Consider the following 57,671-nt stretch of genomic DNA (forward strand, 5'->3'; position numbering starts at 1 on the left):
GCCTTGGCAAATACGGCTAATTTGCCACCCTTTTTTTTCGTATAAAAACACGTCCCCTCAGTTGGCTCGTTTAACAGGAAACATCGTATGGTAGCGGTGGTTGCTTCCTTTATGGTCTTCTCATCCTCGGGAGAGCCAGCAAAGTATGCTTTGATAAACCCTCCTTTTTTGTTTAAGACCTCATTGAATTCCTCAAAGGAAGTCACGAGATAGGTGTTTTCCTCTCTGAAAGATCTTGCCCTCCGGTATAATGTGTTCTGTATATTTTCTAAAAGCCTGGGAACTTCTCTCTCTATTGCATCGAAGGATATGTTTACCACCTCACCCGTATCCCGTCTTACAGCGCGCAAATGAGATGACTTCATCTCCGCTTCTCCCAACTCCAATCGCAGAGGAACGCCCTTTTGAAGATGATAAAAGAATCTATCGCCCGGACGCATATGAAATTGAGTATCCAAAATAACCCGATTTGCTCCTAAAATTTTCTTAAGTCTTTCCAAGATCTTTTGTGCTTCGGGCAATATTTTCTCCTGTAACAGATTTTGGTCAGGAGTTATCGGTAAAATTACAGTTTTAACGGGCGCAACATTTGGGGGCAATACCAGGCCATCGTTATCAGCATGAGTCATGATAATTGCACCTATCAAACGCGTGGAAACACCCCAACTTGTTGTCCAGGCGTATTCCAATTCCCCATCCTTATTCTGAAATCTTATGTCGAAGGCCTTTGCAAAATTTTGGCCTAAAAAGTGGCTTGTTCCGGCCTGCAGTGCACGCTTATCTGTCATCATAGCCTCGCACGTATAAGTGTTTTCCGCTCCTGGAAATCTTTCTCCTTCCGACTTCTCGCCCGTCAGCACCGGAAGAGCCAGAACCTCTTCCATGAAAGAACGATAAACTTCCAACATTCGAAGAGTCTCTTCGAGGGCTTCTTCTCTCGTCGCATGGGCAGTGTGCCCCTCTTGCCACAAAAACTCAGAAGTGCGCAAAAACAGCCGCGGCCTTTTCTCCCAGCGAAGAACGTTACACCATTGATTTATCAGGATGGGAAGATCTCTCCACGACTGTATCCATTTGCTGTACATGTGCCCAATTACCGTCTCCGACGTCGGCCTGATAACCAAAGGCTCTTCCAGCTCTTCGCCTCCGGCGTAAGTAACGACAGCGCACTCCGGGGAAAATCCCTCAACGTGTTTGGCTTCCTTCTCCAAGAAAGAACTGGGAATCAAGAGAGGAAAATAGGCATTTACGTGCCCCGTCTCCTTGAAGCGCTCGTCCAGTTGGCTTTGTATGGATTCCCATATTGCATACCCCGTAGGGCGGATGACCATGCACCCCCTCACTGGGGCGTAGTCGGCCATTTCTGCAGCTTTTATTACATCCAGATACCACTGCGAATAATCTTTTTCTCGTGGTGTAATATTCCGAGCCATCTTCATTCCCTCCGCAATCTCGATCTACAAATTGATTATCCCTTCGTCCTCTAGGAGGCTCAATAGACGATCTTTGTTGAAACCAACCACGAATTTGTCCCCTATTTGAACCACGGGCACAGCCAGCTGATGAGTTCGCCTGACAAGCTCCATAGCCGCATTTCTATCGCGACTAATATCCACCACCTCAAAACCTATCCCCTTTTCAGATAAAACCTCCTTAACTTTTTCGCAAGCCGGACAGGATGGGCTCGTATAAACCTTGATATCCATAAAAGTATCACTCCCCATTTGCCAATAATTTAAAACAAAATAGCAACCCATAAAGGAATAGTTATTAACGAAACAAAAGTGCTAGTTGCGATAAGCCTGGCTGCATAGTCATGATCCATATTCATGCCCTTGGCAACAATGAATGTGTTTACAGCAACAGGCATTGCAGAAACTAGTATAACAGCGTTTCTAACATTATGGCCAACCGGCCAAAAGGAAAATAAAAACATGAGCAAAAGAGGATAAACGGCGTTTTTCATCAGAGTGTCGATCCAAGTTTCTTTCAAAGATTCGCCCATTTCCCTCAAGCGTATGTTTGCTCCCAGGGCAAGCAACGCCAATCCTGTGGCCGAATTGCTTAATATCTTAAGGGATTCGTCAATCCACAAAGGTAAATTGATGCGAAATATTTCTGAACACACCATAGCAAAAATACAAGAAATTATTAAGGGATTTTTTGCTAATTCCTTTAGCGTCTTTGAAACAGCGTTAAAGTTAAGTTTACCGTAAAGGCCGAGCTGTCCGCATGCAACGGAAAAAATATGGTAACCTACAAGCGATATCCCTAAATATTTGGATGCTGCCGTTACCCCTACCTTCCCCATAACCAAAGAAACAACGGGTATCCCCATATAAATGTTATTCGACCTCATGCAGGTCAGGAGGGAAACCCCCCGCCTTTGAGGATTTTTCTTCCACGGAGACATCACAAAAGAGACAGCGGGCATGATAATGAAAGAAACATACACAACATACAATAAATTTAGATCCTCTTTCGCAAATCCTCCTGAATAAAAGATGCTCCTGAAAAGAAGGGCCGGCAGTATTCCCCAATATAGAATGTTTTCCAAATTACCTACATCGCCTTTGATAACTTTTATGCGCCGCAAAAACCATCCCAATCCCATAATTGCAAATATGGGCAATACCACAGCTACATACTTCACAAGGCATCTACTCCTCTCAAAGAAAGACGCAGGGATCTCGAAAAATTATAAGCTACTTTTAGAAAAATTAATTACCGATCCTCTATCTAATGCTAAACTTTAATTGGAGGTGTATAAGCTTGGAAGCGCTCATGCACAAGAAAGATTTAACGGAATTTTTAAAAACACTTCAAATTCTTCCCGGGGAAATCGCTGCCTATGAAAAGATCCCCGCACAAGAGGCAAAATTTGGACCGTGGCCGAAAATCGACCCCAGACTTTCTGAATCCTTAAAAAAACTGGGCATAGAGAAACTATATACACACCAAACAAAGGCTATCGACCTTGCAATGGCCAATAAGCACCTAGTTGTCGTCACCCCAACTGCATCCGGAAAAACTCTATGTTACAACATACCGGTAATACATTCAATTTTACAGGACCAATCTTCAAGATCCCTTTACATATTTCCAACAAAGGCTTTAAGTCAAGATCAATTAGCTGAGATTAACGCGATAACAGAGGGAATCGATGTTTCTATAGCGACCTATACATATGATGGAGATACTCCTCCAAACGAGAGATCGAGGATCAGGGCTGCGGGACACGTTGTAATAACAAATCCAGACATGCTGCACACAGCGATCTTGCCTCATCATACCAAATGGATAAAGCTCTTTGAGAATTTAAAATACGTGGTAATTGATGAACTTCACACATATAAAGGAATTTTCGGATCCCATCTGGCGAACGTGATAAGGCGACTTAAAAGGATTTGCGCTTTCTACGGATCACATCCAACCTTCATTTTCTGTTCCGCCACCATTTCGAATCCCGGGCAATTGGCCGAAGGGCTGATCGAGGAACCCGTTGAGTTGATTGCCGAAAACGGGGCACCGAGGGCAGAAAAACACGTAATGATTTACAACCCTCCACTGATCAACAAAGGGCTCGGGATAAGGGCGTCTTCTATTTCTGCAACGGCAGACATTGCAACTCAGGCAATAGCCAATGGGATAAGCACTATAGTGTTCACCAGGTCAAGGATAAACGTTGAACTCTTGTTGACATATATCAGGGAAGGCCTCAAAAAGCTGCGTATAGACGAAAATCTCGTCAGTGGGTATCGTGGCGGATATTTGCCCAAGGAGCGAAGAAAGATTGAACGAAATCTCAAAAGCGGAAAAATTTTGGGCGTCGTTAGCACAAACGCCCTGGAGCTTGGGATAGATATAGGAAGCCTCTCTCTTGCCATAATACACGGCTATCCGGGCAGCATTTCTTCCGCTTGGCAACAGATCGGCAGAGCCGGCAGGCGTTTCGGGCATTCTGCGGCAATAGTAGTGGCCTCTTCCGGACCTCTTGATCAATTCATCGCCACAAAACCGAGTTACTTTTTTGGAGGATCACCCGAGTTGGCGAGGATTAATCCAAATAATTTATATATTTACGTCAATCACGTAAAATGTTCAGCTTTCGAGCTGCCCTTTTCCGAAGATGAACCCTTTGGTTCAACGAAACCAAAAGAGGCGCTCGAATACCTGGCCCAATATGACATCTTACATAAAGCCGGGTCAAGATATTTTTGGCAAAGCGATTCCTTTCCCGCACAGGATATTTCTCTAAGAAGCGCGACGAACGATAACTACACGATCATCGACATCACTGAAAAGCATAAGCCTAAAGTAATTGGAGAGGTAGACAGGCCAAGCGCGCCAATGCTGATCCACCCTGAGGCGATATATTTTCATGACGGAAAAAGCTATCAGGTAACCGAACTGGATACTAAGGGTTTGCGTTGCTATGTGAAAGGTGTATCTGTGGACTATTATACAGATGCAGATCTTGCTACGCGTTTGCAGGTTCTGGATATATTTAAGGAGGACGGCCATTGGGGTTTAGGCGAAGTTTTATTGAGCTTTAGACCTACGGTTTACAAAAAGATCAAGCTCATGACTCACGAAAATGTCGGATACGGACAAATTTACATGGACGAGGAAGAAATGCACACAACCGCATGTTGGTTTAAATTGGGAAAAGAATTCACAGACTCATTAAATGAAAGTTTCTTAAGTTCTGGACTTTTGGGTGTCTCCCATCTGATGAGAGTTGTCGCACCTTTATTTTTAATGTGCGATCGAGGCGATATAAGAGTACATCACATGGTTCGAGATCCCTTTTTTGAAACACCCAGTATATATATTGCAGACAATGTTCCCGGCGGAGTTGGCTTAGCGGATGGAGCCTTTGCCTTAAAGAAAAAACTAATAGATGCGGCCTCTGAGGCAATATATAATTGTCCCTGCGAGAATGGTTGTCCTGCCTGCACAGGCGCCTTGGGGGCAACAATGAATGCAAAATATGCCACCATCGCTTTGCTCGATATTTTAAACACACAAGAGGGTTTAAGATGAACGACTACATGCCGTTACACATGAAATTTCTGCTAGACAGCTCAAAGAAGAAAAATGAAGAAAGAAAAAGAACCCTTGTAAGAGGCCTCCCCCCGGGACGATTTTTGGACGATGAGGTATATTTTTGCGAGAGTAAGCATGAAATGTCGCCCTACAAAAACCGAGGTGAGTTGGAAAATCACTTACAAATCCTTTCTCATTGGGGAGCGAAAGAACCGTTGGTCTTTTTTGACCTGGAGACAACCGGGCTTTCCGGAGGTACCGGCACTTACGCTTTTTTAGCAGGAATAGGCATGCTCGATCAAGATCAATTTATCGTTCGTCAATTATTCTTGTGCTCACCAAGGGCCGAAGGAATCTGGCTCCAAAAACTTATGGAAATAATTCCCTACAAACCTTCCTTCGTGACATATAACGGCAAAAATTTCGATCTTCCACTCATCAACACTCGCTTTATCCTATCAAGGATAGAACCTATTGAACCGACAGGACATTTAGATCTACTCCACCTCGCAAGAAGACTTTGGAAAAAGCGGATAGGCTCGTGCACCCTATCCAATGTGGAAAAGCAAATTCTTGGCATCGACAGAAAAACCGAGGATGTCCCGGGATTTCTCATACCTGAACTTTATGCTCAATTTCTTAAAACAGGAGACGCTTCAGGATTAAGTGGCGTATTTTATCACAACGAGATGGATATTTTGTCGCTTTGCATGCTCTTCAATAAAGTGGCAATGACTCTTTCCGGAAGGAGCACCGATCCACACGAAATCGACATGGCCGGAGATGCTTGGTATAACTACGATTTAAATAAGGCCAGCCGCTTATGGGAAAAGGCATCCTTGCTAACTCCTCCTGCAAAAAACGCCATATGGAAGCTGGCAATTGAATACAAGAGGCAAGGAGATCATTGCGAAGCTTTGTCTCTCTTCAAAAAGTTATATGACATGGAATACAAAAAGATAGACGTCGCCGTTGAAATATCCAAAATCTATGAACATCAACTCAAGAATGCAAAAGAAGCCCTACTTTGGGCCGAAAAAGCCATGGATAATTTTCTTAGGTATAGACCTTTCTTATCTTCGATAAGAAAGGGGAAAATGGCCGATCTAACTAAACGAACAGATCGGTTAAGAAATAAAATCCGCCTACGTTGATGCAAAACACTATAATTACATACTTAAAGCCATTAAAGCCTTTGATAAAGGCTTTAATGGCTTTAAGTATGCAGTTGCTACATTAAATTAAACTTTCTTGCTTTTTACCTACCCTATTTATTAGTAATCAGAGAAACAACTACAAAAACCACAAGGGAAATTAAAGCAGCGAATATCTCCACAGGGGCTCCAAACAGCGAAACTCCGCCAACTATTCCCCATAAAGCAACGATCGAGCCTACGACCAAAGAAGCTAAGGCTCCTGCTTTAGTGGCGCCCTTCCATAAAAATCCTCCGATGACGGGGACAAATACACCTGCAGTGTACATAGTGTAGGAATAAATCAGGGCATCTATGATACCGGGTACCATCAATGCAATTACCAAGGCTAATATACCAATGACAAAAGTAGAAATTCTTGAAATCTTAAGCAATTCTTTTTCTTGATCTGTTTCGCTAGCATGAAATATTTCAATCCAGAAGTCCTTTACAATATGAGATGTGGCAGCTGATAACAATGAATCTGCCGTCGACATAATGGCAGCCAACAGCGCAGCAAGGATCACTCCGCCGAGCAATGGTCCCATCATGTTCTTTAATATCCAGGGTACGGCCATCGACGGATCTTCCAGATCTGCCAAAGCATTGGCACCCATGCCCATAATGGCAGGGAAAAAGCTGACTATTACCAAAACAATGCCGCCTACCAGGGCAGCTCCTTTAGCTGTTGTCCCATTTTTAGCAGAAAAAAGCCTTTGGTAAAAGTCTTGGCCTATAAGAGTGTACATCACTGTAGGGACGAGCAACCACATGATACTTGCGGTTCCCATTCCCCATATGCTCAAATATTCCGGCCCTACGGCTTTCGCTTGAAGAAGCGATTCCAGACCTCCAAAACCTCCGGTATGTCCCAAAACTATAAATGCTGCAACTATAACTCCGATAGCTCCAAGAAGCATCTGTATTAAATCGGTTAAAGTTACAGCCCACATCCCCCCTGCAGTGGTGTACATGATGAAGACAAGGGTCGCCAGAATTGCTCCGGTATTTCCGGTTATTCCCAAAATACCCAAAGCTCCTCTGGCCGAAAGCACCTGTGCTGCCAAAATTCCTATTAAAGCAACTATAGAAAGCAATGAACCGAGAGCCCTAATAGTCTTGCCACCATAGCGCTTCTCCAGGTAATCCGGGACGGTATAAAAGGCCAGATCGCGAAATTTTCTCGCCGTAACCAAACCCAATAAAATTAATCCAATGCCGCAGGAAACACCATACCACGCTCCGGACAACCCATACCTGAAACCATACTCTCCGCCACCCATGACTGCACCGCCCCCAAAATGCGTTGCAGCAAGAGTAGCGGCACAAAGGACAATTCCGAGCCTTCTGCCCGCAAGCAAAAAGTCAGTCATCCCCTTGACATAAACCTTGCCAACCCACCAACCTATTAAAAGAAGCACAGCCATATAAAATATAACTATGTATAACACCGCTTCACACCTCCCTCTTAACTTTCTCTACGTGAACAGCATTCCCGGTAGGTATGTACAAAGCCCTTCCGGCAAAAGCCTCGCCCAAAACGTAATTTGCTGCCTCTTCTATATTGTCTGTTATAAGTCCCGGAAAGGCAACGTTCTTGTTTTTTGTGACTAAGGCACACCGTCGCCCCTGAAGCTCGTGAACCGTTTTAGTAGCTATATAAGCAGGAATTGTAAAATCCTTCTTCAGTTCCTCTATCGCTACAACTAAGTCACCCATTGCAAGCCTCATAAATCTGTCGAAAATGGGAGTGCCCATGCCTTCCCTGAGCTCCGCAACCAAAATTATGCCTCCCCTATCTTTGATGCCATGATATACAGCCGTCAGCGCTTTTGTCGCCTGGTAAAGCTCTAAATCATAGGGATAACCGCCACATGAGACAAAGGCAACATCTGCAAGCTCATCCACCCATATGGTCTGTAAAGCCTGAGCTTCTCTTACTCCTTTTCTCCAGGCCTCCAAGAAATTCCCTGCTACATACGAATGTGGTTTTCCTCTCTCGTCAGTTATTACGTTTAAAAGAAATGATTTTTTGTCCTTCAAAACAACCTTTGTATATTCTTCCATATCTAGAGCTACAGGGTTTTTATCGAGCTCGCCACAGGTAACTTTTTCATTAAATTCATTTCCGATCAATCCGTTACGGTGGTTTGCCTGGATCGATTCTCTTGAACTTATGCCCGGAATTATGATTTTTCTTCCCCCTGCAAAGCCGGCCAAATCGTGATAGCAAATGCCTCCCAAGAGGATCAAAAGATCTGCCTCATAGGCATCTTTTTGTATCACTATAGGTGTGCCGCGGCTGGTAACCTTACCGGTGTCCGTTAAATTTTCGGTAGATTGATGACACAGGACATGGTCTTGAGGTTTTCTCGCTTCGCCTAAAACTACCCTTTCTTCATCACTCGACATCCTGCGATGTTGACCTGTAGCTATAAGCCAAGTTACCTCACCTACGCCTGCTGTGCTCAACCTTTTTCTGACGGCTACACACATCCTGTCTATTCCCTGCCAGGCTCGCGTGATATCGGGCACTAAAACGACAACCTTGCGGCAACCGGCAGCAAGTTCTTCCAAACGAGGCGATTCTATTGGAGAATTCAAAGCCTGCTCTACGTCGACGGGTCTTACTTCTCCAGCTCGAGTTGTCGTATTTATTATGTCATACTGGCACTCCCAAAGAAGGGTATCGTCGCCCATTTTAAAAGCCAATGATTTCATAAAAGTCCACCTCCCACTGTCAATAGATTAACATAAAAAACGATCATTTGAAGCATAAAGTGTAGCGAATCCGTAAGACTGATGCAATATAATGTGATCTAAAATATAATAGAATTTAACCCTTGACGAAGAAGGAGATGATCTTTTGTGTTCGTTAGCCCTACTTACGGTCCTCTCGAACTCGACCAAGTGATCAAACGAATGTGCAACTTTATGGCTCAAGAGGGAAATTATCGGATAATAGTTGGAACCGATTCACAACTTCTAATCAGCAGCACGCTTTTCGTTTCCGCAATAGTGGTCCACAGAATTGGACGGGGTGGGATTTATTTTTACAAAAAAACCTACGATTCAAAACCCTACTCCATCAAGGAGCGCATCTTAACGGAAACCTCGATGAGCCTTACACTTGCAAGCGAAATACTCCAACTTCTCGCCCAAGACATTATCCTCTGCGAACAATATAGACAATTACTTGAGATACACCTCGACGTCGGAGAAAAGGGTCTTACGAGGGAGATATTAAATATGGTCGTCGGCATGGTAAAAGGAAGCGGCTACGTGGCCCACATAAAACCTGATGCCTTCGCCGCTTCCTGCGTAGCCGACAAATACACAAAGAGCGCTTAGTTTTTTAACGTGGCTTTGTATCCGATTTCGTCCAGAGTTTCTATGACACTTTCAATGTCATCGGTATCTGCTTCGACCGTCTTGTTTTCCAGGTTCACTTTAAATTCCGTTAAACCCAGCTCTTCTAAAGTCTTGGAAATTCTTTTAACGCAATGTTGACACGACATATCCGGAACGTCCAGTATGAAATGCGCCATCCATAAATCTCCTCCTTACTTTACTTTTTACCCTTCTAGTATCAGTTCTTTTAACGTGTTCAAATCTTCCTCAAATTTTTTACAAGTCATTTTCAATGGTTGAGGTGAAGTCATATCCACTCCCGCTACCTTCAAGGCGTCAACGGGATCCATGGAATCGCCCAAGGAAAGAAACTTCAAATAGCGATCCACCGCCTGCTTTCCGTCTTTCAATATGCTCGCAGCAATTGCAGTGGCAGCCGAATAGCCGGTGGCGTATTGGTAAACATAATAGGCATTATAAAAGTGCGGAATTCTGGCCCATTCCAAAGGCAATTCTTCATCTATAAATAAAGTATCGCCGTAATGCCTTTCATACAAATCTCTCCATATGGAGCTAAAGTCTTCATTCGTTAAGGGAACACCTTTCTCCAATCTTTCGTGCACTTGAAGCTCAAATTCCGCAAAGAGCAATTGCCTGTAGACCGTGGTGCGCACCTGTTCCAATCCATAGTTGATCAAATAGACCTTTTCGGCTTTAATGTTAGCTCTTTTAATCATGTGTTCAAGCAATAATATTTCGTTAGTCGTTGAAGCGACCTCGGCCGTAAAAATGCTGACACCGGAATATACGTAAGGTTGGTTTTTAAAAGTAAAATGGGAATGCATCGCATGTCCCATTTCGTGAGCCAAGGTGAAGACGTCCCTGAAGGTCCCGTTGAAATTTAAAAGCACGTAGGGATGTACTCCGTAAACGCCCCAAGAGTAGGCCCCATTCCTCTTGCCCCTGTTTTCGTACACATCCAACCACCTGTTTTCGAAGGCTCCCAAAAGAGCTTTCCGATACTCATCGCCCAGAGGAAACAGGCCCTCTATGACGATATTTTTTGCTTCATCAAAGCTGTATCTCGTCTTGGGTTCCGGAAAAAGAGGAACATAAAGGTCATAAAAATGCATCTCATTCAGGTTTAAAATTTCTTTTTTAAACAATACATATTGCCGAAGGGGAAACAGCCATTGGTTTATCGTTTCTAACGCTTTTTCATAAACGATTGTCGGGATGTTCTCGGGATGAAGCGAGGCCTCCAGTGTTCTGTCGTAATTCCTCGCTTTGGCATAAAACATGTCCTTTTTTAAGCTTCCCAAATAGGTGGCAGAAATGGTATTTTTAACTTTTTTATAACTTGAGAAAAGACCTTTAAAAGCATCGCGACGCAAACGCCTGTCTCTGCTGTGTAAAAAATATGAATACCTTTCCTCGGATAGTTCCACCTCCGTTCCTTCTTCGTCTTTGATCTTCGGGAACTCCATATCTGCATTTGTTAAGAAGGAAAATATATCTTCGGGAACTCTCGCCACATCTCCGGACATGGCAAGCAATTTTTCCCCCTCAACAGAAAGAATATGACCTTTAAGGCGCATTATCCTGGCAAGTTCAACCCTGTATAAATCAAGGCTAGGGTCCTCGGTTAAATACCTTTCGACTCCCTCCGGACCCAACGATATTATGTTAGGTACAAAAGAGGATACTGCCTCGGAAAAGCGCAGATACATCAAAGAAGCGCGTTGCACCATGGATTGAGCCTTTGTATCACGGGCATCTTCGTGACATTTAAAAGAAGCATAGGCATAAAGTTTTCCCAACTCCTCCGCAACTTCGTCCCTGAGCTTAAGAGCATTCAAAAGCGATCTGGCCGAAGATACAATGTCCTTGCCGGCTCTTTGCAATTCCTCCACCTTAACTTCCAGATTACGTAACCTTTCGTCCCAGGCCTCTACATTCGGATAGAGATCTTCCAGTCGCCACTTATATTCCTCCGGTATTTCATCCCTCTCGGGAATGTCTGAAATCCTTTCTTCGGACATAAAGATACTCCTTTCATTCAAACACTTTTTATCCTTAACGAATTCAATATTACTGATATAGAACTCAAAGCCATAGCTCCTTCGGCAATAATTGGGTGCAGCAAGGCAGACATTGCCAAAGGAATCGCTATAACGTTATATCCAAAAGCCCAGGCCAAATTTTGTCTAATTACACTAAAGGTTTCTTTCGAAATCTCGATGAGATCCACAACCTTTGAGGCTCCACCATTTAATATTACGACGTCTGCACTGTCTATGGCCAGATCTGTGCCGCTCCCCATGGCCACACCTACATCGGCAGCTTTCAAAGCAGCAGCGTCATTCATGCCGTCTCCTGTCATCATAACCTTTTTGCCCGCTCCTTGATAGTGTCTTACTATATTGACCTTATCATCCGGACGAACGCCCCAATAAAAGTCCTTTATACCCAATTCACTTGCGACCACTTTAGCTGTTCCCTCGCCATCGCCTGTGGCTAACACGACATCTACACCCATGCTCTTAAGGCGACGCACAACCTCAAAGGAATCCTCCCTTATTGGGTCAAATACCCCAATGTAGCCCAATATAGAACCATCCCTCATTACTTCGACAACTGTGTAGCCCTTCTCAAGTAATTGACGATATCTTTGAGGATTTTCCGGTCTTCCGACCAAGTATGATTGACCCCTTGCCGTACCTCTGATGCCTTCGCCAACTATCTCTTCGAAATCATTTATCTCGACATCGCCTTTCTTTAATTCAGCTATAGCTTTCCCTAAAGGGTGATTGGACAGGGACTCCAGGTTTCCAACGATATTTGCCACTTCTTCTGTAAGGTTGTGCTCTACAACCTTGGGTGATCCCAAAGTAAGGGTACCAGTCTTATCGAAGATAACGACGCCTACATCTTTTGTAGTTTGTATGGCCTCTGCATTTCTTATTATGAGCCCCTGACGCATAGCCTTGTTCGTTCCCGTTATTAAAGCCATTGGTATCGCTAAACCAAGCGCACAGGGGCAGGCGATCACTATGGTTGTAACAAAGGCAAAAACTCCTACCGACAGAGGATCTCTGGACTCGATAACCCAGGGCAAAATCTGTTTAGCATGGCTTAAAAGGCTTCCCCACTCTTCAACATTAAAAGCCCATAGCACACCCGATAGCAGAGCAAGAAAAGTCACTATTGGAACAAAAACATTTGTAATCCTATCCGCAAGAGCCTGAATGGGAATCTTTGAACCCTGAGCTTCCTGAATTAATGATATCATCTGCGAAAGAAAGGTATCTTCACCGACTTGAGTAACGCGAACCTTGAGGAAACTCGATAAGTTAAGAGAGCCAGAAGTAACTTTATCGCCCGATTTTTTAAGAACGGGCATCGGTTCGCCCGTGATCATCGCTTCATCCACGGAAGAGACGCCTTCTGCAACTTCACCATCTGCGGGAATGCGCTCCCCCGGTTTAACTGCTATCAAAAATCCCTGCTTTACGGCTTCTATGGGCATTAAGATTTCCTTGCCATCTTCGGTGATAACTCTTGCTTCCTGGGCTTTCAGCTTCAGTAACGCCTTTACTTCTTTGGAGGCTTTGTCCCTCAGGCGTGATTCTATAAAACGTCCAGTCAGATGAATTGACATAATCATTGCCCCTATGCTTCCAAAAGACGTCTCAAATAAACCGACCGAGGCTAATAGGGCAGTTATCAATGAAGTGAGGGATCCTAAAAAAACGAGAACATCCATATTAGCATGAATATGAGATAAAGCGATCCATGCCCCCTTTATCGTCTGTTTTCCTGCTATAAATATGACCAATGCCGAGGCTATTGTTTCAGCGTAATAAAACCACGAAATATGATATCCCGCCATATGCAAAAACATCAATAACATTAGAGGAACCGTTATAGACCATGCAAATATAACGTTTCGTTTAGATGCCCTGTAACGTCGGGCTTCAAAGTTTTCTTGAGATTCATAGGTTACACCGTAACCTACCCTTTCTACTGCCTCTTCCAAAACCCTCTGGGGAACATCTTTCTCTAAAAGAACAAATGCCGTTTCAGTCGCCAAATTTACAGCGGCAAACTTAACCCCCTCTACTTTTTTCAATGCCTTTTCGACAGTCATCGCGCATGTCGCACAAGTCATTCCCGTTATTCGAAAATTCCTTTTCTCCTCAGTAGTCATATTCATTCAGTCATCTCCACCGGCGAGTTCTATTTAGGTATATATTAACATTATTAGTAATACCTAAATTCTATTAACCATTTTAGGGCAAGCTCTTTTATAATTCAAGCTTGCCCTTTTAAGGCACCGTTTAAGAAAGAGGCGTCACGCTTTTTATCAATATATACATCTTTCCGCTGCCGAGAGAGGAGCGGGCCTCTCCCTCGATGTAAATGGGAGCGCCATCTTCGAGAGAGCATAAAGTTTCTTCGATTTGAGGATCATAAGTTCTCATAAGCAAATAGTCATGCCTGGGTTCCCCGTTTATATCGATGAAATCCCTTCGCAGAGAACACTGAAAGTACCTTCCACATCTGTTTTCCTTTATCGATTCGCCGCTAAGAAAATGCAAATAGCCAGACACCCTAACCTCGTTTACCCCCAATTTTTCCTTGAGCGTCAAATCCTCCACTTCAGTCGCCTCCTTTAAGATAAAAAAATTGGAGAGGGCAGGACACCCCAACCCTCTCCGGACACAAACATATCGTTTTATTTTTCTCTGAGGCATTACCGACGCCCTTGAACGCCACCTCTTCGGGCGTGTTGGAAAACACCCTGAACGTCAGCAACCCCTCCCTCATCTAAACGCCTCCTAAAATTGTCTTGTAACAATATAGTAACCTAGTTTTAGAAATTATCCAAGTACCCTTTGTGTAATTTTCATTTAATTTTATTGGTTATTCGATGGTGCACCGCTTTGTCGCTGCTCTATACCCTTAAGCCACTGCTCAAATTGCCATCGGGAGACATCCGTTCTCAGAGATAAAATCCTTTCATGTAGCTCCGTTGCCTTTTTTTGATCTAATTTATCCTCCAAAAACAACATTCTTAATTCTAATTGAGTGCGCTCGAGATCGCGCATCTTCTGGGCTATCTCTGCCGGGACTTCATATCTATAGGGGTATCCCCCTAATCCTTTTCGCCCCCCAAAGTCATCGTCACCGTCGTAACCGCCCCACATGTAGGCAGGACCGGGGCACCATCCTCCCCACATTCCCGGTCCTCCCCGACCGGCACCCCACATACTCCTAGGGCCGGAACCATAAAAGGCAAAGGCAGAACCACCGATTAACAATACGAGCAAAGCACCTAAAACAGGAACCCAAGGTCTCTTCATGACCTAACACCTCCGTTATTTCATTAATTTTCATTCTACGTTCATATGATAACAGGGATGTCATGCGAGTCCTCGGTATTCCAAAGTATACCCCTATGAGTAAAAATACTTAAACAGTGTCCAAATAAATTCAATGCACCGAGCAAAGGCATGTTCTGTGTATGGCTAAAATATCGGACAACAATGCCTGACCTGTTTCTATTCTTCCCGCCCCGGGACCTATGACAGTCACCTCTCCTAAGTGATCTGTAGCCACTGTCAATGCATTTGTAGGACCCATCACGTTACCTAAAGCATGACTAACGGGAATGAACTTGGGAGATACGCTTGCCAAAATCTCGTTCCCCTCTTTTCTGACCTCTGCAATTAATTTAATGCGCTCTCCTTCTTTTTTTGCCTCGATCACTTTTTCTTTTGTAACCTTTGTTATACCCTGTCGTGCGATATCGGTAACTTTAATATTCGCCCCAAAAAATAACTTCGCCATTATAGTCGCTTTTACTGCAGAATCCCAGCCTTCTACATCTGATGTCGGATCCGACTCGGCGTATCCCATTTTTTGCGCTTCCATCAAAGCTTCAAGATAGTCGTAGCCCTCTTCCATTTTGCTCAATATATAGTTTGTCGTACCATTAACAATACCCGCTACGGACTTTACATCGCACCCGCTCATGCATTCCAACACCATATTTATGCAGGGCGTACCCGATAGAACTACACCTTCATATCTCAAACAAACACCATTTTCTTTGGCGACGCTTTCCAGTTCTTCCAAAGCTAAGGCTATAGGTCCCTTATTAGAGGTAACGACATGGGATCCGACTGAAAGAGCCTTGCGCATGTGCGACAACCCAGGCTCTCCTGACTCTAGATTAGTAATAGTCGCCTCGGCGACGATATTGGCTTTTGCCCTTTCAATTAGTTGTAAAGTCCCTTCAGCTGTAAACTCCGGCCTATCTTTCAAAGACCCCTTCTGAGCCATTTCCTTCAATACAGCATCTAAATCCAATCCGTCTTCATTGAATAGGGAACCTCTAACGGGATCTGCAATGAAGGTCACCAAAAATTCAAAGTCGTAACGCTGTTGCAATGCCTCTTTCTTGCGATTCAAAATGTGAGCTAAACCTTGTCCGACGTTCCCAAACCCGACGATACCAATCTTCCAAAGCAAAGCATACACCCCCACAGCCTACATACTATAAACACCGTATATAGTTAATTTATACCTCAAATACGCAGAGAAGCCAAAGGTTTCCTAAGAATAAATAACCAAGACCGCTGAAAATTCTAATATACATTATTGTATTAACTAATGACATTACGAATGATACTTACTATAGATAATGTTTGCTTAATTTCGGTTCAAACTGAGGTCTATATTAGGAGATTCATACACTTTTTTTAGCAACCTCTAACAATAATTTCTTATATCAGCTCGTCAATGATATTATCAAACCCAAAAATATCTTATTCCATTTGCCGCTGGACAAAATAATAACTGTTAATTATAATTTTGAAAGGATGTTTTATAGTATGGTATAGTATTTCATAATATTTCTAGTGAAGGAGGCAAAGGTTTTATCAACATTGTATAATTTATTCAGAATCGGTGTAGTTTTAGTAAAGTTGCAAAATTGTACATGCATGAGAGGTGATGAGAAATGCGTAAAGTTTTGTTGGGGTTGTTGATATTGATGCTTGTGGTCGGTCTTTTTGCTAATCCATCGAAAGCCCAGGATAACAAATATCGTATAGGAGTAGTTTTTAAGGCGCTGGATAGTGATTCTTGGTTAACAATGAAAAAGGGTGTCGAGACAGCTATGCGAAGTCATAATGTTGAAGCAATTATTTTAGCTCCGGACCGAGAAGTCAACGTTCAACAACAAGTACAAATTGTTGAAGATCTCATTACGCAAGGAGTTGATGCCCTTTGCATAGCACCTTCTGGATCGCAGGAACTTATACCAACATTTGAAAAAGCCTACCAAGCCGGGATTCCCGTACTTTTAATTGACACCGATGCACCTTGGGACAAAAAAGCTTGTTTTGTTGGCACTGATAACTATCAAGGAGGCACTGTAGCAGGTTCGTTTATTGCCCAAAGCTTAAATGGCAAGGGAAAGGTAGCTTTAATAACAGGCATAATGGGACATCAAACTCACATGGATCGTGTAAAAGGAGCTGAAGACGTTTTTGCTAAGTTTCCTGATATAAAAATAGTCGCAAAGCAGCCAGCTAATTCGGAAAGAGCTCTAGGTATGCAAGTAATGGAAAATATTCTAACGTCAAATCCTGATCTAGATGCGGTGTTTTGTACTAACGCCGAAATGGCTGTGGGAGCATTACAGGCAACAGTTGCAGCAGGCAAAAAAATAATAGTTGGCTTTGATGATGACAGAGATATTCTTAATAACATAGCAAGTGGTAATATAACAGCTACTATAGCACAAAACCCATTCGATATGGGAAGATTTGGAATCGAAATGGCTGTAAAACTTCTAGAAGGAGAGGAAATTCCAAAAAGAATCGACACAGGAACTACTCTAGTTACAAAAGATAATGTAGAAGACTTTATTAAGAAGAAAGAAAACATTTTTCAAAACTAAATAAACTATATCTCTATCAGCTGAAAAGCCATACTTTAACTGCAATTAACCTGAATGATCGCCTTAATGCTGTTGCGTATATATTTTGAGATTGCTGAAAATTGCTCGAAACTTATTGAAAACAAAACATATAATAGCTTTATTTATTAAAAGCAAAGCAAAAATCAAAATTAATGTGGCTCTTTTGCAATGTTATGTTGATTTGTAATATAAATAGGTATTTTTTCAGCAACCTCAAATTTATTATTATCAAGTAGGTTCTAATATGTTAGGAGGCTAAAATATGTCTCATCTTGTAACCTATGGAATGGTAGGAGGAAGCAAAAAAGGGCAAATTGGGAAAGTGCATCGAAAAGCAATAAACTTACATGGAAAGGCAAAAATAGTTTGTGGTGCCTTCTCGCGAAATTTTAATGATACACTAGATCTTGGTAAAGAGTTGAATTTAAGCGAGGAAAGGCTATATAAAAATTATGAAGAAATGGCAGAACAAGAACGTAGCAGGCCTGATAAAATAGATTTTGTATCGATAGTGACACCTAATAAAACGCACTATGAAATTTCAAAAAAATTCCTACAATGTGGTATTAATGTGATGTGCGAAAAGCCTTTCACTTGTTCATCACAGGAAGCGGAAAAATTACGCATTCTCGCTGAAAAGAACGATTTACTTCTTGGGATTTCTTACTCTTTTACAGGATATTCAATGATTAGATATGCTCGAGAAATGATTAGAAGGGGAGAAATTGGCGAGGTCAGATTTGTTAATGCCCAATACTTATGTGACTGGATGGCTAAAGTACCCTTTAGAGGGAAAAACAAGCAGCAAGATTGGAGATCCGATCCAAAATTATCAGGAATATCTAACTGCGTAGCAGATATCGGGTCTCATGTTGAAAACCTTATATATTATTTAACGGAGCTAAGGATTGAATCATTAAGTGCTAGGATAGATCATTTTATCGAACAAGATGGGCTTGATGATAATGCTTCTATATTAGTAAATTATAACAATGGAGCCAGAGGAATATATTGGACATCGCAAGTAACCATAGGACATGAAAATAATTTAAATTTTGGCATTTATGGAACAAAAGGTTCAATCGAATGGTCAAGGGAAAATGCGAATTTTTTAAAAGTATCGACGATCGAACAACCCTTTTCGGTTGTAACTCGAGGAAATGATCATATTGATGACTACATAAAACAAGATTACGTAACACCTGGTGGACACACTGAAGGCTACATAGATGCCTTCGGTAGGATTTATGACAAGTTTATCTCTGCCATAATTCAACAAAAAAATGGCGTACAGTCTAATAAGAGTGATTTAGAATTTAAAACTGCTGAATCAGGCATTTCAGGAATGATATTTATAGAAAAATGCATTGAAAGCGCTACTCACGAAGGTGTTTGGGTAAATATATAATGATAATTTTTTAAGCCAGATATTGAAACTTTTTTATTATAAGTATAGGTTGGTGGTATATGGTGATTAAAGTTCTTTGTATTGAAACATTATTTAATGATTATCCGTTTGAAGATAGGTTCTATTTAACAAAGAAGCATGGATTTGATTATGTTGAATTTTGGTCATGGGCAGATAAAGATATATCTCGTATAAAAGAGCTATGTGATGTTAATAATCTAAAAGTTGCTGCATTTTCTGGAGATCAAAATTATTCGCTGCTTGATAAAAGTGAACAAGATAATTATATCAGATTTGCCAAGAATTCTATTGAAATTGCCAAATATTTGAATTCTAATTATTTGGTACTCCATTCTAATCCTTTAGACAATAATGGCAATGTATTAAAAACATATGATTACATTGATAATGATAATAAGATTCTTAATATTATTGACACTTTAAAAGCGCTAGTGCCAATTGCAGAGGATGCTGGTATACTGTTAGTATTGGAACCACTAAATTCTATAATTGATCATCTTGGCAATTTTTTAACTCATACTGAAGATTCTGTAAAAATTATCGAAGCAGTTGGTTCACCTAATATTAAAATTCTATATGATATTTACCATATGCAAATAATGGAAGGAAACCTTATTAACACGATTAAAAAATATGTTAATATGATTGGTCATATACATATCGCTGATGTCCCTGGAAGACATGAACCAGGAACAGGTGAAATAAATTATAGTAATATATTTAAATGTTTAAATTCTATTAATTATAGTAGCACAGTAGGATTTGAATTATATCCACTTTATTCTACAGAAAAAGCATTGAATATGATAAGAACTTTATAATTTATGGATAAAATAATTAAAAATATTAAGATTTATATGATCATGGCAATTGAGTAGTTCTGTGATCAAGAGTCCTTTTTCCTGGGTGCCGATCAGAATGACTTTCCCCTTATTACTCAAGATTTTCATATCGATGCCCAGGACTCTTTAAAAGCTTGACGCTTCTCTCCAATACATCCTTTTTAACTTTGAGTATCTTAATAATTTTTTGAGGATCCTGATCTCCGATTTGATCTCTCCCTACTTCTTGATTGTTATTGGATTATTATGGCAAACACAATTACCTTTGACACCTCTAATAAGGCGTATATTTTATTTTTGCTCAAAGCAACTCTAATTTCAAATAGATTTAATAGATTCACTGTCAAGGCCACGCCCAGTTATTCCACTTTCACTACCTCCAAAGGGGCCGTTTAGTTGATTCTTACCGGCCTTTAGGCAAATTAATTTACACCTCCACTGAGTTTCTTGTGTACGTTAGGTGCCAATTCGTTGTCATATATTCCAAGAGCTTCTATTTACCATGGCATCCTAATTATATTATCGCAGCAATGTATTGAACTTCGGTGTAATAATATCTAGATCGCTATACCAAATCACCCTTTTGTCCACTTTTAGGTCATTTTGCATTTTATTAAATTCTAGACAAACAAAGAAACACTACTTATAATTTAAAATGAAGTTTTGTAATATGGTATTTCATTTCATATTACTAATGTTTGTTAGAAGAGGGGGTGACAATGCAGAGAACCTTTTACTAATGTTTGTTAGAAGAGGGGGTGACAATGCAGAGAACCTTTGTGTGCAGTTTGGTGTTTTAGTATAGTGCTATAACAAAAGAAGAGGTGAATAGCATGCGTAAGTTTTTTTTGGTGTTTTTGGCATTTGTTTGCATGGTAACTTTAATAGCTAGTCCTTCACAAGCTAAAGATAGTCAGTATCGCATAGGAGTTGTCTTAAAAGCTCTAGATAGTGATTTTTGGCTCTCTGTTAAAAGAGGTGCAGAAGCAGCTGATAAAAAATACGATAATGCAGAAGTCATCATTTTAGCTGCAGATAGAGAGATAAACGTTCAACAACAAGTACAAATTGTTGAAGATCTCATTACGCAAGGAGTTGATGCCCTTTGCATAGCACCTTCTGGATCGCAGGAACTTATACCAACATTTGAAAAAGCCTACCAAGCCGGGATTCCCGTACTTTTAATTGACACCGATGCACCTTGGGACAAAAAAGCTTGTTTTGTTGGCACTGATAACTATCAAGGAGGCACTGTAGCAGGTTCGTTTATTGCCCAAAGCTTAAATGGCAAGGGAAAGGTAGCTTTAATAACAGGCATAATGGGACATCAAACTCACATGGATCGTGTAAAAGGAGCTGAAGACGTTTTTGCTAAGTTTCCTGATATAAAAATAGTCGCAAAGCAGCCAGCTAATTCGGAAAGAGCTCTAGGTATGCAAGTAATGGAAAATATTCTAACGTCAAATCCTGATCTAGATGCGGTGTTTTGTACTAACGATGAGATGGCTTTAGGGGCACTGCAAGCCGCAGAAGCTGCGGGAAAAAAGATAATAATTGTTGGATTTGACGCTAACAAAGATGCACTGGAAAGCATTATAGATAATGGATTAACTGCTACAATCGCTCAAAACCCATTTGCTATGGGTTTGTACGGAGTTGAAAACGCAATAAAACTGCTCAACGGAGAAGAAATACCTAAAAAGGTCGACACAGGAACGACTCTGGTTACCATCGATAACGCAGAAGAATTTCTCAAACAAAAAGAAGAATTATCTTTGTAAAGTAAATTATTAAATTTAAAGTATTACAAATACAAGGCTGCTCCTTAAGGAGCAGCCTTGTATTTGTAATACTTTATTATTATTTTAAATATTTATTTTGATACCAATATACATTCGAATGAATTTGATAAAAGATCCGATATACATCAAGTCGTTAATTATTTGTATTGTAAAACATTCAAGATACATCTTATTCTTATTTAGTTTTATCTAAAATTGTATTTCATTTGCAGGAGGTTCGAACAGTTTTGCAGCAGCATTTTATTATTTATAGATATTATGACTAATGATTAAACCAATCACCATACGACCATTTAGCCCATCATGAGGAATATCGTTTTTTGTAGTGGACAAGCTAAATAAATCATGCTATATTTACATACAAAGGAGGCGATGTTTGTATGAAATTTTCCTTTGTTATATCATTACAGAACACTAAGTTTAACGCTATTGCTCTCAAAGAAAACTTGCAGCAAAACCTCGAAAAACTTAAAAAGTTATCCTACGATGGAGTCGAATTGGCTATTCGTGATCCTAGTACTGTGAATATTGATGAAATGAATGCGCTACTCAATAAAAACAATTTTACCGTATGTGCCATCGGGACAGGACAAGCTTTTGTAGAAGATGGTCTATCTTTAACTCATCCAGATCCAAATATACGTGCTTATGCTATTAACAGGATCAAAAAATTTATAAACTTAGCTAGTAATATTATGGGCAAACCTAAAATTATAATCGGGCTGATAAGGGGCATGAAAAAAACAAATGTTAATGCTGAAAATTATTTTTATAAGTCAATGCAAGATATACTTTTGGAAGCGGAAAAATACAAAATTGATATATTGATAGAACCAATAAATAGATATGAAACCGATTTTATAAACAATATTCATGAAGCATTGATTTTTATAAGAAAACTCAACCACCCGAGACTGCTGTTGTTAGCAGACACTTTTCATATGAACATCGAAGAACCCAATGTATGGCAATCCCTTGAAATATGCAAAGAAAAGCTGGGCCATATACATGTCGCTGATACCAATAGATGGGCTCCGGGATATGGCCACTTTGAGTGGGATATATTTTCTCAAACTCTAAAAAAAATAAGCTATTCTGGCTGGATTTCTGGTGAAATGCTACCAAAACCAAGCGAAGATGAAGCCATATCCCACACAATTACGCTTTTGCGTTCATTATTTAGTTAACAGGATTGCTATTCGATAGGAGGTGCACTAATGTGAAACAAGATGACAAAAAACCTTTTGTTTTAATGATGGAAGGCATAGTTAAGCGTTTCCCTGGTGTTATCGCCTTAGATCACGTAGATTTTACACTTTATCCTGGTGAAGTACACGTTCTTTTGGGTGAAAATGGAGCTGGCAAATCAACCCTTATGAAAATTCTTTCAGGCGCTTATGCCAAAGACGAGGGAAAGATTTTTATTAGCAATCAAGAGGTCGAAATTGGTGATCCTAGAACCGCACAGGACCTTGGAATTGCGATAATTTACCAAGAGTTTAGTTTAATACCGCATCTCACAGTAGCAGAGAACATTTTTATAGGAAGAGAGCCTAGAAAAAAAAATGGACTCATTGATTGGGAAGCTATGAAAAAAAGCACCCAGGAAATTCTCAAAGAATTGAATGCTGATTTTGGTGCGCTAACACTAGTAAAAGAGTTAAGTGTTGCTAACCAACAATTAACGGAAATTGCTAAAGCAATATCTACAAATGCGCAAATCATTATTATGGATGAACCTACAGCCACATTAACTCCCCATGAGATAGATAAGCTGTTTTCAATTATTAGAAGGCTAAAAGATCTTAATAAGAGCATTATATTTATATCACACCACTTAGAAGAAGCGAAAGAAATTGGGGATAGAGCGACAATTTTAAGGGATGGCAAGCGTGTCGCAACTGTCAACGTAAATGAATCAACGATAGATGATTTTATTAAGATGATGGTTGGACGAACTTTAGATGAGCAATTTCCTAAAATTTACATAGACCATGGTGGGGAATATTTACGAGTTGAAGGCTTGTCGCGAGATGGATTCCTTGAAGATATTTCCTTTTCTCTATATGAGGGCGAGGTTTTAGGTGTCGCTGGCTTAGTGGGAGCTGGTAGAACGGATATGTGTAGATGCATATTTGGTGCTGATCCTAAAACAAGAGGTCGAATTTATGTTCTAGGAGAAGAAGTCATTATTAATACTCCAAAAGACGCTATTAAAGCTGGCATAGGCTTTTTGACAGAAAACAGAAAAGAGGAAGGGCTAGTCCTATATATGAACATCCGGGAAAACATTACACTTCCAATTCTAAATTCATTAGCTAAATCACCCCTTAAAATAATCGACAAAAACAAACAAATAGAAATCTCCAATGAATATTTCAATCGGTTGAATATTAAAGCGCCTTCTCTGGAAAGACCAGTCAACGAACTTTCTGGAGGCAATCAGCAAAAAGTCGTTTTAGCAAAATGGTTGGCAACCAATTCAAAAATACTAATATTCGATGAGCCAACAAGAGGGATTGATGTTGGAGCTAAAGTAGAGATTTACGAATTAATGAATGAATTAATAAAACAAGGGGTTGCTATTTTAATGGTTTCGTCAGAAATGCCAGAAATAATAGGCATGAGCGATAGGATAATGGTCATGTGTAACGGTAGGATTACAGGCTTGATTGACGATAGATCGTGTTTTGACCAAGAACTAATTATGCGTTATGCAACCGCATATCGCAAAAAAGAAGTAGCATAAATATTCTACTAATAAAATATCCATTAAGTTAAGTGAGGTGTTGTCTGTGAGAAAACTGCGTGTAGGAATAATAGGTCTAGGAAGAATTGGAAGGATGCATGCCCGTAATATCAAAAGTATTATACAAGCCGATCTAGCAGCAATCTCTGACATATCGGAGGAAGCTGTTAATTCTGTAGCTGAGGAATTGCAGATTAATCAAAAGTATTATGACTATCGAGAAATGTTAAATGATCCCTCTATTGAAGCGGTGGTAATATGCTCTAGCACGAATACTCACGCACAAATCATTAAGGAAGCAGCATCTGCTAAGAAACATATATTTTGCGAAAAACCAATAGCATTAACAATAGAAGAAGTAAATGACGCTCTGAATTCTATAAACATATCGGGCATTAAGTTTTTTCTCGGTTTCAACAGGCGGTTCGACCCAACATTTAGCAAAATGAAGGAAGAGATTAAATCTGGGAAAATAGGAACTCCACATTTAGCTATAATCACAAGTAGGGATCCCGCTCCTCCTTCTTTAGATTATGTTAAAAGCTCTGGGGGGCTTTTTCTTGACATGACTATACATGATTTCGATATGGCAAGATTTATGTTAAATGATGAGCCTTATGAGATTTATGTTTCAGCTTCATCTTTAGTAGATCCTGCCATTGGAAAAGCTGGTGATGTTGATACAGCAGCCATTGTGATAACTATGAAATCTGGCGCAAGAGTGATAATTAACAATAGCCGTAAAGCTGTTTATGGATATGATCAACGCGTTGAAATTTTTGGCTCAGAGGGGATGATAATGAACCAAAATATGCCTAAAGATTTTGCATTTTTATCTAATCCATATGAAACACAGCTATCTAACCCTGTATATTTCTTTATAGAAAGATATAAAGAAGCTTATATACATGAAATCGAAACTTTCATATCTTGTGTCATGCAAGATGAAATCCCTCCGGTTGGAGGTGAAGATGGAAAAATATCGTTATTAATGGGATATGCTGCCCAAAAATCATTAACTGAAAACAGACCTGTTAAATTTTCTGAGGTAATTTAGTATCATATTTACATAATATATTTACAATAGAACGCGGAATATAAATGTTCATAATTATCTTAAGTTTACATCGAAGCTTGACATAACTATTAATAATCTATTTTTCTACAGCTTTAATATATGGTTTATATACCTTTAGAAAATATCCTTGGCGCTTTACATTTTACAGTTGTCATAAAATTAATAAATTATAAAAAGGGCCTTGTCAAAAGTAATATGCCGTAGTATGATATAGTTGTTTTGCATGATGAAAGTCTATTTCATATATAAACTATAATTAAGGGGGTAATCAAAAATGAAGGCTGTGAGGTTATATGCTGATTGGACACCAAAACCGGAATTTAAGTTAGGACCAAAAGACATTGAAGGTCGCCAAACATACCTTGGAAGTCAAGTTTGGAAAAACCCGCGCATCGTCATAGAAGATGTTGACGTTCCCAAACCCGGCCCTGGTGAAATTTTGATCGAGGTCAAAGCTTGTGGCATTTGCGGCAGTGACGTGCATATGGCGCAGCCTGACGATGATGGCTATATTATTTACCCAGGCTTAACGGGCTTCCCTTGTACATTAGGCCATGAATTTTCAGGCGTAGTAGTTGACGCTGGACCCGGAGCTTTTGACAAAAACACATTAAAACCCTTTAAAGGTGGCGAAGTCGTTTGTGTTGAGGAAATGATATGGTGTGGCCAATGTAAACCATGTGCGGATGGATGGCCTAATCACTGCGAAAAGTTGGACGAGCTTGGGTTTAATGTAGACGGAGCTTTTGCTAAGTATGTTGTCGTTCCAGCTAAGCTTGCCTGGAGCTTAGATCCTATCAAGGAGCATTATTCAGAGGATAAGCTGTTTCTCCTAGGCTCGTTAGTTGAACCTACAAGTGTTGCGTATAATGCTGTTATTGAGCGTGGAGGCGGTATAAGGCCTGGGGATAACGTTGTAATTATGGGTGGCGGACCAATCGGCTTAGCTGGTTGCGCCATACTCAAAAGAGCTGGTGCTGCTAAAGTAATACTTTCCGAGCCAATGAAAGAACGAGGTGAATTAGGGAAAAAATTGGGAGCAGATCATGTTATAGATCCCACAAAAGAGAACTTCGCTGATGCAGTCTTAGACTTAACCAACGGTGAAGGTGCAGCTTTATACTTAGAAGCAACTGGGATTCCGCATATCATATTCCCTCAAATTGAAGAGGCAATTTGGAAAGGCAGGACCTTAAATTCTACTGTCGTAATAGTGGCTAGGTCTCCCGAAAAAACTCCCGTAACTGGTGAAGTTTTTCAGGTAAGGCGGGCAAGAATCGTTGGTGCTCAGGGTCACTCAGGACATGGTACATTTCCACGTGTGATTTCTTTAATGGCTTCTGGTATGGATATGACTAATATTATTACAAGAAAAATTAAACTGGAAGAAGTGCCTAAGTATATCGAAAACTTGCGCACCGATAAATCTGACTGCAAAGTAACATGTATTATGGATTAAGGTAAAGCGTTAAAATAAAAGGGAGGATAAAAAATGACCAGTGGGTTTTTTACAACTCAACATCCTTTAATAGTTTTTGAGGATAACTCTGTTGGAAGGCTAAAAAAGAAAATTTGGGAAGCAAATGAACGTGAAATTGATAATATTTTAAAAGAATACGACATACCGTCACCGCCAGAAGTTGGAAAAGCAGGATCGTATATACAAACAACACCCCGAGCCATTGCAATAGAAAAAAGGCGCAAAAACGATATCGTTTTTGTTCCAATTGGATGTACGGAGAATCACGGACTTCACGCAAATAGCGGATTAGATACTTTTATGGTGACACAAATCCTTGAAGGGATACGGAGGTATACTGCCAAGAAGGGACACGAGGTAAATCTTGCGCTTCCTCCGCTTAACTACGGGGGACACCCTTATCATCACGTTGGAATGCCTGGAACCATCATAATGCCTAAGGAAGTAGTAGAAGAAACACTTATATACGTAATGTTGGGGCTATGGAATGATGGGTATAGGAAAATTATACTTATCAATAATCACGGTCATTTATGGATGCTCGAATCAGCTGTCCAAGAGTTCTGCAAACGCTTTCAATTACCAGGTATTTTTATGGTTATCGATTGGCATCGTGCTGTTCGAGAATTTTTCTTCCCTGTTGATAGAGAAGATAGTCTTGAAACCCATTTTGTGCATGCTGATGAGTCTGAAACATCTGTGGCCCAACTTTTGTTCCCAGATATGATCGACATGAAATATGTACAGGATGCCGAGGGTGAATCGTTCCTGCCAGATGGTCATTTTGATAAATCAGTTGATCCTTTCCACAGACCTATGGCATGGTCTCAAGGCGAAGGTCACATGGCAATTGAGAGGGCAGCTACCCCTGAGGGTGTTGTTGGCCATCCAAGTAAAGCAAATCCCAAAAAAGCCAAAAGACCTATAGCTGCAATATTAAGCTACCTCACCTTATTACACGATCACATTAGAGAGGCATTTCCGCCAGGCGTGCTTCCACCTGTAGAAAAGGTGACATTAAGAGACCCAAAAGAGCTCGAACCGTTCTTGAAAGAACCATTCAGTCCTGGGTGGAAATCCGTTTATGAACTACCAATAATAGGTCCATTTACAAAACTATAGCTCCACTAAACCAATCGAAATACAAATAGCTATTCGTATTTCGATTGGTTTTTTCTTTAAATATTTAGAACGCGTCGTTTCAAACAGAAGGGAGGATAAGATAAAAAATGTCTAATTTCCTTAGAAGGTTCGGCGCATTAATAGGGCTCATATGCCTATGTATAGTACTATCTATTATTTCCGAACACTTTTTAACATTTAATAATGTAATGAATATTCTTAAGCAATCGTCTATTAATGCACTGCTTGCTTTAGGCGTTCTTCTTCCAATTCTTACTGGAGGAATTGATTTGTCAGTTGGTTCGATCCAAGCATTCTCCATGTGTGTTATGGCTTTTTTTGCTGTTAAGATGGGTGTCAATCCTGTGATTGCAGTTATTATGGGAATATTTGCTGGAACTGCATTGGGATATTGCAACGGGCTTTTGTTAACAAAACTTAAATTACCGCACCCATTTATCTCAACATTAGGAATGATGAATATCGCTAGAGGATTAAGCTTAATAATCACTGCTGGATTTCCCATATCTGGTTTACCGTTACTTATCAGGTTCTTTGGTACAGGAGAAATGATGCGAATTCCAGTCCCTGCAATTTTAGTCTTAATAGTCTATCTAATATACTACGTTATTTTGAATCACACTCCCTTTGGCAGGTATGTTTATGCTATAGGAAGCAACAGAGAAGCTGTCAGACTCTCCGGAGTTAATGTTGATAGAGTCTTGAATATTGTCTTTGCAAGTGCCGGGTTCCTTGCATCTTTAAGCGCCCTTGTGCTTGCGGGAAGGGTAAACTCAGCCTATCCGCTTGCTGGATTAGGAGCCGAACTCGATGCTATAGCAGGAGCTGTTATTGGAGGCGCTTCCCTTTTTGGTGGAGAAGGTACAGTAGGTGGCACCATTATCGGTGTGTTAATTATGGGTGTTTTAAGGAATGGACTTAATCTTCTCAATGTATCAGCCTACTGGCAAACGGTAATTATAGGTGCAGTTGTAATACTTGCTGTGTGGGTTGACGTCTTAAGAAAACAAGCAGAATATAAATCATCTATTGCACGATAACATTAGTAATTTATTATATCAATCTGGAGGTTAGCGTTAAAAATGAAAAATTTAAACCGCAATATGTTGTATATCCTTAGCGAAAGCGGTTATTCAAAATATCTATTATTACCTAAAACCAATACTCTAGACCTACCTATAAAGGTCATGCAATTCGGAGAAGGAAACTTCCTGAGAGCCTTTGTCGACTCGCTCATACAAATGGCAAATGACAAAGACATATTTAAGGGTAAAGTTATCGTTATTCAACCTATACACGAAGGCAGAGCCGATGCAATTAACGCTTCAAACGGTATATTCACCCATATAGCCCGAGGTATTCATCAAGGACAACCTAAAGAAGAGATCAGAATCGTAGGAAGCATCGACAAGGCGCTTAAGGCATACGGGCAATGGGACGACGTGCTTGAAGAGGCAAAAGATCCAAACATCAAAATAGTCGTCTCTAACACGACCGAAGCGGGAATTGCCATATCGCCTGACGATCGTTTCGACGACAACCCTCCCCACTCCTTTCCAGCCAAGGTAACCAGACTTCTTTACGAACGGTATAAGACATTGGGCAAAGATAAAGGTAAACTGATATTCATTCCCTGCGAGCTCATTGACCGTAATGGTGATGTATTAAAAGAATGTGTTATAAAATTATGCCATAAATTCGACCTAGAAAAAGAATTTATCGACTGGGTGGACAAAGAGTGCACATTTTGCTGCTCCTTAGTCGATCGAATTGTAACGGGATATCCGCAGGATGAAATCGAAGAGCTGACAAAGAGGTTGGGATATGTCGACAACAACCTCGTGGTTTCGGAGTTGTTTCACTTATGGGTAATAGAAGGACCAAGCTTTGTAAAAGACATATTCCCCCTACATGAGGCAGGCCTCAACGTGATCTTCACAGAGGACATAACACCTTATCGAACCAGAAAGGTTCGCATCCTAAACGGAGGACACACATCCACTGTCACTTTAGCTTATGCTGCAGGTTTAAACTATGTAAAAGAAATGGTCGAGCATCCAATTATCGGTGCATACTTGAAAGACCTCCTGTTCGAGGAGGTAGTTCCTACCGTTCCCGGCAATAAATCAGAAATATCGGCATTCGCTCAAGAAGTGCTAGAAAGATTCAAAAACCCCTACATTAAACACGCCTTGCTGGATATAACTTTAAATTCAACGAGTAAGCTAGCCGTTCGTGTAATACCAAGCCTTCTTGATTTTTATTCAACCACCGGAAAACTTCCGAACCGTTTGCTTTTGTCCGTCGCAGGCTATCTGAGGTTCTACAAGATCACCAGGACTGACGGTAAATATTTCTACGGTACTCGTGATAACGGCGAAGAATATCCCATTAGAGATGATAAGGAAATACTCGAATTCATGAAAAGCATTTGGGACGCTCCTGATGCCTCTTTTGGCATAAGACAATGCAGATCTATCGTAGAGAAGGCTCTCTCCCATCCAAAGCTTGAAGCCGAAGGCTTGTTAAAAGTGCCCGAAATGATCGATAAAATTTCACTTTATTTGCACGATCTCTTAAACAAAGGTGCCGTAGAAAGTGTTAGGAGTGTAATAAATTCTTAGTTTTAAGGAGGATATAAATCAATATGTTTGACACAATTAATTATATCTGTTCCGCAAAAGTTATTGCAGTAATAAGAGCTAAATCTGCCAATGAAGGGTTAAGGTTATGCAAAGCCATTCATAATGGAGGAATTAAAACAATTGAAGTCACTATGACTGTACCAAAAGCCATAAATACTATAGAAACCCTTCAAGAAGAGATGTTGGGTCAGGATGTATTAATCGGGGCCGGGACTGTGTGTGATTCAGAAACCGCTGTTGCTTGCATTAAAGCTGGAGCTAAGTTTATTGTATCTCCTTGTTTAGTTCCCGATGTTATTCATGCATGTCATAGATATAACGTGCTTGTTATGCCAGGTATCGGAACAGCTACAGAAGCATTTATGGCTACTCAGCTTGGAGCACAGTTATTAAAAGTGTTCCCGGGCGATGTGCTGGGTCCTCATTTTGTAAAATCGCTAAAAGGCCCCTTCCCCCATCTTAAGATGATACCCACAGGCGGTGTAACTTTGGAAAATATGGACCAATGGTTTAAGGCAGGAGTAGTTGCTGTAGGTATCGGTAGCTTCCTTACTAGGCCTGCTATAGAAAAAGGTGATTTCAACGTTGTAACATCCATAGCAAAAGAGGTGGTAGCTAAAGCTATGAGCTTATAATTTTTTTATATCTATAAAAGGAGGAATATAAAATGGCAAAAACAATAATTACCTTCGGCGAGTTAATGCTTCGTCTATCGCCTCCGGACCACGAGGTACTTCTCCAAAGCCCGATTTTGGAGGCCACCTTTGGGGGTGCCGAGGCCAATGTAGCTGTTTCTTTGGCAAATTACGGTGAAAATACGAGCTTCGTCACGGCACTGCCAAACAATCCGATAGGGAAAGCAGCCGTTATGAATTTGCGTTCCTTTGGGATCGACACTTCGCACATAGTATTCAAAGGTGAAAGAGTGGGAATATATTACGCACAAAAGGGATCATGTTTTAGGCCATCGCAAGTAATTTACGACCGTGCCCATTCCTCCTTTTCTGAAATCAAACCGGAAGATATGGACTGGAACGTTATCTTCGAGGATGCCGATTGGTTTCATGTAACGGGAATTACACCTGCCGTCTCCGAAGGGGCTGCCATGGCAACGTTAGAGGCAGTTAAAAAGGCAAAAGACATGGGAATTACAGTATCTTGCGACCTGAACTACCGAAAAAAGCTGTGGAAGTGGGGCAAAAAGGCACCCGAGGTCATGAGAGAGTTGGCTAAATATCTCGACGTAATGATCGCCAACGAAGAGGATTGCCAGTTGGCGCTTGGAATAGATGCCCATATTGATGTAACCAAAGGCGCCTTAGATCCGGAAAGCTACAGGGGAATAGTAAAAACGGTATTCGATCTATATCCTCAACTCAGTTACGTTGCCACAACATTGCGAGAAAGTATAAGCGCAGACCATAACAACTGGTCTGCTATTTTAGCCAGCAAAGACGCATTCATGGTAAGTCGCAAGTATCAAATAACGGATATTGTAGATAGAGTGGGCGGCGGAGATTCTTTCGGTGCAGGTCTAATTTACGGATTGAGACATTTTAAAGACCCAAAGGACGCTTTGGAATTTGCCGTAGCCGCTTCAGCTCTTAAACATACGATACCCGGTGACTTCAATAGGGTAAGCAAAGAAGATGTACTAAACCTGATGGGCGGAGACGTAAGCGGAAGGGTTCAAAGGTAAAAAAACGGGAGAGTCTCTCCCGTTTTTTTAAATTATAACGTAACTCCGTCTTTCCAGATGGCTATCTGTCTAAATCCGTTTTCTTCGCTTTTCGTCTTTTCTCCGCAGGCTATGTCTATTATTTTTTGAATAAATTTATCTAAAAGCTTCTCCATTGGCTCTCCTTCGAGCAAAGTTCCTGCGTTAAAATCTATCCAATTTCCTTTTCTGCAATAGAGATCGCTGTTGGTGGATACTTTTACGGTAGGCACAAATGTGCCAAAAGGCGTACCTCTGCCTGTCGAAAAAAGAACCATGTGACAACTGGCGGCTCCCAGAGCAGTTGATGAAACTAGGTCATTGCCAGGTCCTTCCAGCAGAGACAATCCCTTCTTCGTGACTTGACATCCATAGGGCAAGACGTCTACAACTGGCGCTCTGCCGCCCTTTTGAACACAACCAAGGGATTTTTCCTCTAAAGTCGTTATTCCGCCGGCCTTATTTCCGGGAGACGGGTTTTCATATACGGGCTGTCCGTGGAATATAAAATATTCCTTGAACCCATTGATAAGTTTGACGATTTTCTCAAATACCTCTTCGTTTTCGGCCCTTTCCATCAACAGCCTCTCAGCCCCGAACATCTCAGGCACTTCCGTCAGAACAGAACTGCCCCCTGCACATACGAGGAAATCCGAGAAAGCCCCAAGCAACGGATTGGCTGTTATGCCCGAAAATCCGTCAGAACCTCCGCATTTAAGGCCAACCGACAGCAACGAAATGGGAACGTCTTCTCTCCTGTCAGAAGATGCATTTTCTGCCAGCTCGCATATTATTTTTGCTCCCGCTTCTATTTCGTCATCCACTTCCTGAGCGATAAGAAAACGAACTCTCTCCCTATCGAAATCGCCAAGATGCGCGACAAAAGAATCGAGTGTGTTATTTTCACATCCCAACCCTAAAACCAATACCCCGGCCGCATTTGGATGTTTTATTATTCCAGCAAGTATTTTTTGGGTCTTTTCCAGATCTCCTCCGAGTTGCGAGCAGCCAAAGGGGTGAGCCATGACGTTAAAACCGTCGATCGTGAACGGGAAAGATTTACCGTCGAGCATTGACTTGGCTTTTTTAATTACCAGATCCCCAATTTCGTTTATGCATCCCACTGTCGGCACTATCCAAATCTCGTTTCTTATGCCCACCAAACCGTTTTTACGCATAAATCCCTTGAATTTCCGCATTATCGAGGAATCGGGGCAAGTCAGATAATTCTTTGGTTCGTAGGAATATTCCTCCAAGCCTTCCAGATTGGTTTTCATATTATGAGCATGGACATGCTCCCCTGCTCGAATCTCAACAATTGCCCTTCCAATGGGGAATCCGTACTTTACCACCTTTTCTCCGGATTTTATATCTTTTAAAGCGACCTTATGTCCTACGGGCACATCACTTATCAACGTCAAAAACTGTCCGCCAATTGTTACGACATCGCCCGTTTTAAGTTCTTTTACAGCAACTGCAACGTTATCTTTGGGAGTTATTTGCAATATAGACATTGTATTCACCTTCTACCGCTACATTCCGGGCAGAGAATTTAGTGCCTCAGATATCTTGGCGGCAATTTCCTGAACCTTTCTTCCCGCTTCTAGCATCTTTTCTTCTTGGAACCTATAAGCCGGAGCGGAGACGCTTATGGCGCCTACAGGCCTGCCATTCTGCAATATGGCCGCTCCGACACAACAAATTCCCTCTTCGTTTTCCTGCAAATCTTTTGAAAAGCCTTCCTGCCTGATTTTAGACAATTCGGCCATTAGATTTTCACGATCAACTATAGTATTGGGCGTTTTTGAAACAAGCCGGGTTTTCCTTAAATAGGCGTCCAGCTCCTCTTTGCTCAAGGAAGCTAAAATCGCCTTCCCCGCTGCCGTGCAATATAAAGTCAGATGCGCACCAATTCTGGAGTGCATCCTCACCGGATGAGGAGTATCTAACTTCTCGATATAATATGCTTCTTCCCCATCGAAGGATATCAAATGAACTGTCTCTCTGGTAAAATCCCATAGCTCCACCAAGTAGGGTTTAGCTATCTCCAGCAAGACATTTTGCCCCTTGTAAGCGCTGGCCCAAAAAAGCACTGCGGGACCTATGGCGTACTGCCCGTTACAGCGCACGACAAGCGAATGTTCTTCAAGGGTGTTAAGAATCCTAAAAACAGTAGTTTTGGGCAACGATATCTTGTCTACTATCTCCGACAGACTTGAAGGCTGTCCCAGCTCGGCAAGACAATTCATGACATCTACTGCTCTTTCTAAAACCCGTATGTTTGCAACGCCAGGCATTTAAATTCCTCCATGTGGAAAATAATTTCATTGTTTGTATATTATACCATAATTTAAATTTCTCTTATTGAAAAATAAACACCCTTGTACGAATATTAACAGAAAAATTGGTAATACCCCACGACAAATATGATTGCAATTATAACAGGCAAAACGTAGGTCATATAGCCCCTTAAACCCTCGGGAAATTTAGGGCCTATTCCGGTGTTGGCTTCCTTCATGAAATTATTCCAACCCCAACCGTATTTGGAAGTGCAAAAGAGCACGAAAATGAGGGAGCCGATGGGAAGGAGGTTGAAGCCCACGATAAAGTCCTCTAAATCTAGTATATTAGTGCCTTCTCCCAGGATCTCCAAACCGCTCCATGGACCGAAACCCAAAACGCAGGGAAGGGAAGCTATGAACATGACAACTATGCCGATGTAAGAAGCTTTTTTCCGGCTCCACTTCCATTCATCCATAGTAAAGGCGATAAGATGCTCAAAAACGGCTATGACTGTTGTGAGAGAGGCAAAGGAGAGAAAGACGAAGAAAAGCGTCCCCCACAGCCTTCCGCCCATCATGGAGTTAAACACATTTGGAAGGGTCACGAAGATCAATCCTGGGCCAGCTCCGGCATCCACTCCGAAGGCAAAGCAGGCCGGGAATATGACCAATCCGGCCATCAAGGCTGATAGCGCCCCAAAAAATATGACATATACAGATTCCCCCGTCAAAGCTCTCTTTTTACTCAGATAACTTCCAAAGATCGTCATACTTCCTATGCCTAAGCTCAAAGAAAAGAAGGCCTGGCTCATGGCTGCATAAACCGCTTCCCAACTTAGTTTGGAAAAATCAGGTTTAAGGTAAAAGGCCAAGCCCTTTTCAGCGCCGGGGCAAAGTAACGGAACGTATGATAAGGACGATTAGCAATAAAAATAATCCGGACATCAAAACTTTGCTGACTCGCTCAACTCCCGCCTGCAATCCTATTGAGCAAACGATAAAGCCGAGTATAACGGTCAAAGCCATCCAGAGGACCAATTGGGGAGTGTTGGCTACAAAGGAAGCGAAAAAACCCTCAACTTCTTCGGGTGATAACATGGAAAGATGGCCGACAGCAGTATGGTAAACATATGCCAGACCCCATCCTGCTACGGTCGTATAAAACATCATCAGGATCATGTTTCCCATTACCCCCAGGTAGCCGTATATGTGCCATTTGCTGCCCGGAGGTTCAAGGGCGAGCATAGCGCCCGCCAAATTTCTTCGACTCTCCCTCCCCATGGCGTATTCGCACACCATGATGGGAAGCCCCATCACCATAAGAAAGAGAACATAAAAGAGTACGAAGACTGCCCCTCCGTAACGCCCCGTAATATAGGGAAATCGCCATACGTTTCCCAATCCAACGGCACATCCTGCAGAGACCAAAATAAATCCCAACCTCGTGGCTAACTGTTCTCTTTCCTGCAAAGAAATCCACTCCTTCTTCGATATTAGTACATGCCAACGGTAGTTACCCAAAAAAACAAACCCCCTCAACGTTACCATCTTGGGGGTTTGTTTTGCGTTTGTACTATCGCCAAAACAACGCTCTGATCCTTCCTAATGCAATGTTAAGCGCAACTTTCCGAACCCTTTATCGCCAAAGCAATCCTGTCGACAATCAGCCCTATCCCGAATCCAATTGTAGAAGCCATTAACCACCCAAATCCGTTACCCACGAGGGGAATCATGGAAACGATGTCACCCCAAACGGAGATGGTTACCCCCATAGCGGACAGTCCGTCATATAAGCTAACCAAGAGGGTTCCCGCAAGGGCAGTTACATATGCGTACCTGCAGGAATCATTAAATACGGGAGAAAGCAGGTTCATGAACATCAAGACTATGACGATGGGATAGACAACGACCAAGATGGGCACAGCAAATCTGATTATTCCGTCGACGCCGATCCCCGCAAAAAGCGCACTGAATATGGTCGAGAGGGTAACGACCTGAAGGTAGGTAACCCTATTTTTAGATAGATTGCTGAAAAATTCTCCGGTTGCAGCAGTCAAACCAACTGCGGTAGTCAAACAGGCAAGAGATACCGCTATGCCTAAAGCGGCTAAGCCGACATCCCCTGCGATCTCGGCGACAATGGTAACAAGCAAAGTCGTCCTTGGAATATCACTGGACATAAAGGAAACAGTAGCCCCTAAATACATCAATCCGCCATAGACGACAAACAAACCAGCTGCAGCGATAAGCCCTGAGATTGCCGTCATCTTAATAGAAGAAGTTCTTCCGTACCCCTTTGCACGGATGCTTTGGACTATTATGCCGGCGAATATAACTGCAGCAAGGGCATCCATCGTTTGGTAACCTTCCACAAAACATGAAGAAAATGCCGAACTTTTTGCCACGTTCGGATCCAGCGGCGTGCTTATCGGATTAACGATACCTGCTATAATGATGAAAATCAAAAGGCCGAGCAAGCCCGGAGTTAAGACCCTTCCGATTATATCTATTACCGAGGATTGCTTCATCGAAAAATAATATGTCAGAGCAAAAAGCCAATAATGGGTATGTAGGGGTTCATGTTTGGGAAAAAGGGTTTAACGGCAACTTCAAAAGTCGTGGCGCCCGTTCGAGGAATGGCAAGAAGCGGACCAATGCACAATACGACCAAAGATCCCAGGAGAATAGCAAAAAGTTTGCCACCCTTATCGGCAAACTTTTCAAAGGATCCATCATATTGAGACATGACCATGACTCCCAAAAGCGGCAATCCAATGCCAGTAATACCAAACCCCAACATAGCGGCAACCCATTTGGTGCCGAACAAAGACCCCAAATAGGGAGGGAATATCAAATTACCCGCACCAAAAAACATGGCAAACAGGGCAAAGCCGGTAACGATAACATCTCTTGTGTTAATTCTCTCCATTTTGGCAGACAGCCCCCTTCTCGCAACTTTGTTTAAATTTTCTGCAATAAAAGAATTGTATATATCTGCATACTGTGTCCAATATATCAAATATATATTCCAGGTGCAAGTGAATTTGATATTTTAGTTTTGCCTAATTATATATTAGTAGTCATGAAGTTAAGCCCGGTATGCCGGGGTGCTCAGATACTTATCCCCTCGGTCAGGCGCTACCGTAACGACGATCGAATTATCCTTCAGTTCTTTCATTACCTCGTTAGCTGCCCATAAATTGGCACCGCTTGATATGCCTAAAAACAAGCCTTCTTTTTGAGCCAAATACCTTGTCATGTCGATCGCATCTTCGTCTGACACCTTAATTATTCGATCTACCAAAGAAAGGTCTAAATTTTTAGGTATAAATCCTGCGCCAATGCCCTGGATAGCATGCGATCCGGGCGCGCCGCCGCTTAACACCGGCGAACCGGCCGGTTCTACAGCGATAAGTTTCATATTGGGAAAGACTTTCTTCAAAAATCTTCCAACCCCCGTCAAGGTGCCACCGGTACCAGCCCCTGCGACGAAGGCAGCGATATCGGACCCTTTAGCATCCAACAATATTTCAGGAGCAGTCGTCACCATATGGGCCCAAGGGTTCCCGGGGTTGGAAAACTGATCCAGCATGACGGCACCTGGGATTTCTTTTACAATTTGTTCCGCCCTTTTTATAGCGCCTCCCATGCCCTCCGAAGCCTGCGTCAACTCCAGTTTTGCTCCATAGGCAGCTAATATTTGTCTCCTCTCCATGGACATTGACTCAGGCATGACCAGTATAACGTTTATGTTCATTGTCGCTCCGAACATTGCCAGCGCAATGCCGGTGTTACCAGACGTTGGTTCCACTATAGTCGTGCCTTGTTTCAACTTGCCAGCCTGTTCGAAATATTTGAGCATGCCCCATACGGCTCTATCCTTTATCGAGCCGCCTATGTTATTGCCTTCCAGTTTCGTCAATATATATCCTTTCTTAGAGGACAATTTGATCGATGGCGTCCTCCCTATTAACTGCCCAATCGCTACTTCATTCAACAACATATCAAGCGACCTCCCTTTCGTTTTTTTCGTTAAGCTGATTCCTCAAATTTACAACTTCTTCCTGTAAGATTTGCACGCTCTCCTCAAGCTGAGCCAGGCGCATCAAAAGCGAATGTTGTAAAGAGGGCTCCGAGGGCTTCAAATTTTCCCTCAGCCTAATTCCCCTGTATTTGACAACCGTGGCAGGAACTCCGACGACTGTGCTGTCTTGTGGAATATCCTTCAACACCACGCTCCCGGCACCGACCTTCGCATTCCTGCCGACGACAATATTCCCCAATATCTTGGCGCCGGCTCCTATAAAAGCCCCCTCTTCCACTGTCGGATGGCGCTTTCCCTTCTCTTTTCCGGTTCCGCCCAGGGTCACGCCGTGGAACAAAGTAACATTGTCCTTTACAACGGCAGTTTCTCCAATGACCACGCCCATTCCATGGTCTATGAACACCCCTCTGCCAATCTCTGCTCCAGGATGTATTTCAATTCCAGTCCACCAGCGCACTATTAAACCCAGAAATCTAGGCAAAATGGGAATGCGAAGTTTCTTATGTAGAAAGTGTATAAACCTATGAGCTAAAATGGCCTGAAAGCCGGGCGTGCACAAGATGATTTCAAGCGCACCCTTTAAACCGTCAGGTATGGCTGGATCTCTATCTTTTACTGCCTGATAATCTGACTTTATCGTTTGCCATATTTTTCTCACTTTTCATTCCTCCCTTTGTAATTAACTTTAAATATTAAGAGGGCTTTCGCTGTGGCGCGAAAGCCCTCTTAATATTTAAAAAAGTTTTATATTTTAAATTAACTTGCCTTTGGCTTTGGCCACAGCTTTTCTATAGCCGCGGCCCCAAGCCGCGGTAGATCATGAAGCGATCCACCGACAACAACAAGCGCAAAAAAGCAAGCCATTAATCTTCATCCTTAATCCTCCAACTACAAGCACAAAATTGTTTATGTAAATTTACATAAAATATCTCCTTAAGTCAAGTAGGTATACATAAAATTTAGCTAGACCTAAATATCAAAAACCATTATAATTTATACTTGACATGTAGAGATGTCAAATATAAATGGGGGTGATAGACTTGGAAAGAAAAGGTGTAGTTACCATGCACGGCAACCCAATTACCCTAATAGGCCCTGAGCTGAAAGTGGGAGACAAAGCCCCGGATTTCACGGTCATAGATCAAGACATGAAGGAAGTCAAAAAATCCAACTTCGCCAATAAGATTAAAGTCATATCCGTAACGCCTTCTCTCGATACATCCGTATGCGATGTTCAAGCCCACAGGTTTGAGGAAGAGGCCACATCTCTGCCCGATGATGTAGTCGTTCTCAACATATCCATGGACCTTCCCTTCGCAATAAAGAGATTTTGCACTTCAGGGAACATAAAGAAGGTCATTGCTCTGTCAGATCACAGAGATGCCTCTTTTGGTACAAATTGGGGCGTCCTGATTAAAGAACTGCGGCTCCTTGCAAGATCAGTTTTTATAGCGGACAAGGACGACGTTATTCGCTACGTCCAAATTGTCCCGGAGGCCACAAACCATCCGGATTACGACGCCGCATTAAAGGCACTAAAAGAGCTAATAAAGTAAGCCTTAACAAGTTGCTGTCCAAAAAGCCCGCTTACCAAAGATAAACGTAAGCGGGCTTTTTCTTCTTTAAACGCCATCGATCAAAGGCTTATATTCGCCAACCAACCAAACAGCGTATCTAAAAATCGGGGGTTGATCACAAATTCGATCAGCAGACCCATGGGAATGATGGAGCGCAGAGCAACCCAGAGGTCAACATTTTCCTCTTTCCTGGCAATGTACCCTAGGGCTGCTTCACCGCATATAGCGCCAATCAAGAAATAACCCCATTTATAGGATTCTGCTTTCATTGAATACTCCAAAATTCTATATGCCACCCAGGCAGACCACGAAGATTGCAAAAACACCTCCAAACAAAAGAGCAACCCCAGCAAAAACTTCTGGTATCCTCTTGCCCATTTCACGTCCTTTGGGATCTCGTCATAGAAATGATCTTTTATCCATTTTATTCCCTTCGGGACGACGGCAACGTACGCCCTCGGGAATATAAAGGAATACATCAACAATCCCGTAACGAACTTGAGCATGGGTGGCAAAATCCTCGTCCCCCTAGCCTCTAATAGGCATATGTTTTTGCTTCTTCTTCTCCCGTCAGTACTCTTAAAGCTCCCTGCGCAAGGGCAAGCATCTCATCCTCGCCGGGATATATAAAGATAGGAGCAATGAAGCTTACGCGTTTGGTGACCATGTCTACGAATTTATTGCTATAGGCAATGCTTCCGGTGATAATTATTCCATCGACCTGGCCTGAAAGAACGGCTAAATACTCAGCGATAGTTTTAGCAACCTGATATGCCATTGCATTATAGACCAACTCAGCTTTGACGTCACCCTCGGCTATCCTTTTTTCGACTTCGCGCGCATCGTTAGTCCCCAGATGGGCAACCAATCCGCCTTGGCCCACCAGCTTTTTCTGCATTTCCTCCAGCGTACACTTGCCGCTGTAGCAATAATTGACCAACTGCCCTACCGGAAGGGTCCCCGCCCTTTCCGGCGAGAAGGGTCCCTCTCCGTCCAAGGCATTATTGACATCCACCACCCTACCGTACAAATGAGCTCCCACGGATATTCCTCCGCCGAGATGCGCCACTATCAACCTGGTCTCTTCGTACTTCTTTCCCATTTCCTCTGCCGCTCTTCTGGCCGTCGCTTTTTGATTTAAGGCATGAAAGATAGATTTTCGCTCAATTTCCGGAAAACCCGATATCCTTGCCTCATCGCACAGCTCATCCACGACTACGGGATCGACAATAAAACAGGGTTTGTCGCCCGCTTCCTTGGCCAAATTGTGGGCTAGGATTGCCCCAAGGTTGCTTGCATGCACACCGTATTTACAGGCGCGCATCTCTTCCAACATAAGATCGTTGATAGCATATGTACCTGCAGGAATCGGATGCAACAAACCTCCGCGGCCTACGAAGGCATCGACCTCCTCTAACTTGGTGCCATGAGCCCTCAAAGACCTTTTTATCTCCTCTAACCTGAAGTTTTCCTGTTCTATGATTCCACTGAAACGTTTCAGGACATCGATGTCATATCTTTGGGTTTCGCGCCAACTTTCCCTGTCCCCTTCGAAAAAAGCGATCTTCGTACTGGTCGAACCCGGATTGATTGCTAATATCTTCGGCGATATCATTAGTGACGTTCCTCCCATTCTGTGCGCCTATTTTACCCTTTTCCCTTAACCTGCAATCCCCTTTTAGGCTGATTTATAAGCAGCCAAAGCCACAGCTGACGCTATGGACAAAAGCTTAGTTTCCGCAGTATCTGCACGGCTTGTAAGAACTATAGGAACCTTTGCGCCCAAGACCAGGCCGGCCGTCCTGTTTTTCGTGAGATAGACAATGCCCTTGGCAAAGATGTTCCCCGCCTCTATGTCGGGAACGAGCAAGACTTCAGCATGCCCCGCCACCTCAGAAACTATTCCCTTATGACGTGCGGCCTCTTCGCTCAAGGCGTTATCCAAAGCCAGAGGTCCATCGATGATACAGCCTTTTATCTGGTTTCGCCTGTTCATCTGGACCAATGCGGCTGCATCAATCGTGCAGGGCATATCGGGATTTACCACCTCTACGGCAGCCAAGGCAGCGACCTTTGGCGTTTCGACGCCGAAGGATTTAGCAAGTTCTACGGTATTCTCGATTATTTTGACTTTGCCATTCAGATCGGGGGCGATGTTAAATGCGGGGTCACATATGAAAAGAATACGATCGATCCCTTCCACTTCATGTATATAAACATGAGACAGCAAGGAACCCGTTCTCAATCCCTTTTCTTTATTCAAAACGCCCCTAAGGAAATTAGCGGTCGATATCATGCCCTTCATCAGTATATCGGCTTGACCCGAAGATACAACCTCTACGGCGGCCAAGGCCACATCGGCTTCGCTCCCGCGAACATCCTTTAACTGGAAGTTAGAAAGGTCAATGCCGATCCCCTTGGCTATTTCCTTCATTTTGTCGGTGTTACCAACCAAGATGCACTCGGCAATGCCTTCCTTTCTGGCGTTTTCAACCGCTTCCAGAACCTCGGCATCTTCGGCCAAAGCAACGCTTACCCTCTTGGGACCCACTTCCTTTGCATAAGTTAAAAGTTCAGTAAGAGAACGTAACTGTTTCACCTTTGCAGACCTCCCTATATATACTTTTATATACTTTTTCTATGATCGCTTCTTTATGATCTTCTCATTTCATTCTCTGACCCTTTGCCAAAACAGCTCCCAAGGCTATGGATAGCGCTTTAGTCCGGGCCGTATCTCCGCGACTGGTCAAAACTACGGGAACCTTCGCGCCTAAGACCACTCCGGCACCAGCTCCATTTGCCATGAAAAGTATGACCTTTCCAAGCAAGTTTCCGGCTTCTATGTCGGGAACGAGCAATATATCGGCATGTCCGGCAACTTCTGATGTCAGTCCCTTATGACGTGCGGCCTCTTCGCTCAAGGCGTTATCCAAAGCCAGAGGTCCATCGATGATACAGCCTTTTATCTGGTTTCGCCTGTTCATCTGGACCAATGCGGCTGCATCAATCGTGCAGGGCATATCGGGATTTACCACCTCTACGGCAGCCAAGGCAGCGACCTTTGGCGTTTCGACGCCCAAACAATGATAACAGCAAACGGCGTTATTTACTATCGCCACCTTCTCATGAAGGCCGGGGTAAGTGTTGAGCCCCCCATCTGTAAGTCCTATAACTCTATCGAAGGCAGGAACCTCGAAAAGAAACAAATGAGAGAGCAAGTTCCCGCTCCTTAAGCCCCATTCTTTATTCAATACGGCCTTAAGCAGGGTAGAAGTCTTTATGAACCCCTTCATCAAAAGATCGCCATTTCCCGATGATACGGTTTGTACGGCCTTTGCGGCTGCCTCTTCTTCGCTTTTTGCTGAAATTATCTCGAAAGAAGATATGTCTATGCTCCTTTCCTCGGCGACCCTTGCTATCCTTCCCTTATCGCCGACCAAGGCAGCCTCAACTATTCCTTCTGAATTTGCCTTTTTGACCGCCTCAAGCACTTCTCCGTCCTCTGCTGCAGCGACGACAACTCTCATAACGGTGCCTTTCTTAGCCCTATCAAAGAGAAAATCGAGATTTTTAAAGGCCAAATTAAAGCACCTCCCTTTTTCTGTAATTTTCCACGACGTCAGCATAGGAAGACGACTTTTCTTCCCCCTTCAAAACCCTCAAGGCGTTCTCCGCTAAGGACTTCATTTCATTTTCCCCAGGATATACCAAAACGGGAGCTATCCACTGTACCCTTTCCGTTACCATGGCCACGAAGTCATCGTCGTAGGCCACGCCGCCGGTCATGATAATGGCGTCGACTTTGCCCTCCAATACGGCTGAATAGGAAGCGATCTCTTTAGCCACCTGGAAAGCCATTGCGCGGTATATCAATGCAGCTCTTTCGTCTCCCTCTTCAATGCGCTGCTTCACCACACGAACGTCATTTGTACCGAGATAACCGACGAATCCCGAAGCGCCTGCAAGCTTTCGACGCAGTTCCTTCACGTTATATTTGCCGCTATAACAAAGTTTGACCAAATCGCCCGTGGGGACGGTCCCGGCACGCTCCGGGGAAAAAGGTCCGTTTTCGTTGGCATTGTTTAGATCCACCATTCTGCCGTCCCTGTGGGCGCAGATCGTAAAGCCTCCTCCCAAATGGGCGACTATAAAGCGAAGTTTACGCCAATCCCCATCCAACTCCTTGGCCGCCTTACGCACTACTGATTTCACATTTAATGTATGGGCCAAGGAATACTTGGGAAGCTCCGGAAGACCCGTGATCCTTGCGATATCATCCAATTCATCGGTAGCTACCGAATCGGCGATAAAGGCGGGGATATTTCTGGGTTGTGCTATAGAGTGGGCCATCAGCCCTCCTAAGTTAGATGCATGCTCCCATGGTTTGCAACACTTCAAATATTCGATCAACACCTCTTCTACCCGATAAACTCCACCCGGCATGGGCGGATCAACTATGCCTCCGCGCCCTATTACCGCATCGAGATCGTCGAAGGAATACCCTGCCTCTTTCAAGGCGTCCTCAACGGCTTTTAATCTGAAGTCCAACTGGCTTATTACGCCATCGAACTCCGACAACTCTTCGGGGGCGTGGGTTATGGTTTTTCTCCATGTTTCCACATCATCATCATACCACGCTATCTTAGTGCTGGTAGAACCTGGATTTATGACCAATATATTAAAGGCCACAACCATCCTCCTCTCTCGATAAGGGGCAAGACATCTTCAGTGCAACATGCCTTGCCCCGAAAAGCCTGATTCGCATTTACTTGTAAATGGGATATCCTTCAGAAGTTACCAGCTTGCGAAATTCTTCTCTGAGTTTCTCCGTGACGGGACCTGGCTTGCCATTGCCAATCTTTCTTCCATCTACCTCAACGACGGCAACCATTTCGGCTGCAGTACCGGTGACGAAGGCTTCATCAGCAGTGTAAACGTCATATCTCGTAAGGAAAGTCTCCTCCACGGGGTAACCCAATTTCTTGGCCAATTCTATAACGGCATTTCTCGTAACGCCGATCAAAATTCCAGCAGCGGGGTGAGGGGTCTTAACTACACCGTTTTTAACCAAAAACACATTGTCGCCGGAGCCTTCCGTCAAATAACCTTCGCGGCTCATGCAGAAGCACTCTTGGGCTCCCGCAACTATCGATTCAATCTTGGCCATTATATTGGGAAGATAATTGCAGGTCTTGACTTGCGGAGGAAGCACCTCTCCGTAGTTTTTCCTCGTGGCTGCCGTAGCCGCCTTTAAGCCCTTCTGATAAAACTCCTCGGGGTAGAGGGCAATTTTATCGGCAATGCATACCACTGTCGCTTTCGGGCACTTCCTCGGGTCCAAACCGAGGTCTCCCGTTCCCCTGCTCACGACCAACCTGATGTAGGCATCTTTAAGCTCATTTCTTCTGCAGGTTTCCGCGCAAACTTCCATCATTTCTTCTTTAGAGATGGGTATCTCTAGCCATATTGCCTTAGCCGAATCGTAGAGCCTGTCGATATGCTCTTCCAGCCTAAATATGCGCCCGGCATAAGCTCTGATGCCCTCAAACACTCCGTCGCCATACAAAAAACCATGATCGTACACTGAGACCTTTGCTTCTTCCTTGGGAACAAACTCTCCATTGACATATACTACAGTCATTACTCTTGTCCCTCCTTCATAATTTGTATTGCGCAATAATGCCTCTCAAATATACATATTATAATAAAGTTTGATAAAAAAGTAGCCAGAATTTAATTGTTCTTCAGCCAAGTTGCGGGTCAATGTATGCCTAAGGGACAAACCTAGGCATTTGAGAAAGGCATATTGCCAGCCATGTTCAAAGGGCAATTTATTCGCTACAATAATTTTTGACGACCATGGTCGAATATATGGCATACAAAAAGAGGGGACGGAAATTGAAGCTTTGTTATTACAACGGCGAGTTTAAATCTCTGGAAGAAATCAGTATTCCCATAACCGACTTGCTCGTGCAAAGAGGCGTAGGCGTTTTTGACACCTTGAGGACCTACCGGAAAAGACCCCATGCAATGTCGATCCATTTAAAAAGGCTGGAGGAGTCATCCCATGCCCTGGGGATTAAACTCCCTTTGGATATACAACAAATCATCGGGGTCATCAGAAAAGGCATTGCAATGATGGATTGCGAAGAAGTTCAAATGCGAATATACGTCTCGGGGGGAGATGTATTTGAAGATGGCCAATTTCCCCATCCGAGGTTTTTTGTCATATTCGAACCGTTGGAAAAGGCGCCAAGGGAAAATTACGAACGCGGCGTGGCTCTCGCTCCCATAGATATGGACAGGCCTTTCCCGCACATAAAAAGCGTATTTTACCTCCCTGCATATGTTGGACGTAGGGACGATAAAGAGGCTTTGGAGGTTTTGTACTGTCCCGATGGAGAGATAACGGAATCTTCAAGCAGCAGCTTCTTCATGGTAATCGACGGCAGGATAGTCACAGCTCCTACAGAGAAGGTGCTCGACGGGGTAATGCGCCAAATCATCATTAAACTAGCTGAAGAAAGTGGATTGAAGGTCGAGATGAGGTGCCCCCTGCTTTCCGAAGTATCAACAGCACAAGAAGCGTTCATAACGGGGAGCATCAAGGAAATACTCCCCGTAAGAAGGATTGGAAGCCAGCATCTGGCCCAGGTCAATGGCCCGGTAAGTCAATACCTTCAACACCTTTATTCAGCAAAGATAGAAGATTATTTGGAATAGGATGTTACACAGATGCTTGAAGCTATAGTTATTTTTTTGGTGAACACCATAGGCCGCTTGGGGTATGTAGGGATAATGGCCTTGATGTTTTTGGAATCTTCTTTTTTCCCCTTTCCCAGCGAAGTTGTCGTGCCGCCGGCAGGCTTTTTGGCAGCCGAGGGCAAGATGTCACTGCCTGTGGTAATATTTTGCGGAGTCGCAGGAAGCTTATTAGGGGCGATATTCAACTATTATTTGGCTCTGAAACTGGGAAGATATTTTCTAATAAAATATGGCAAATATTTTTTTATCAGCGAAAAAAGCCTGAACAAAGCCGAAAACTTCTTTAAAAAGCACGGCGCCGTGAGCACATTCGTCGGAAGATTGCTGCCCGGCATCAGGCAATACATATCGTTGCCAGCGGGTATAGCAAGGATGAGGTTGGACCTTTTTAGCTTATACACTTCACTGGGGGCCGGAATATGGGTGGTAGTACTGGCCCTGCTCGGATATTACATAGGAAACAACAGAGAGCGGCTTCAGGAGACACTTCATTCAATTTCCGTGGCGCTTTTTTTCTTATGTGTAACGATAATAGCGATATATGTACTATGGTACAGATCTAAGGCAAAGAAGCTCAAAGACACTCGCTAATATCAACTACTCGTTCGACAAATTGCCCTTGTCCTTTCTGTGTCCACTTTCTTCCCTTCTTATCCCGATCGGACTCAGGATAACTCTGGCGTCAAATTCATCCCTTTTGGGAAATTCTGCCATGTTAAAGCAACTGATCACTATATGATCGGGGATGGCCAAAACCTTATCGGGCCTGTTCTTATGTCTTCTTAAAACTTCATCCAAGGGCAGGTCGAAGTAGATGGCCACGTTAAATCTCTCGGGAATGATAAAGTCGGACCTTGATGCAGGCGTCAGATTCATTCTATCCACATATACGACCTCTTTCGTGCTTGACTTCAGAGCCTCAATTGCCTTTCTGCGTATCTCCGGCTCCTTAGGTCTCAGAACCTCATATATCCTTTCGAACCCGACGCCATTTTCTTGGGGGTACATCTGAAGGAACAAGGATTTTCTTATTTCGTCCTGGGATATCATCTCGAAACTGCGAATTTTGCGGGACAGGTATAACCCCAAGCTCGTCTTTCCGCATCCTTGAGGTCCTATCGGGATCAAAGCTACGGGCTTGGGAGCAGCTATCGTAAAGGCCTTCGTCAAAAGAGCTATCTCCAGGAATTTCCTGACCCTAATTATGTTGAATTTTTTCATCGAAACACCACCTATCCCATTGCATATCAGGAAAACAAGCACTATAATTCTCGCAGAAAAAAGTATATACAGTCAAAAGATCTCATTCCCTCAAAAGAGAGGGAATTTTTTAGTTGGGAGTTGAAATTTATATTTTAATATCGCTTATTGTAGTATTAAATTTTGCAAATAATTGTTAATACTGCAAAAAGAGGTGATACATACAAATAAGAGATTCATTTATATATTAAGCAATATAAAAACAAGTTACTAACAACCCCTTTGGGGGGTTGTATCTCATGCCTCAAGAAGAGGTGAATTAAAGGATGGAAGATAAAGAATCAAGTCAAGAAGTTTCCCTACCGGTCAAGGTCATAGGCATCGCCTTCAATTTATAAAGGCCTACCTCAGAAGGCGACCCGAATGACCTTTACGAGGAGTACGACTCTCAAAGTACTGTAGATGCTCTGGCAAAAGAAATAGAAAGTTTTGGATTTAAGACCCTTCTCTGCGAGCAAAATGAGGATCTGCCGTCGAAACTTGCAAATCAACGCCTGGACTTCATGTTCAATATTGCTGAAGGAATAGGCACAGAAAGGGGCAGAGAATCTCAAATACCCTGCCTGCTCGAATCCTTGGGGATCCCCTATAGCGGATCTGATCCCGTTTCTCTTGCAATATCTTTGGATAAATATCTCACGAATGTCGTTTTAAACAGGGAAAACGTCCCCGTGCCGTTCATGACACTCTTCAGAAGCGAAGACGACTTGCGCAATGTTGACATGTTGTTTCAGGATAACAACGAAACTTACATCGCAAAGCCCAGATGGGAAGGCTCATCCAAAGGCGTGTTCCGCGATTCCATATGTCGAAACCCGAATGAATTGAAACGAAATGTCTTGAGGATATTCGAGCGATACAGACAACCCGCCATCATCGAAGCCTTTCTGCCCGGCATAGAGATAACAGCCGGCATCGTCGGCAACGGCAGCGATGCTCGTTTGTTGGGCATGATGAAGATTTCGGAGCGAAAACCATCGGATGACGGCGTCTTTTTGTATTCTTTGGAACATAAAAGAGATTGGCTGGAATGCATACTTTATGAAGGCCCTGAAGCTATAAACGAAAAGGTCCGACGTGAAGCTGCAATGATCGCTCTCGATGCGTTTCATGCCTTGGAACTCAGGGATATAGCTCGCATCGACATGCGGATGGACGGACAAGGCCAACTGAGGGTCATAGATATCAACCCCCTGCCGGGGCTTTCACCTTATTATAGCGACCTTCCAATTCTTTATTCCCTAAGCGGAGGCAACTATCACGACCTCATATCGCAAATTTCGCGTTCAGCCTTCAACCGCTACAGCTTGCCTTGGCTGGAGGGATAACTACTATGAGGATATTGATCGTAACTGCCAAAGAGGATACGGAAAGGCCGGATGTACTGGATACCCTGACCGTTAGAGATATGGTCGCAAAGGCTCTCGCTTCTGTCGGACATAAGACGTATGTGCTCGGCGTCACCAAAAAGGATCTGAGGAGTTTTGATGTGCTGGAGAATAAGATAAAGCGTTTCTGGCCGGATTGTATATTCAATCTCTTCGAAGGATTTTCCGACGACAGCAAAAAAGAAGTATTGTTTGCGACCTTTTTGGAAAGCCTGAACATACCATTTACGGGAAACGGCTCTGCTGCCCTGCAAGCTTCCTTAGATAAATTAATGGCTAAAAAGCTCCTGACAAAGAAAAACGTTCCCGCCCCAAAGGGACTATGCCTCGAAAGCACATCCTTCGACTTGGAGGGACTGCCGTGCCCTGCCTTCATAAAGCCCCGATTTGAGGATGGAAGCGTAGGCATAGACGACAGCTCTCTGGTCACGTCCAAATCGCAACTAAAAGAGGCCGTTGCCCGCAAAATTCTGACCTTCCCTGCAGGGATAATAGTGGAGGAATTCCTGGAAGGCAGGGAGTTCAACGTAGGATTGATCGGACTTCCGCCCTACGAAGTGGCAGGCATATCCATGATAGACTACGAAGACTATCCTGAGGCGTTGCCCTTTCTGGATTACGGGGCTAAGTGGGATACAAAAAGCCCCGGCTATAGAATTGCCCCTGAAAATCCAAAATTTCTCCCCCGGGAGATGAAAGATAGTCTGATTCGGATGGCAAAGCGTGCAGGCATCGCCCTTTCTTGCAAAGGGTATTTCAGGGTGGATATGAGAGAAAGGGATGGGGAAATTTATGTCATCGACGTAAACCCCAATCCCGACTTAAACGTCGAAAGCGGACTGGCAAATCAATGCAGAAGAAGCGGCCTTCCTTACGAAGCTTTGATCTCTTACATAATTGATACAGCCATAAAGGAGAGCCAATATGAATCAGATAATGAATCGCTGTACGAAGTATCTAGACATAGCGCGATCTACTAAAGCCTTCAACGAAGCCGAGCTGGACGTGCTCTCGGAATTGCTGGGAAAATGCTTGGAAGGCTCAGATGAAGAGGGCTACATGCTTATTGGAGAAAAGGTCGGAAACGACGACATCGCCTTTTTGATATGCGGCAAAACGCCCATGACGGAGTTCACTTACGACCTTTACTGGATCGTCGTGTCTCCTTCATATCAAGGTAAGGGAATTGGAAGGCGTTTGGTGAGCAGGATGGAAGAATCCGTTTTAAAAGAAAAGGACAAAGCAAATATTAGGGTGGAAACCTCGGGCAAGGAAGATTATGCCCAACAAAGGGCCTTTTACAATGCCCTGGGTTTTCGGGAGTGCGGTCGTATACCCTCCTTTTACCGGGAAGGAGACGACCTGGTAACTTTTTATAAGGCTATAATAAAAAACGATCCATCGGGAGGCAAGGGAAAGAATGATAAATTATAGGGAAGTATCCCTTTGGAAAGACGTTAAGCCGAAGGAGTGGAACGATTGGCACTGGCAGCTGGTCAATAGAATCACCGACATCGATACCTTAAGCCGAGTCATCGCCCTTACTCCTGAAGAGAAAAAAGCCCTTAATGACGATCTTTTAGAGCTAAGAATGGCCATCACCCCATACTATGCCACTTTGATGGATCCCAATGACATCAACTGTCCCATTCGGATGCAGGCCGTCCCCACTTCTGCAGAAAGAAACACCGCAGAGGAGGACTTTCACGATCCGCTGGCGGAAGACAGATACGCACCCGTTCCGGGCTTCGTACACAGATATCCTGACAGGGGCATACTGCTCGTAACAGACCAATGCTCCATGTACTGCAGGTTCTGCACTAGGAGGCGTTTTGCCGGGGAGATAGACAGGCCAAAAAGTCGCGAAGAAATACAGGCTGCCATAGATTACATCGAAAGGACCCCCGTGCTTAGAGATATACTGGTTACCGGCGGAGATCCTCTGACCATGGAAGACGAAAACCTGGAGTGGCTTTTGACGAGCTTGCGCCGAATACCTCACGTCGAGATCATAAGAATCGGAACGCGCGTTCCCGCCGTCATGCCTCAGAGGATCACTAACTCTTTGGTAACCATGTTGAAAAAGTTTCATCCCCTGTGGATAAATGTTCACTTCAACCACCCAAAGGAAATAACGCCCCATTCCGCAAGGGCTTTGAACATGCTCGCCAACGCCGGCATACCTCTTGGGAACCAATCGGTGCTACTCCGTGGCATAAACGACTGCCCTTATATCTTCAAAGAGCTGTTTCATAAGCTTTTAGTCAACAGGGTGCGCCCTTACTACATCTATCAATGCGACCTTTCGCGCGGCATATCACACTTTCGCACCTCCGTCGGCAAGGGCATCGAGATCATAGAATTCCTGCGCGGACATACCACGGGCATGGCAGTTCCGACCTTCGTCATAGACGCTCCCGGAGGAGGGGGCAAGATACCGGTAATGCCAAATTACGTTTTAGCCCAGGGAGAGCGCAGGATAGTCCTAAGGAATTTCGAAGGAACCATAACGGTCTATACGGAGCCGGAAAACGCTGGCTCCCACTGTCACGGCTGCAAGGAGATATGCACGAGGCAGTCGGCATCTTCAGGCGGAGGTGTCTCGGAGTTGCTCGAAGGAAGCAGGCTGCAGCTTGAGCCGCAAGTACTCAAGAGGGAGGAGCGGAGGCATCAGTGGATGGAGGAAAAAGCACAACCCAAAAACGCACCTGACGCCCAACGCTCCATCTCTGCAAGCAAGGACAAATAGGCTAGCGACAAATTAGCTTAATAAAATGGAATAAAGACCGAGTTTCGTAAAACCGAACCTCGGTCTTTATTTGCAAATGCCATGTCCCGACCTTATCAGTTAAGCTCATTTTTTAACCCATCTGTCCTTCAAGAATCCCTTGGTTATGGGATTTTCATGCACAGCAGACCATATTTCGAGGGAAAATGTAGGGACAACTTATTACGCCTATATTGCCATTTATCAATTGCAATATAGGTTATTAAGTAGTATTAACATAATAGATTCTTAAAGGTCGTGAAATCCAAAGGCAAGGAATATCTGCGCATTGTGGAGTCTTACCGCGACGGCGGCAAGGTAAGACATCGTACCCTCTTAAACTTAGGTCGCCTGGACCAGATAGAGGAAAACCCAAGCTTTCAGTGCCTTGGAGAAAGCTTTTAATGGTCATCCAGCATTTACTAGAGCCTAAAAGCAAACTAGCTACCTTTTCAAAGGCCAGAGCCGTTACTTGAACTTGTCACATGTAGGCTATAACCACCTATATAGGGCATTAGATGTCATAGCGGAAAAGAAGGAAACCCTTGAGCAGGCCCTATTTGAGCGGGAAAGGAGCCTCTTTAACATGCAGGTAGACGTGGTATTTTACGACGTGACGACCTTTTACTTTGAAAGCACATCTGCAGATTCCTTGAAGGATTTCGGCTTCAGCAAGGACGGAAAGTTCGAGGAAGTGCAGGTGGTATTGGGCCTCATTACCGACTGCGAGGGAAGGCCTGTAGGTTACGAGCTATTCCCCGGCGATACCTTTGACGGGAAGTCCACTGACACAGATAAAAGAGGCCTTAAACTCCATGAACTTCACCAAAGTGAGCGTAAAGGGAGAGGAATTTTTGATCAAGGTCAAAGGGACTCCTTTAAGCCAAAAGATACTACAGGTAATGAAGATGAGAAGCCCTAAAAACGTTACTCCTGTAAAGGACGTTAGCCTCGTATAACCACACGTACAAATCCTTAAGTTAGACGTGTAGGGACAATTTTGTACGTTTTTCTTTTAACTATCCCTATAATGATGCGGATCTTGAGGGATTAGGCGATAAAGTAAGGAAGATATGCATTTAAATTAGCGTGAGATATTGCCAAATTCATTGTCTTGTAACCATTTTATGGCATCCTCTATAGAGTAAAAAGCCCTTCTAGAGCATTGCTTATATATTTTCTTTCAATTTCATAAATCCCCTGCGAATGATATCAGCCATTAATTTTCTACGCTCATTTAAGAAGGTCGTATATTCCATTTCATACCATCTTTCGGGCAGCGCATGCAGCGTATACATTTTTTGCAGTTCTTCGCCGGTAAATCTGGCCTCAACTTGAGGCACGTAATCCTTGGGTGCTTTATCCGATATGGCTATATTGTCACGCCATTCCACCAAGGCGTAGTTAGCCGTCTGATAAATAAGACGCTTCTCTCGAATGCCAATTTTCTGCAAGTATCGCCGAGGAAACAGATGATGACGTTCCAGGGCTTTCTTTTTACTTTTAATGGTTGGATCCAACAATTCAGAGACCTTCATCTTAGAGTACAACACATTGGCATCAAGAAGGCAAAGCGCCGCATAAAAGGCAAATTGGCCAGTACTGCGAGCGGCAGCTGTCTCTAATTCGTTAGGCAGGGTCACTTCCCAATAGTCTCTTGTAAAAATGGCATTTATTTGTTGATCCAGCACTTTTACAAACCCCTCAGCTGTATCGATCGCCCGTAAGAGCGCTAAATCCTGCTCCATACGACCTTCTGGAGAGCTGGTGTAACGTCCCGTAAGAGCTACCATAAAAAACCAGCGAGCCATAACTTCTCTCAGGTAATAAGGGTCAACGCAATAATCCATCTTACCGATCAACCACATTGCATATGTATAGACTATTGTCATTTCGGAGGAGAGGAGCTGACCACTTTGATAACCGGCACGCTTTAATACCTTAAAGAAATCGTGCCAATTTTGGAGATTCAAAACACAATCCTGAGCTTCTCTCAATATATCAAATTGTTTTTCTCTCTGCCCTACAGAAAACTGCCGAGTTTGCAAATCCTTCCCGCGCAGTAGCGAATATACGTGCTCTAACCTTGCTCGACGAAAACCAAGGGCGACACTAGGCCTTAACAGCTGATCAGGGCTAGGGGTAAGGTAATGATTATATGGTGATGGACGATTATCAACTGGTGGTTTTTTAGCCTGACGGCAAAACTCTTCCAGTTGTTTTCGACCATCATCCCAAAACACTGACATAAGTGTAAGAATAAAATCAGCCTGATTAAGCGGTGTACCTTTGCTATTGATGCGAACAAATATTTCTGCAACTCTATCTTCATCAACAGAAGAAGATATTTCCAACGCAGTAAGGGGATAATCTAAGAGCTTTTCTAACCGTGTGATTGAATTTGCTATTTTTGCTCTTTCTTCATCGGCAATTTCACGATTTGCTCCAAGACGATGAAAGAATTTATTTATAAACGTATAACTGCTCATTTCCGGTTTCCATATCTCGCTAATATCGGGAATCCATTCCACATCTCTTTCAATGGCAGGGTTTGTAACTTCAAATCCTTCTTCTATGGGGTTAAAGGCAATACGAATACGAGCATGACGAAAATCTTTACTTACAATAGGAACTGCCTTAGTTACTGTATATAATGAAGCCAATCGTTGTTGGCCGTCTACTATTAACAAACGAGGGGCTTTTTGCTTTTGGCCAGTTCCTATGACTTTATGTTCACCGGGGAAGCCATTCTCCCAAAATAAAAAATAACCTATCGGATAACCACGATACATTGAGTCAAATAAGTCCCGCACTTTGCTGCTTGGCCAAACAAACGGTCTTTGGATATCGGGTAGTCCAATCTCCCCTAAATCGATATCCTCCACAAGCTTTTTAAGAGTATAATCAACTTTCTTAAAAACAACATCCGACATAACAACACATCCTTTATTTATTAATTTTGCTCTTTTGTCCTATGTGTTATAGAAAAGTCTTGATCATCTCTTGCAGAATAAAAGACATTATGGGCACGGAAAGATAAATCAGCTAAGAGATATTTTTGAGGCTTCATTATTTGATATCGCTAATTTAAGCACCACCTAAGAATTTCAATGAACGAGAGGGGAGGAGCGGACGTTTTCTTGGACTGCTTATGCAGCCAAATTTAGACTCCTCCGGTGTTCCAACGAACTCACTGCACCTAAGCTGCCGTTCTCCAGCCTTAAGATTTTTCATGGCCCTGTTGAGCATGCTGTTTACCAGGTCCGCATCGGGGCTGGTCTTTATGGTCCAGCTTGCCACCATGCCATCATAACAGTTCAATGATCGGCGAAAGGTAGACCTTACCTATAGGGATCTGAAACTTTGTGATGTCGGTAAGCCATTTGGTGTTTGGTCTTTAAGCGTAAATCCTGCTTGAGCAGGCTCCTGGCGGCAGGTGTTTTCTCACCCTGGTAGACGCTTTGTCTTCGCCCTTTCCTGCCGAAGACGATCAGAAAACATCTTGCCATGCACCGCCTGATGACTTTTTTAAACACCCTTATTTCTTCTTGCACAAGCAGGGCATGGATCCTCCGGTACCTGTAACGTCTGTCCTTTTGTTTTAAACAGGTTTACGATCCCTTCTTTCAGCTTTTCATACTTGTCGCCTGCAAGAAGGCACTGAGGTAATGGCGGACTGCTGTCTTATGTTTTTCCTGCAAGAAGCTGGGGACCTTCGCATACCTTTTTTCATAGGGTACTCCGGTTTCTTGTTTTTCAAGGTATATCTTATACCACTTGCCCAGCATCTTGCGGTCGGGATAACCAAGTTTCCTGATGACATCAGCAGGACTTTTCCCGTACTTAATGTAAAGTTCGATCGCCCACATTCGTAATTCTTTTGAATACATGGACAGCCTCCTGTCTCATTACGAGTCCAAGATTTTGTCCGCACACCCAAGTGGGGAATTTATTTTGCAACTTTGTCCATGTTTATATTGCCATAAACAGGCCAATTTCCCAAATAAAAACGAGAGCGCTATTTTACATTTAAGAAGCTTTGTGTTATTTGCTACTTATTTATCTAAGATTTCTTTAAAAATTCTCGCGCTTATACAACAGCACAAGATTATATATAATGTTAGAGGATGTTAGAGGACGTTTGTCAATCAAGATGAAGATGCACGGACCAGCAATCAACCCGCGCCCTCAAGGTAAGAGTCCAGGCTTCAGCAGTTGTAACCTGGATAAGCATAAATACAACTATAACGGCGACCAGCTTGAGACCCTTTTTCATGGCTCCCTAATCCCCCTTGCACACAAGGCCGAGTTCCTTGAGGCGTATTCTCATGGCCTGGACGGAGACCACGTAGTGCCGGCTGAACTATTTAAGCGTAAATTTGTGAGCTTCACGGGCAAGCATCACCTTCGACATCAAAAGCTCGGCGGCGAAGGCGTTGGCCTCGCGGATTTTCTGGAAAACATCATCGGCGTGAGAGTTGACCTTACAACCCCGGACGGCATAAAACCTCACAGGAAAGAATACGTCATGAAAGATTTGCGCTATGTCTAAAAGGGACCGGAAGCTTTACGTCGAAGACGTTTTAGAATGCGTCAGGAAGGTCGAAAAGTACACCGACGGCATGGATTTTGCCTCTTTTAAGGAAGACGACAAAACGATCGACGCGGTCGTGAAAAAACTCATTGTGATAGGGGAAGCCGCCAAAAACATCTCCGACGACGTAAAAGGCCGTTACGAAGACACGCCCTGGTGAAAAATAGTTGGCCTTAGAAACAGGATCGTTCACGGGTACTTCAGCGTAGATTCGGAGATCGTCTGGAGCATCGCAAAGCGGGAGCTCCCCGCCTTAGAAATACAATTGGAGCGGATTTTGGAAGAAAGCCCTTAGTCGCCACGCCTGAGACAGGCTGAGCGGATCACATTTTGAGACGCGAAAACGGATTTATCGAGGCCGCCTTCGCCTTGCTGAAAGACGATGTTGGACACCAAACGAGCGGGCCCTTTGCCTTATTTATACTCATGAAGCGCGTAAAAAATACGGGACTATCCTAGATTTTGTGTAAAGTCCTAACAAGTGCAAAATGAGGCATTTAAAATATGGGCCCGGTGCTGGTT

General features: G+C 43.0%; 52 protein-coding genes and 3 pseudogenes (1 of these 55 only partly in view). 27 read left to right on the forward strand and 28 right to left on the reverse strand.

The window, feature by feature from the left end:
* The 3 genes in view from proS to HMPREF1705_RS03355 are tightly spaced (at most 29 nt apart) and all read right to left on the reverse strand, a layout consistent with a single transcriptional unit that may run on beyond the window.
* Positions 1-1,433, reverse strand: the 5' portion of a protein-coding gene (proS, locus tag HMPREF1705_RS03345; RefSeq protein WP_040348845.1) for a proline--tRNA ligase. The gene continues 7 nt to the left of window position 1, outside the view; 1,433 of the gene's 1,440 nt are visible here — the first part of the coding sequence; the start codon lies at positions 1,431-1,433; the stop codon falls past the left edge of the window.
* A 24-nt stretch (positions 1,434-1,457) separates the two neighbouring features.
* The gene (locus HMPREF1705_RS03350) at positions 1,458-1,706 is read right to left on the reverse strand and encodes a glutaredoxin family protein (RefSeq protein ID WP_040348843.1); all 249 of its coding nucleotides are present in this window, start codon (positions 1,704-1,706) and stop codon (positions 1,458-1,460) included.
* A 29-nt stretch (positions 1,707-1,735) separates the two neighbouring features.
* On the reverse strand, positions 1,736-2,653 hold the full coding sequence (locus HMPREF1705_RS03355) for an AEC family transporter (RefSeq protein ID WP_009202324.1): 918 nt from the start codon (positions 2,651-2,653) through the stop codon (positions 1,736-1,738).
* Between the two features lie 119 nt (positions 2,654-2,772).
* On the opposite strand from HMPREF1705_RS03355, the gene HMPREF1705_RS03360 reads away from it, so the two are divergent.
* Together HMPREF1705_RS03360 and HMPREF1705_RS03365 are read left to right on the forward strand one after the other, a co-directional pair.
* On the forward strand, positions 2,773-5,046 hold the full coding sequence (locus HMPREF1705_RS03360) for a DEAD/DEAH box helicase (RefSeq protein ID WP_111089546.1): 2,274 nt from the start codon (positions 2,773-2,775) through the stop codon (positions 5,044-5,046).
* Positions 5,043-6,203, forward strand: a complete 1,161-nt coding sequence (locus HMPREF1705_RS03365) for a ribonuclease H-like domain-containing protein (protein ID WP_009202322.1) — start codon at positions 5,043-5,045, stop codon at positions 6,201-6,203. The genes HMPREF1705_RS03360 and HMPREF1705_RS03365 overlap by 4 nt, the downstream gene beginning before the upstream one ends.
* Before the next feature lie 113 nt (positions 6,204-6,316).
* On the opposite strand, the gene HMPREF1705_RS03370 is transcribed toward HMPREF1705_RS03365, so the two are convergent.
* Together HMPREF1705_RS03370 and HMPREF1705_RS03375 are read right to left on the reverse strand one after the other, a co-directional pair.
* Entirely contained in the window at positions 6,317-7,693 is a 1,377-nt protein-coding gene (locus tag HMPREF1705_RS03370) for a sodium:solute symporter family protein (protein WP_207382498.1), read from the reverse strand.
* 4 nt (positions 7,694-7,697) lie between these two features.
* A complete protein-coding gene (locus HMPREF1705_RS03375) occupies positions 7,698-8,963 on the reverse strand; it encodes a lactate racemase domain-containing protein (protein ID WP_057940676.1) in 1,266 nt (421 codons plus the stop codon).
* Between the two features lie 147 nt (positions 8,964-9,110).
* On the opposite strand from HMPREF1705_RS03375, the gene HMPREF1705_RS03380 reads away from it, so the two are divergent.
* Positions 9,111-9,593: a ribonuclease H-like YkuK family protein gene (locus HMPREF1705_RS03380; RefSeq protein ID WP_009202319.1), complete on the forward strand. Its 483-nt coding sequence runs from the start codon at positions 9,111-9,113 to the stop codon at positions 9,591-9,593.
* Here HMPREF1705_RS03380 and HMPREF1705_RS03385 read toward each other — a convergent pair.
* The 7 genes from HMPREF1705_RS03385 to HMPREF1705_RS03410 all read right to left on the reverse strand — a co-directional run bounded on the left by HMPREF1705_RS03385 (position 9,590) and on the right by HMPREF1705_RS03410 (position 16,139).
* Positions 9,590-9,790: a heavy-metal-associated domain-containing protein gene (locus HMPREF1705_RS03385; protein ID WP_009202318.1), complete on the reverse strand. Its 201-nt coding sequence runs from the start codon at positions 9,788-9,790 to the stop codon at positions 9,590-9,592. The two genes, HMPREF1705_RS03380 and HMPREF1705_RS03385, sit on opposite strands and share 4 nt — an antisense overlap.
* Before the next feature lie 27 nt (positions 9,791-9,817).
* Positions 9,818-11,635, reverse strand: coding sequence for an oligoendopeptidase F (gene pepF, locus HMPREF1705_RS03390; RefSeq protein WP_009202317.1), 1,818 nt, complete (start codon positions 11,633-11,635; stop codon positions 9,818-9,820).
* A gap of 17 nt (positions 11,636-11,652) precedes the next feature.
* Entirely contained in the window at positions 11,653-13,809 is a 2,157-nt protein-coding gene (locus HMPREF1705_RS03395; RefSeq protein ID WP_057940677.1) for a heavy metal translocating P-type ATPase, read from the reverse strand.
* A gap of 124 nt (positions 13,810-13,933) precedes the next feature.
* On the reverse strand, positions 13,934-14,254 hold the full coding sequence (locus tag HMPREF1705_RS03400) for a hypothetical protein (RefSeq protein WP_057940678.1): 321 nt from the start codon (positions 14,252-14,254) through the stop codon (positions 13,934-13,936).
* 1 nt (position 14,255) lies between these two features.
* Complete coding sequence (locus HMPREF1705_RS11015) at positions 14,256-14,423, reverse strand: hypothetical protein (protein WP_242603514.1); 168 nt, start codon at positions 14,421-14,423, stop codon at positions 14,256-14,258.
* 89 nt (positions 14,424-14,512) lie between these two features.
* Positions 14,513-14,959, reverse strand: a complete 447-nt coding sequence (locus HMPREF1705_RS03405; protein WP_057940679.1) for a hypothetical protein — start codon at positions 14,957-14,959, stop codon at positions 14,513-14,515.
* Between the two features lie 130 nt (positions 14,960-15,089).
* Positions 15,090-16,139, reverse strand: coding sequence for a homoserine dehydrogenase (locus HMPREF1705_RS03410; RefSeq protein ID WP_306336788.1), 1,050 nt, complete (start codon positions 16,137-16,139; stop codon positions 15,090-15,092).
* Between the two features lie 481 nt (positions 16,140-16,620).
* Between HMPREF1705_RS03410 and HMPREF1705_RS03415 the strand changes: the two genes are divergently transcribed.
* From HMPREF1705_RS03415 to HMPREF1705_RS03475, 13 genes are all read left to right on the forward strand, one after another.
* Complete coding sequence (locus HMPREF1705_RS03415) at positions 16,621-17,565, forward strand: sugar ABC transporter substrate-binding protein (RefSeq protein ID WP_009202312.1); 945 nt, start codon at positions 16,621-16,623, stop codon at positions 17,563-17,565.
* 283 nt (positions 17,566-17,848) lie between these two features.
* Positions 17,849-18,994, forward strand: coding sequence for a Gfo/Idh/MocA family protein (locus HMPREF1705_RS03420; RefSeq protein ID WP_040348837.1), 1,146 nt, complete (start codon positions 17,849-17,851; stop codon positions 18,992-18,994).
* Positions 18,995-19,053: 59 nt separating this feature from the next.
* On the forward strand, positions 19,054-19,836 hold the full coding sequence (locus HMPREF1705_RS03425; protein ID WP_009202309.1) for a TIM barrel protein: 783 nt from the start codon (positions 19,054-19,056) through the stop codon (positions 19,834-19,836).
* A gap of 854 nt (positions 19,837-20,690) precedes the next feature.
* Positions 20,691-21,638 carry a sugar ABC transporter substrate-binding protein gene (locus HMPREF1705_RS03430; protein ID WP_057940681.1) on the forward strand — a complete coding sequence of 316 codons (948 nt, stop codon included), beginning with the start codon at positions 20,691-20,693 and terminating at the stop codon, positions 21,636-21,638.
* Between the two features lie 401 nt (positions 21,639-22,039).
* The gene (gene iolO / locus HMPREF1705_RS03435) at positions 22,040-22,846 is read left to right on the forward strand and encodes a 5-keto-L-gluconate epimerase (protein WP_009202306.1); all 807 of its coding nucleotides are present in this window, start codon (positions 22,040-22,042) and stop codon (positions 22,844-22,846) included.
* 32 nt (positions 22,847-22,878) lie between these two features.
* Positions 22,879-24,408 (forward strand): sugar ABC transporter ATP-binding protein, encoded by a 1,530-nt coding sequence (locus tag HMPREF1705_RS03440; RefSeq protein ID WP_009202305.1) that lies wholly within the window; start codon positions 22,879-22,881, stop codon positions 24,406-24,408.
* Between the two features lie 46 nt (positions 24,409-24,454).
* Positions 24,455-25,465 carry an inositol 2-dehydrogenase gene (gene iolG, locus HMPREF1705_RS03445; RefSeq protein WP_200778755.1) on the forward strand — a complete coding sequence of 337 codons (1,011 nt, stop codon included), beginning with the start codon at positions 24,455-24,457 and terminating at the stop codon, positions 25,463-25,465.
* A 295-nt stretch (positions 25,466-25,760) separates the two neighbouring features.
* On the forward strand, positions 25,761-26,945 hold the full coding sequence (gene iolM, locus HMPREF1705_RS03450; RefSeq protein WP_009202303.1) for a scyllo-inosose 3-dehydrogenase: 1,185 nt from the start codon (positions 25,761-25,763) through the stop codon (positions 26,943-26,945).
* Positions 26,946-26,978: 33 nt separating this feature from the next.
* Positions 26,979-28,088, forward strand: coding sequence for a 3-dehydro-scyllo-inosose hydrolase (gene iolN, locus HMPREF1705_RS03455; RefSeq protein ID WP_009202302.1), 1,110 nt, complete (start codon positions 26,979-26,981; stop codon positions 28,086-28,088).
* A gap of 107 nt (positions 28,089-28,195) precedes the next feature.
* Entirely contained in the window at positions 28,196-29,149 is a 954-nt protein-coding gene (locus HMPREF1705_RS03460; RefSeq protein WP_050767894.1) for an ABC transporter permease, read from the forward strand.
* Between the two features lie 42 nt (positions 29,150-29,191).
* Entirely contained in the window at positions 29,192-30,733 is a 1,542-nt protein-coding gene (locus tag HMPREF1705_RS03465; RefSeq protein ID WP_009202300.1) for a tagaturonate reductase, read from the forward strand.
* Between the two features lie 23 nt (positions 30,734-30,756).
* On the forward strand, positions 30,757-31,389 hold the full coding sequence (locus HMPREF1705_RS03470) for a bifunctional 4-hydroxy-2-oxoglutarate aldolase/2-dehydro-3-deoxy-phosphogluconate aldolase (RefSeq protein ID WP_009202299.1): 633 nt from the start codon (positions 30,757-30,759) through the stop codon (positions 31,387-31,389).
* A 32-nt stretch (positions 31,390-31,421) separates the two neighbouring features.
* On the forward strand, positions 31,422-32,453 hold the full coding sequence (locus HMPREF1705_RS03475; RefSeq protein WP_009202298.1) for a sugar kinase: 1,032 nt from the start codon (positions 31,422-31,424) through the stop codon (positions 32,451-32,453).
* A 32-nt stretch (positions 32,454-32,485) separates the two neighbouring features.
* Here the strand turns inward: HMPREF1705_RS03475 and HMPREF1705_RS03480 are convergent, their stop codons facing one another.
* From HMPREF1705_RS03480 to cysE, 7 genes and pseudogenes are all read right to left on the reverse strand, one after another.
* Positions 32,486-33,985, reverse strand: a complete 1,500-nt coding sequence (locus HMPREF1705_RS03480; protein WP_057940682.1) for a UxaA family hydrolase — start codon at positions 33,983-33,985, stop codon at positions 32,486-32,488.
* 18 nt (positions 33,986-34,003) lie between these two features.
* On the reverse strand, positions 34,004-34,768 hold the full coding sequence (locus HMPREF1705_RS03485; RefSeq protein ID WP_009202296.1) for an IclR family transcriptional regulator: 765 nt from the start codon (positions 34,766-34,768) through the stop codon (positions 34,004-34,006).
* A 95-nt stretch (positions 34,769-34,863) separates the two neighbouring features.
* Positions 34,864-36,223, reverse strand: a pseudogene (locus HMPREF1705_RS03490) (sodium-dependent transporter).
* A gap of 143 nt (positions 36,224-36,366) precedes the next feature.
* Positions 36,367-37,281 carry a branched-chain amino acid transport system II carrier protein gene (locus HMPREF1705_RS03495; protein ID WP_009202294.1) on the reverse strand — a complete coding sequence of 305 codons (915 nt, stop codon included), beginning with the start codon at positions 37,279-37,281 and terminating at the stop codon, positions 36,367-36,369.
* 14 nt (positions 37,282-37,295) lie between these two features.
* Positions 37,296-37,682 (reverse strand): branched-chain amino acid transport system II carrier protein, encoded by a 387-nt coding sequence (locus HMPREF1705_RS11120; protein ID WP_050767892.1) that lies wholly within the window; start codon positions 37,680-37,682, stop codon positions 37,296-37,298.
* A gap of 159 nt (positions 37,683-37,841) precedes the next feature.
* Entirely contained in the window at positions 37,842-38,756 is a 915-nt protein-coding gene (cysK, locus tag HMPREF1705_RS03505; RefSeq protein WP_009202292.1) for a cysteine synthase A, read from the reverse strand.
* Position 38,757: 1 nt separating this feature from the next.
* Positions 38,758-39,456 carry a serine O-acetyltransferase gene (gene cysE / locus HMPREF1705_RS03510; protein ID WP_009202291.1) on the reverse strand — a complete coding sequence of 233 codons (699 nt, stop codon included), beginning with the start codon at positions 39,454-39,456 and terminating at the stop codon, positions 38,758-38,760.
* Between the two features lie 382 nt (positions 39,457-39,838).
* Here cysE and tpx point away from each other — a divergent pair, with 382 nt between their 5' ends.
* On the forward strand, positions 39,839-40,354 hold the full coding sequence (tpx, locus tag HMPREF1705_RS03515) for a thiol peroxidase (RefSeq protein ID WP_040348834.1): 516 nt from the start codon (positions 39,839-39,841) through the stop codon (positions 40,352-40,354).
* A gap of 80 nt (positions 40,355-40,434) precedes the next feature.
* Here tpx and HMPREF1705_RS03520 read toward each other — a convergent pair whose 3' ends face one another.
* The 6 genes from HMPREF1705_RS03520 to ilvE all read right to left on the reverse strand — a co-directional run bounded on the left by HMPREF1705_RS03520 (position 40,435) and on the right by ilvE (position 46,016).
* The gene (locus HMPREF1705_RS03520) at positions 40,435-40,881 is read right to left on the reverse strand and encodes a hypothetical protein (protein ID WP_009202289.1); all 447 of its coding nucleotides are present in this window, start codon (positions 40,879-40,881) and stop codon (positions 40,435-40,437) included.
* A 29-nt stretch (positions 40,882-40,910) separates the two neighbouring features.
* Positions 40,911-41,990 carry a butyrate kinase gene (buk, locus tag HMPREF1705_RS03525; protein WP_040348832.1) on the reverse strand — a complete coding sequence of 360 codons (1,080 nt, stop codon included), beginning with the start codon at positions 41,988-41,990 and terminating at the stop codon, positions 40,911-40,913.
* 63 nt (positions 41,991-42,053) lie between these two features.
* Complete coding sequence (locus tag HMPREF1705_RS03530) at positions 42,054-42,974, reverse strand: phosphate butyryltransferase (protein ID WP_057940683.1); 921 nt, start codon at positions 42,972-42,974, stop codon at positions 42,054-42,056.
* Positions 42,975-43,038: 64 nt separating this feature from the next.
* Positions 43,039-43,956, reverse strand: a complete 918-nt coding sequence (locus HMPREF1705_RS03535) for a bifunctional enoyl-CoA hydratase/phosphate acetyltransferase (RefSeq protein ID WP_242603515.1) — start codon at positions 43,954-43,956, stop codon at positions 43,039-43,041.
* Position 43,957: 1 nt separating this feature from the next.
* Positions 43,958-45,064, reverse strand: a complete 1,107-nt coding sequence (buk, locus tag HMPREF1705_RS03540; RefSeq protein WP_242603517.1) for a butyrate kinase — start codon at positions 45,062-45,064, stop codon at positions 43,958-43,960.
* A 76-nt stretch (positions 45,065-45,140) separates the two neighbouring features.
* A complete protein-coding gene (gene ilvE / locus HMPREF1705_RS03545) occupies positions 45,141-46,016 on the reverse strand; it encodes a branched-chain-amino-acid transaminase (RefSeq protein WP_057940686.1) in 876 nt (291 codons plus the stop codon).
* A gap of 257 nt (positions 46,017-46,273) precedes the next feature.
* On the opposite strand from ilvE, the gene HMPREF1705_RS03550 reads away from it, so the two are divergent.
* Both HMPREF1705_RS03550 and HMPREF1705_RS03555 read left to right on the forward strand, forming a co-directional pair.
* Positions 46,274-47,098, forward strand: coding sequence for an aminotransferase class IV (locus tag HMPREF1705_RS03550; RefSeq protein ID WP_071804877.1), 825 nt, complete (start codon positions 46,274-46,276; stop codon positions 47,096-47,098).
* A gap of 12 nt (positions 47,099-47,110) precedes the next feature.
* Entirely contained in the window at positions 47,111-47,731 is a 621-nt protein-coding gene (locus HMPREF1705_RS03555) for a DedA family protein (protein ID WP_057940688.1), read from the forward strand.
* A gap of 6 nt (positions 47,732-47,737) precedes the next feature.
* Here the strand turns inward: HMPREF1705_RS03555 and HMPREF1705_RS03560 are convergent, their stop codons facing one another.
* The gene (locus HMPREF1705_RS03560; RefSeq protein WP_057940689.1) at positions 47,738-48,361 is read right to left on the reverse strand and encodes a hypothetical protein; all 624 of its coding nucleotides are present in this window, start codon (positions 48,359-48,361) and stop codon (positions 47,738-47,740) included.
* Between the two features lie 542 nt (positions 48,362-48,903).
* Between HMPREF1705_RS03560 and HMPREF1705_RS03565 the strand changes: the two genes are divergently transcribed.
* From HMPREF1705_RS03565 to HMPREF1705_RS11285, 5 genes and pseudogenes are all read left to right on the forward strand, one after another.
* Positions 48,904-49,728, forward strand: coding sequence for a D-alanine--D-alanine ligase family protein (locus HMPREF1705_RS03565; RefSeq protein WP_242603519.1), 825 nt, complete (start codon positions 48,904-48,906; stop codon positions 49,726-49,728).
* Between the two features lie 5 nt (positions 49,729-49,733).
* A complete protein-coding gene (locus HMPREF1705_RS03570) occupies positions 49,734-50,768 on the forward strand; it encodes a D-alanine--D-alanine ligase family protein (RefSeq protein WP_009202279.1) in 1,035 nt (344 codons plus the stop codon).
* Positions 50,713-51,222: a GNAT family N-acetyltransferase gene (locus HMPREF1705_RS03575; RefSeq protein WP_111089548.1), complete on the forward strand. Its 510-nt coding sequence runs from the start codon at positions 50,713-50,715 to the stop codon at positions 51,220-51,222. The genes HMPREF1705_RS03570 and HMPREF1705_RS03575 overlap by 56 nt, the downstream gene beginning before the upstream one ends.
* A complete protein-coding gene (gene kamA, locus HMPREF1705_RS03580; RefSeq protein WP_009202277.1) occupies positions 51,209-52,537 on the forward strand; it encodes a lysine 2,3-aminomutase in 1,329 nt (442 codons plus the stop codon). Before HMPREF1705_RS03575 ends, kamA begins: the two co-directional genes overlap by 14 nt.
* A gap of 276 nt (positions 52,538-52,813) precedes the next feature.
* A pseudogene (locus HMPREF1705_RS11285) lies at positions 52,814-53,339 on the forward strand (IS1634 family transposase); the annotation flags it as partial.
* A 385-nt stretch (positions 53,340-53,724) separates the two neighbouring features.
* Here HMPREF1705_RS11285 and HMPREF1705_RS03590 read toward each other — a convergent pair.
* Entirely contained in the window at positions 53,725-55,488 is a 1,764-nt protein-coding gene (locus HMPREF1705_RS03590; protein WP_009202273.1) for a GmrSD restriction endonuclease domain-containing protein, read from the reverse strand.
* A gap of 693 nt (positions 55,489-56,181) precedes the next feature.
* On the reverse strand, positions 56,182-56,445 hold the full coding sequence (locus HMPREF1705_RS03600; protein WP_009202270.1) for a hypothetical protein: 264 nt from the start codon (positions 56,443-56,445) through the stop codon (positions 56,182-56,184).
* A gap of 251 nt (positions 56,446-56,696) precedes the next feature.
* Between HMPREF1705_RS03600 and HMPREF1705_RS03605 the strand changes: the two genes are divergently transcribed.
* The 3 genes and pseudogenes from HMPREF1705_RS03605 to HMPREF1705_RS11125 all read left to right on the forward strand — a co-directional run bounded on the left by HMPREF1705_RS03605 (position 56,697) and on the right by HMPREF1705_RS11125 (position 57,608).
* A complete protein-coding gene (locus HMPREF1705_RS03605) occupies positions 56,697-57,107 on the forward strand; it encodes a hypothetical protein (RefSeq protein ID WP_040348824.1) in 411 nt (136 codons plus the stop codon).
* Positions 57,100-57,444, forward strand: a pseudogene (locus tag HMPREF1705_RS11030) (HepT-like ribonuclease domain-containing protein). The gene HMPREF1705_RS03605 and the pseudogene HMPREF1705_RS11030 overlap by 8 nt, the downstream one beginning before the upstream one ends.
* Before the next feature lie 35 nt (positions 57,445-57,479).
* Positions 57,480-57,608 carry a hypothetical protein gene (locus tag HMPREF1705_RS11125; RefSeq protein ID WP_009202267.1) on the forward strand — a complete coding sequence of 43 codons (129 nt, stop codon included), beginning with the start codon at positions 57,480-57,482 and terminating at the stop codon, positions 57,606-57,608.
* The last annotated feature ends 63 nt before the right edge of the window (positions 57,609-57,671 follow it).

Source organism: Acetomicrobium hydrogeniformans ATCC BAA-1850 (genome assembly GCF_000160455.2).
Lineage (GTDB): Bacteria > Synergistota > Synergistia > Synergistales > Acetomicrobiaceae > Acetomicrobium > Acetomicrobium thermoterrenum.

Coding starts and splice junctions, on each gene's coding strand:
- HMPREF1705_RS03350 (WP_040348843.1), bottom strand. CDS start 1,706: ATGGATATCAAGGTTTATACGAGCCCATCCTGTCCGGCTTGCGAAAAA.
- HMPREF1705_RS03365 (WP_009202322.1), top strand. CDS start 5,043: ATGAACGACTACATGCCGTTACACATGAAATTTCTGCTAGACAGCTCA.
- HMPREF1705_RS03375 (WP_057940676.1), bottom strand. CDS start 8,963: ATGAAATCATTGGCTTTTAAAATGGGCGACGATACCCTTCTTTGGGAG.
- HMPREF1705_RS03385 (WP_009202318.1), bottom strand. CDS start 9,790: ATGGCGCATTTCATACTGGACGTTCCGGATATGTCGTGTCAACATTGC.
- pepF (WP_009202317.1), bottom strand. CDS start 11,635: ATGTCCGAAGAAAGGATTTCAGACATTCCCGAGAGGGATGAAATACCG.
- HMPREF1705_RS03395 (WP_057940677.1), bottom strand. CDS start 13,809: ATGAATATGACTACTGAGGAGAAAAGGAATTTTCGAATAACGGGAATG.
- HMPREF1705_RS11015 (WP_242603514.1), bottom strand. CDS start 14,423: ATGAGGGAGGGGTTGCTGACGTTCAGGGTGTTTTCCAACACGCCCGAA.
- HMPREF1705_RS03405 (WP_057940679.1), bottom strand. CDS start 14,959: ATGAAGAGACCTTGGGTTCCTGTTTTAGGTGCTTTGCTCGTATTGTTA.
- HMPREF1705_RS03415 (WP_009202312.1), top strand. CDS start 16,621: ATGCGTAAAGTTTTGTTGGGGTTGTTGATATTGATGCTTGTGGTCGGT.
- HMPREF1705_RS03420 (WP_040348837.1), top strand. CDS start 17,849: ATGTCTCATCTTGTAACCTATGGAATGGTAGGAGGAAGCAAAAAAGGG.
- HMPREF1705_RS03425 (WP_009202309.1), top strand. CDS start 19,054: ATGGTGATTAAAGTTCTTTGTATTGAAACATTATTTAATGATTATCCG.
- HMPREF1705_RS03430 (WP_057940681.1), top strand. CDS start 20,691: ATGCGTAAGTTTTTTTTGGTGTTTTTGGCATTTGTTTGCATGGTAACT.
- iolO (WP_009202306.1), top strand. CDS start 22,040: ATGAAATTTTCCTTTGTTATATCATTACAGAACACTAAGTTTAACGCT.
- iolM (WP_009202303.1), top strand. CDS start 25,761: ATGAAGGCTGTGAGGTTATATGCTGATTGGACACCAAAACCGGAATTT.
- iolN (WP_009202302.1), top strand. CDS start 26,979: ATGACCAGTGGGTTTTTTACAACTCAACATCCTTTAATAGTTTTTGAG.
- HMPREF1705_RS03460 (WP_050767894.1), top strand. CDS start 28,196: ATGTCTAATTTCCTTAGAAGGTTCGGCGCATTAATAGGGCTCATATGC.
- HMPREF1705_RS03465 (WP_009202300.1), top strand. CDS start 29,192: ATGAAAAATTTAAACCGCAATATGTTGTATATCCTTAGCGAAAGCGGT.
- HMPREF1705_RS03470 (WP_009202299.1), top strand. CDS start 30,757: ATGTTTGACACAATTAATTATATCTGTTCCGCAAAAGTTATTGCAGTA.
- HMPREF1705_RS03475 (WP_009202298.1), top strand. CDS start 31,422: ATGGCAAAAACAATAATTACCTTCGGCGAGTTAATGCTTCGTCTATCG.
- HMPREF1705_RS03480 (WP_057940682.1), bottom strand. CDS start 33,985: ATGTCTATATTGCAAATAACTCCCAAAGATAACGTTGCAGTTGCTGTA.
- HMPREF1705_RS03485 (WP_009202296.1), bottom strand. CDS start 34,768: ATGCCTGGCGTTGCAAACATACGGGTTTTAGAAAGAGCAGTAGATGTC.
- HMPREF1705_RS03495 (WP_009202294.1), bottom strand. CDS start 37,281: ATGAAGCAATCCTCGGTAATAGATATAATCGGAAGGGTCTTAACTCCG.
- HMPREF1705_RS11120 (WP_050767892.1), bottom strand. CDS start 37,682: ATGGAGAGAATTAACACAAGAGATGTTATCGTTACCGGCTTTGCCCTG.
- cysK (WP_009202292.1), bottom strand. CDS start 38,756: ATGTTGTTGAATGAAGTAGCGATTGGGCAGTTAATAGGGAGGACGCCA.
- HMPREF1705_RS03520 (WP_009202289.1), bottom strand. CDS start 40,881: ATGCTCAAGTTCGTTACGGGATTGTTGATGTATTCCTTTATATTCCCG.
- buk (WP_040348832.1), bottom strand. CDS start 41,990: ATGATATCGCCGAAGATATTAGCAATCAATCCGGGTTCGACCAGTACG.
- ilvE (WP_057940686.1), bottom strand. CDS start 46,016: ATGACTGTAGTATATGTCAATGGAGAGTTTGTTCCCAAGGAAGAAGCA.
- HMPREF1705_RS03555 (WP_057940688.1), top strand. CDS start 47,111: ATGCTTGAAGCTATAGTTATTTTTTTGGTGAACACCATAGGCCGCTTG.
- HMPREF1705_RS03560 (WP_057940689.1), bottom strand. CDS start 48,361: ATGAAAAAATTCAACATAATTAGGGTCAGGAAATTCCTGGAGATAGCT.
- HMPREF1705_RS03565 (WP_242603519.1), top strand. CDS start 48,904: ATGTTCAATATTGCTGAAGGAATAGGCACAGAAAGGGGCAGAGAATCT.
- HMPREF1705_RS03570 (WP_009202279.1), top strand. CDS start 49,734: ATGAGGATATTGATCGTAACTGCCAAAGAGGATACGGAAAGGCCGGAT.
- HMPREF1705_RS03575 (WP_111089548.1), top strand. CDS start 50,713: ATGAATCAGATAATGAATCGCTGTACGAAGTATCTAGACATAGCGCGA.
- kamA (WP_009202277.1), top strand. CDS start 51,209: ATGATAAATTATAGGGAAGTATCCCTTTGGAAAGACGTTAAGCCGAAG.
- HMPREF1705_RS03590 (WP_009202273.1), bottom strand. CDS start 55,488: ATGTCGGATGTTGTTTTTAAGAAAGTTGATTATACTCTTAAAAAGCTT.
- HMPREF1705_RS03600 (WP_009202270.1), bottom strand. CDS start 56,445: ATGTATTCAAAAGAATTACGAATGTGGGCGATCGAACTTTACATTAAG.